Genomic DNA, 55,985 nt, shown 5'->3' with positions numbered 1-55,985 from the left:
TGGCTGAGCCCGATGGAGTACCGCAGGAAGCTTGGATACGCCTAGGCGCGGTCCAAGAAATCGTCCGCACCCCCAAACAGGCTAAAAACGGGAGATTATCCACTCTCATTCTGCGGGCGCTCATTTAAGTACGTCCCCAATGAGTGCTTTCACTTCTTTTAACAAAACGCCCGGCGGGCATTAACTGCTCGCCGGGCGTTTTGGTTAGGAGGCTATGGTTGTTGGGAAGCCTTAGGCCAGGTCCTCGCCGTTCGTCTCGATGACGTGTTTGTACCAGTCGAAGCTCTTCTTTTTGGAACGCTTGAGGGTGCCGTTGCCCGCATCATCGCGGTCGACATAGATAAAGCCGTAGCGCTTGGACATCTCGCCCGTGCCGGCAGACACCAGGTCGATTGGGCCCCAGGTGGTGTAGCCCAGCAGGTCAACGCCGTCCTCGGTCACCGCATCGCGCATCGCGGCGATATGCTGGCGCAGGTAGTCGATACGGTAGTCGTCGTTGATGGAGCCATCCTCCTCGACAACATCCTTGGCGCCCAGGCCGTTCTCGACCACAAACAGCGGCTTCTGATAACGGTCGTACAGGTCGTTGAGGGTGATGCGGAAGCCCAGCGGATCGATGGCCCAGCCCCACTGGCTCTCCTGCAGGTAGGGGTTCTTGGCGCCGGCGAAGGCGTTGCCCTGGGTGCGCTCGACATCGGGGTTATCGGCACCGGCGGAGCAACGGGTGCTGTAATAGCTAAAGCTGATGAAGTCGACGGTGTTGGCGGCCAGGATCTCGCGGTCCTCATCCGTCATGCCCACATCGATGCCCAAACGCTCGAGCTTCTTGCGGCATAGGCCGGGTAGTAGCCGCGGCTCTGAACGTCGACGAAGAAATAGTTGCTCTGGTTGTCAATCTGCGCTTGGCGCACATCGCCCGGACGGCAGCTGTAGGGGTAGTAGCTACCTGCGGCAAGCATGCAACCGATCTTGACCTCAGGGTCGATCTCGTGAGCGATCTTGGTTGCCCAAGCGCTGGCGACGAGCTCGTTGTGGGCGGCCAGGTACTCGACGGCCTCCTTGTTCTCGCCCTCCTCAAAGACCAGACCGGCACCCATAAACGGCAGGTGCAAGATCATATTGATCTCGTTGAAGGTAAGCCAGTACTTCACCAGACCCTTGTAGCGGGTGAAGATCGTGGTCGCGAGGTTCTTGTAGAAGTCGATGAGCTTGCGGTTGCGCCAGCCGCCGTACTCCTTGATGAGGTGAATCGGGCAGTCGAAGTGCGTGATGGTCACGAGCGGCTCAATGCCGTGCGCCTGACACTCGCGGAACACGTCCTCGTAGAAGGCCAAGCCGGCCTCGTTGGGCTCAGTCTCGTCACCGTTGGGGAAGATGCGGGTCCACGCCAGGCTCATGCGGAAGGTCTTAAAGCCCATCTCGGCAAAGAGGGCGATGTCCTCCTTGTAATGGTGATAGAAATCGATGCCAGTCTGCGCGGGGTAGTAATAGCCGTCCTCGAAGTCGAGCATCTTGCGCTGGCCGGAGACCACCGCATAGCGCTCGGGGCCGTGCGGTGCCACATCCACGTTGGCTAGGCCGCGGCCATCCACGTCGTAAGCGCCCTCGCACTGGTTGGCAGCCGTCGCGCCGCCCCACAGGAAGTCTTTACGGAAAGCCATGCATCAATCCTTTCGCACGCTGTTGTCATAGGCTCAGTATCCCTGCAAACAACGCGTCGCTCAACGGCAACGGCGCAGGCCGACACTTCTTTTCGCACACGGCGGCCCGGCAGCCGCCCCTGCCTGACACTTTCTGATACCGCCGCCCCAAACCACCACAAAGGGGACAGGCACCTTTGTGGTGGTTTGGGGACGGTTTGTCTCGATCTGTAACAGGTAGGCAGCCAAAACCGGGCTTGGTGTTACAGATCGAGATTTTCGGGCAGCCCCCCGCAGTTTGTCTAAATCTGTAACAGGTAGAGACGATTTAGCCCGCTAGATGTTACAAATCGAGACGGAAGATGCTAGTCACAGGCGATGTCGAGGTTCTTGCCGACGAGGCCCACGTAGCCGCCCTCGGCAGCCTTGGGACTATCTGCGTGGCAGAGAACCCACTTGTCGGCCTTCCAGTAGCAGTAGCTGTCACCGGCGGCAGGCATGTCGGCTGCGGCCTCGGGGCGCGGGCCATTGGTGCCCGCCGGCAGCGCCACCATCACCTGGAAGCCGCCGTCGTCGACCATGCAGGGCGTGTAGTGGAGCGTGGTGTTGAAGACTTCGACGACCGTACCCGCCGGCACGCGGAACGCCTTGACGCACGCGGTGTCGAGCTTGCCGCCCTCAATCTCCCAGCGATGCGCCACGAGCAGGATAAAGTCGCGGGCGCCCAGGTTAAACTCGCTGGCGCGGTGATACTCCAGGCAGTTGAGGCGTGTGTTGTGCCCGTTGCACCAGCCGAGCTGGAAGGAGCGGCCGCCAAACATGAGAAAGCCCAGTTTATCGGCACCCTTGACGCTCTCGAGCTCCGGCGCGCTTGCTACGTACTTGCTGCCTTCGGGGATGGGCGTGGCAGAGAGCGCCTCGAGCACGAGCAACGTGAGCTCGGACGGAACGTCATCCCAAACGTTGCCATAGGATTTGAACTTGGGATCGTTGACAGAATAGATGTGCATGTTCGCTCCTGTTCGTAAATGTGACTATATGAACATTCTAGAACAAACATGAGCGATTTTGAACGCTCGTCCCGACCACTCAACAAAAAGGCGCCCCCGCATAAGCGAAGGCGCCCAATGCGCGCGCTTTGGGCGATAAAGCCCTTACGCCTGCTGATAATGCAGGTGCTTCTCATCGATATCGGCCAGGTCGCGGTCGAGATAGCGACGCGCGAGCCAGTTTGCCATGGGGAGGTTCTGGTCCAGATAGTTACCGCACTCCTCGGGAGCGGCACCGGGGACATCGCCCTCAAAGCCGGCGACAAACTCGAACAGCTCACGCACGAGCGGCAGGATCTCCTCGCTCGTCACCTCGCCAAACACGACGAGGTAAAAGCCCGTGCGGCAGCCCATGGGACCAAAGTAGACAATGCGGCTCGACCACTCGGCATGGTTGCGAAGGAACGTCGCGCCCAGGTGCTCGATGGTGTGGCACTCGGCCGTGTTCATGACCGGCTCCTTGTTGGGCGTGGTCAGGCGCAGATCAAAGGTGGTGACGGCGGCGCCGGTCGCCGGATCGCGGTCGATGCGGCTCACATACACGCCGGGCTCGAGCAGCAGATGGTCAACGGAAAAACTCGCGATACGCTCCATGGCAGTTCCTCTCGGTAGTCAATTTAGGACGGGGCTCTTTTAGCTGGTTCGAATGATCGCACCAATCATACCAGTCAAAAAAGCCCCGTCCCAAATGAGCTACCCGGGAATAGCCTGCGGGCGCCGCGCAGCCGCCTAGGCAGTGTAGGCGATGGTCGCGTCGACGGCGTGACGCCAGCCGGCGATCTTTTTGGCTCGCTCGTCGGCAGGCATGGCAGGCTCCACGATGCCGCGGGCGCCGTAGACGTCAACGACATCGCGCGTGTACATGCCCAGCGCAATGCCGCAGGCCCAAGCCGCACCCAGACCGCTCATCTCGTCGTTGCTCGCAATGCGGATGGGCGAGCCGACCAGGTCGCTCTCAAACTGCATCAGGTACGCGTCGCGCGTGGGACCGCCGTCAACACGAAGCTCGGCCAGTGCCGCGCCCGAATCCTCGACCATCGCATCGATCACGTCGAAGATCTGATAGGCGATCGACTCGTCGGCGGCCTTTACGAACTCCGCACGGCCCGTGGTGCGCGTCATGCCAAAGACGCAGCCCTCGGCATCGCTCGCCCAGTGCGGCGCGCCCAGGCCAGTGAACGCCGGCACAAAGTAGACGCGGCTCGCCGGATTGGCGGCGTAGCACAGGTCGGTGACTTCCTCGGGATTGTTGATGAGCTCCAGGTCGTCGCGCAGCCACGTCTTGACGGCGCCGGCGTAGCTCACGTTGCCCTCGAGAACATACTCGGTCACACCGTCCATACGCCACGCAAGCGAGCTCGAAAGCCCGTGCGAGCTGGCGACAAACTCGTCGCCGACGTTCATCATGACCGAGCTGCCGGTGCCATAGGTCGCCTTGGCCATGCCGCGGCTATGGCAGCCCTGGGCAAACAAGGCGGCATGGCTGTCGCCGAGCACGCCGTGGATGGGCACGGGCGCCGGCAAAAAGCCGCCCAGGTCCGTTGTACCGAACAGGCCATCGGAATCGGTCACCTGCGGCAGGCACGCCGGATTGACACCAAAGGCCTCGCACACCGGCTCGCTCCAGCAGCCACGGCGCAGGTCAAAAAGCTGCGTGCGGCTGGCATTGGACCAGTCGCAGCGGAACTCCGCGCCGCCCGTGAGCGTCCAGACCACCCAGGCATCGATGGTGCCCAGGCACAGCTCGCCCGCCGCCGCGGCCTCGGCAGCCGCGGGAACGTTCGCGAGGATCCAGGCCATCTTGCCCGCCGGATAGTAGGGCGAGAGCACCAGACCCGTCGTGTCACGCACCAGCTCGGCCACGCCTTCGCGCGCAGCCAGCTCGTCGCACAGCTCGCGGGCGCGGGCGCACTGCCACACCACGGCATCGCACAGCGGCTCGCCCGTCGTGCGGCTCCAGGCAACGGTGGTCTCGCGCTGGTTGGAAATGCCAACGCCGGCGATGTCTGCCGGATCGACCCCGGTCTCCTCCACCACGGTGCGTGCCACAGCCAGCACGTTGGCGGCGATCTCGGCCGGGTCGTGGCTCACCCAGCCGGCCTCGTTGACAATCTGGCGATGTGAGCGGTCGGCGCGATGGATCAGATGGCCGCCCTCGTCCACCAGCAGCGCCTTAGTACCCTGTGTGGACTGATCGATTCCGATGATGTATTTGCTCATGTACTCTCCTGTCTCCCCCGTCGATTCAAAACTAAAACCCGACGGACAAGGAGCGAGTGGCCGACCGGCTCATGAGAGCGCAGCCGGCCTGCTCAGAATTCAACCTAAAAGGATTGGTGCAAACCTGTCCCCGATGCACCAATTACTCTGCGGGAAGGACCTCGGCGACCGTCTTGGCGATTCCCTCGCCCGTCAGGCCGTAGTGCGCGAAGACCTCGGGGCTCGTGCCGGTGATGACCGGCGCATCGGGCAGGGAGAGGCACTTGACCGGACGCGGGCAGTGCTCACCCACGACCTGCGCGACCATGGAACCCAGGCCGCCGAAGGGACTGTGCTCCTCGACGGTCACGACGGCGCGCGTGGCACCGGCGGCCTCGATCACGGCCTCGGCATCGAGCGGTTTGACGCAGTACATATCGAGCACCGTCGCCGAGATGCCCTGCTCGGCCAGCAGATCGGCGGCGTCCACGGCGTGGCGGACCATCTCACCGGTAGCGACGATCGTCACATCGGTGCCGCGGCGCACCCAGGTGGCGCGATCCATCTGGAACGGGCACTCGTCCTCAGTGTACACGTCCTCCACCGGGTTGCGGCCCACGCGGATGTAGGCCGGCTTGTTGTCGGCGACCAGGGCACGCACGAGCTCGGCGGTCTGGAAGCGATCGCTCGGCAGATACACGCGCATGTTGGGAATCGCGCTCATGGCGGCGATATCCTGCACGGAGTGATGGCTCATGCCAAGAGCGCCGTAGGACACGCCACCCGAGATGCCGATGAGCTTGACGTTGGTGTTGGAGTACGAAACGTCGACCTTGCACTGCTCATACGAGCGCGTGGTCACAAAGGACGCCGGCGAGGCGGCCCAGGCCTTCTTGCCGCACGAGGCCATACCGGCGGCGATACTCACCAGGTCCTGCTCGGCGATGCCGACCTCAATAGACTGCTGGGGATACTGATCGAAGAACGGCGTGAGCGATGCGGAGCCGCGGGAGTCGGAGCACAGGACGACGATGTCTTTATCGGTTGCGGCGGCCTCGAGCAGCGCGTCGCAGATAGCCTTGCGGTTGGCGATCTTGTTAGCCATTGATAGCCTCCTTATGGGCAGCGAAATCGGCGATGATCTGGGCATATTCCTCATCGTTGGGCAGGTGATGATGCCAGGCGGCCTTGTCCTCCATAACGGGCGAGCCATAGCCCTTCACCGTGTTGAGGATGATGACCGTGGGCTTACCCTTGGTCTCGGCGGCCAGCGTCAGCGCGGCGTCGATGGCCTGAATGTCGTTGCCCGGAATGGAGAGCACGTTCCAACCGAAGGCGGCCCAGCGCTCCTCCTGCGAGTCCTGCTTCATGACGTCCTCGGTGCTGCCGCTGATCTGCAGGCGGTTGCGGTCCACGAGCGCGCACAGGTTATCGAGCTGGTAGTTGCCGCCGCTCATGGCGCCCTCCCAAACCGAGCCCTCGGCAAGCTCGCCGTCGCCCATGATGGTGTAGACGCGGTAGTCGCGGCCGTCCATCTTGCCGGCAAGCGCCATGCCGACGGCCACGGGCAGACCATGGCCCAGCGAACCGGAGTTCATCTCGATGCCCTTGAGCTTGTTGTTGGGGTGGCCGATGTAGGGGCTGCCGAACTTGCAGAAACGGGCCTTGACGTCGTCGAGGTCCAGATAGCCCTCGTGGCAGAGTACCGCGTAGTAGGCCTCCATGGCATGGCCCTTGGAGAGCACGAAGCGATCGCGGTTGGGATCGTCGACGGTCTCGGGCGAAATGTTGAGGTGGTTGGCGTAGAGCGTCATGAGGGCGTCGATCACCGACATGTCGCCGCCGATGTGGCCGCCGGCGCCGGCCATGATGATATCGACGCAATCGCGGCGAAGGTCCCAACGCAGGGATTCAAGCTCTTCGATAGTTGCCATTTCTACTCTCCTCGCAGGTAAGCTTTGACGTCTTCTTCGATGGGGTCGTACAGGTCGGGGACAATGCCGATGTACTTGCACGCCTCGTAGAGCACCGGCACCACGTTGGCGTGAATGGCGACGCAGTGGTGGATGTAGGGACCCTCAACGATCTTGGCCTCGAGGCGCTTGAGGTTTTCGACCTCGACCCACAGGTAGGTGCCCATGCCGGCCGGGCCGTCGATGCCGCGGGCGTTGCCCAGCAGCAGCGAGTACTCGCCGTTGTCGCCGTCAAAGCGGGCAAGGGTGAGGTCGCCGTGCTTGGCCTCGGCCGTCAGCGCGCCGGGGTGATCGAAGGCCAGCGGGTAGGTGAGCTTGGGCTTGACGGCCGCGCAGCTGCAGGGCCAGGGGCCGCAGTGCTGCAACAGCTCGCCGTTCTCGTTATCGGGATGGCGCACGGTCCAGTCGGCGAACATGCCGCGGTGACGGCCCAGGTCGGCGGCCTCGACCATCAGCGCGGTGATGGCACCATGGATGTCGGTCTCGCATACGATGGGGATACCCATCTCGTTGAGGATGGCATTGGCGGCGCAGGGCATAATGCCCAACTCGTCCTGCAGAGCGTTCCAGCACTGAATGGCGCCGGCGTTGCAGCCGTACTTCTTTACCAGGCGCTTCATGGCGATGGCAAGACCGGCGACCGCGGGGACCTTGTCCTCGGGGATGCAGATCTCAAAGCTGTCGGCAATGTGGGCGAGCATAGCTGCCATGGCTTGCTCGTCTGCCTGGGCGTCGCGCACGGCCTGGACAAGCTCGGTCATGGGGATGGGCGAAAGCTGGATGTTGAACTTCTCGAGCAGCTCGCCCTCGTTGCACATGGTCGACCAGAAGTCGAACGGGCGGGTGGCCATCTGCAGGATGCGGGTGTGCTTGAAGGTCTTGACCACGTTGCACACGGCCAAGAAGTCCCAAACGCCACGCTCGAACTCGGGATCGGTCAGGCGGCAGTTGGTCATGTAGGTGAAGGGAACCTGAAAGCGGCGCAGGACCTTGCCGGTCGCGAACAGACCGCACTGGCTGTCGCGCAGACGGGTGCCGTCGGGCTCGGGGCGCTCGTCGCGCGGGCCCCACAGCAGCACGGGCAAGCCGAGCTCGCGGGCAAGGCGGGCGCAGACATACTCGGTACCAAAGTTGGCGTGGCAGAGCATGATGCCGTCGACGCCCTCGGCGCGGAACTTCTCGACGATAGGCGCGATATGGCTGTCGTCGAACAGCAGGCCCTCGTCGTTGATGTCGTCGATATCCACGATCTCGACGCCGATCTCGCGCAGGCGATCAGCCGTAAGGCCGCGATACTTGATCGCGTCCGGCGCGCTAAAGATACTGCGGCGCGTGGGCACAAAGCCAAGCTTGATCTTATCCATGTACGTCCTCCCCTAGTCACATGTTCAGTAAACAGACGCATGTTTCGTTTTGTTCTGTTTACTAAATGTTTTACTCTTCTGTTTAGAAGTTTAGCGCGAAATACCCGTAGGCGGTAGAGAAATCAGCCTAAACGGTATGTAAACGAACTGAACATACAAGGGAAACAAAAAGAGGACCCCGAAGGATCCTCTTCTGAATGACGCTATGTTTACTGCCCTAGTGTGCTTTGGCACGCCGCAGACGATGCCGCCTTCGCCTAGATTTCGCGCACGCTCTGGCGCTCGACAAAATAGGTCGACACGGCGGTCTTGCAGGTGTAGCTCTTGGGGTTGCGGATGTTGCCCACCAGGCGGCGCACCGCGATCTCACCCACCTCGTGCTTGGGAACATGCACCGTGGTGAGCGGCGGGTTGGAGAAGGCGCCCAGAGATAGGTCGTCAAAGCCGATGATCGAGACATCCTCGGGCACGCGAATGCCGTGCTCGTTGAACGCGCGCATGGCACCCACGGCGAGCACGTCGTTCTCGGCAAAGAAAGCCGTCGGCAGGTCGTCGTGCGAGGCATTGTCGAGCCACGCGCCCATGTCGCGATAAGCGCCCTCGAGCGTGGTGCCCAGCGTGACGCGCCATGCCGGGTTTGCCTCGAGGTCCGCATCCTCAAGCGCTTGGCGATAGCCGCGCTCGCGGTCCTTAAAGTTGCGGATACGAAGGTCGCCCGCCAGATAGCCGATTTGCTTGTGACCTTTCTCGATAAGGTAGTCCACGGCACGCAGCACCGAATCGGTATTGGCAATGACCACGGCATCGAAGTACTGGCGGTCGCTCCAGCCATCGAGCACAATCAGGTGGGCGGCGGCGTTAGCGAACAGGGCGTAGTCTTCCTCGCCCAGTTCGGTACCCATCAGCACGATGGCGGCGGACGGGTCGGCGATCAGGCCCTCGACCTGCGGGCGCACGGCGTCCAGGTCGCTAAAGTCGAGCGAGACAAAGCTCGTGCTCATGCCGTGGCGACGCGCCTGGCGCTCCACGCCCTCGATGACTGCGGGATGAAAGGTGCTCTCGTCCAGGATGGCGCCTGTCTTGCGCGCGAGCACAAACTGAATGCTCTCGAGCTGCGTCGACTGCTGATAACCGAGCGATTGCGCGCACTCCAGGATGACCTTGGCGGTTTCCTCGCTCACGCTGCGCTTGCGGTTGAGCGCGTTGGACACGGTTGCGGGCGAAAAACCGGTGATGCGGCTGATCTCGCGGACACTTGCTTTGGCCATTGTTCCCCCTAGTAACGGTCGCGGTCGAGCATCGTGGCCTGACCGCCCCGTGACTCGACAACTAAACGACCGCAAATTCAATCTAAACAGAATAGTAAATGTTTAATAGCTAGTTTAGCCTGTTGTCAAGCGAAGCGGCGCGACTATTCCCCCAACGGGCGTATTTGTCCATCTTAACGTTATTACGCAAGGTCTTCGCCATTGCTTGCTATTACGCGTCGGTACCATTCGAAGCTTTTCTTTTTACGTCTCTCAAACGAGCCCGCACCGCTATCGTCTCGATCGACATAGATAAACCCGTAGCGCTTACGCATCTGTCCTGTGGCGACCGAAACCAAATCGATCGGGCCCCAACAGGTATATCCCATGAGTTCCACCCCGTCGAGCTCGACGGTCTCCCTCATCGCCTCGATGTGGGCCCGCAGGTATTCAACTCGATAGTCGTCTTCTATTTCACCCGAATCTTCCGGCACATCAGGAGCACCCAAACCGTTTTCGACGATGAACAGCGGCTTTTGATAGCGATCCCAGATTTCATTCATGGTGACGCGCAGCCCTTTGGGGTCGATAAACCTCCCCCAAGGCTCCTGTTTTAGATACGGATTAGGCGCCGAGCGAAGAAGGTTCGAATCGAACTGACCTTCCGCATGCGCTTTTGCGACGCGCGTCGAGTAATACGAAAACGAGACGAAATCGACCAGGTTTGCAGCCAGTACTTCGCGGTCATCATCCCGATAGGGCACCTCAAAACCATGGCGGGCGTATTCCTTGAGAACATAGCTCGGGTACGCACCGCGCACCTGGACGTCGGTAAACATGTAATGGCTGCGATTCTCAGCCTGCGCAGCCAGCACATCGTCCGGATCACATGTAGCCGGATAGAAGACACCTGCGTTGAGCATGCAACCGATCTTCGCCCCAGGGCACAGTTCATGACACGCCCCGACCGCACGGGCGCTCGCAACCAATACATGGTGCACGGCCGTGTGAACCGTTGCATAGCGATTCTCCCCTTGCTCGAAGATGATCCCCGCCGCCATAAAGCACGCCTGCGTCATGATGTTGATCTCGTTAAAGGTCAGCCAATAATTGACCAATCCCCGATAGCGCTCGAACACGGTACGCGAATATCGCTCGAACAGGTCGACCAACCTGCGATCGCGCCATCCGCCATACGCATCGACGAGATGCATGGGGACATCATAGTGGTTGAGCGTCACCAAAGGCTCAATGTCATGCGCGCGACACGTCCTAAAAACATCCTCGTAAAAGGCAAGGCCTTCTTCATTGGGCTCGGCTTCGTCTCCTTTGGGAAAAATGCGGCTCCAGGCGATTGATAAGCGCAGGCATTTAAAACCCATCTGGGCAAACAGTTCAATATCCTGCTTGTACCTATGGTAAAAATCAATGCCCTTGCGAGCGGGATAGAAGCTGTCGGGTGCCAACGCACGCGGATCAAGGTCTCCCCGCATGACGTCCATGCGTTGATCGCCAAACGGCAGCATGTCGGAATTGGCTAAACCGCGACCGCCTTCGTTCCATCCTCCCTCGCACTGGTTTGCAGCCAGAGCCCCGCCCCATAAAAAATCTTCTCTAAACATTATGGTGTCGTCCTTTCTATCAAATTCCCGGCCCACACTGTCGAACGCAACGGACTCGGCAAGTGCCGCGCAACAGCACAGTACCGTTGCGCGGCCAAGGGGTCGGACCGCGCAACGGCTGGGGAGCATATTTGTGTAGTAGCCTCTTATGCCTCGACGGATTCAACGGCCTCAGAATCGCCGCTCTTGGACTTCAACGGCATCTTCTCCTGTCCTTCAAATCCAAAAATCATCGCCAACGCAAACGTCACGGCACCGCCAGCAAGACACCCGATGGTGCCAGGGATGATATCCTGAGCAAACATGAGCACGTTCATCCATGGGAAACCAACGCCAGTGAAGATATAGACGTTGGCATGAAGAAGGCTTACCAGCAGACCACCGACAGCACCACCAATCATGTTCCAGGCAAGAGCCTTCTTGTCGCGAAACAGGATGCCGTAGATGATGGGCTCACTCACGCGACCGAAGGCATAGGTGATGAACAAGTTCCAGCCCGTGGCTCGACTCTCCTTGTCCTTAGTGCGCAGGCCATAGGCGAGCGCGATGGCAAGCGTGGTGTAGGCTACAACCGCGGTGCCGGGGTATAAGATGGCGTCGTAACCGTTCTGGAGCGCGGCGGGCAATATGGCGGTATAGATCGGCACGTGCATGCCGGTGGCGATGATCAGATTCCAGAATGCGCCGATAACCGCGGTCGCAGCGGGACCGGCAACAGAGGCGAGCCAAATGATGAAATCGGCCACAAGGCCCATGACAAATTGGACGGCAGGGCCGCAGAGGCACAGCGCGACCGGCAACATCACGAGCACCGTACCCACGGGTACGATCAGAATGCGCAACATATCAGGCGAGATCTTCTTAAAGAAGCGCTCAACATAGGACTGGGCCCAGGTGATCAAGATGACCGGAAGAACAGCCTGGGTGTAGTTGACGAGCTGCATGGGGATGCCGAAGACGCTGAAAGGCTTTCCGTCCTCAACAATAACGAGCATGTCGGGATAAATCATCACAACAGCGATGAGCAGTGCCAGCACAGGACTCGTTTTGAACTTCTTAGCCGAGCTATAGGCGGCAAACACCGGGAAGTAGTAATACGCCGCATCGCCCACCAGGGAAAGGATCCGATACAGGTCGCTCGTTTCGGACATAAAACCGGCGCCTTCGGGCCCAAACAGAATAACGAGCATCTTGAAGATACCGGCGACACAAAAGATCGGAAGGATCGGGGTGATAGCGCCGCTCACGGCATCGAGCAGCTGATTGAAGAGGTGCTTGGGCGCCAAGCGCTCCTTCCAGCTAAGCTGAGGGCCATCGAGTTCCTCGTCAATCGATACCGTGACCTCGAATCCGCCCTGCTTACAAACCTCGTCGTAGACCTTGTCGACCGTGGGCCCGACCACCAGCTGCACCTGCCCTCCGGCGTGCACGACGCTGATGATAGACGAGATGTCCTCAAGCTTCTCATCATTCGAGAGGCTTTCATCCTTGAGGTTGAAGCGCAGGCGCGTCATGCAATGCGTAACCGAAGCCACGTTTTCCGCCCCGCCCACAGTGGAGAGAATCTGCTCTGCCACCTTTTTGTAATTTGCCATCATTGGCTCCTTTGCACAATCTTGGCTTACTGTTCGAATCGGCAAAGGTCATGCCCCGAATGGCTACGGGTTACAATCCTTTTTTGGAGATGATCCGGTTGAGATGGATCATCAGATAGAGTTCCTCCTCCTCGGAGAGCGTGGCGTCCCACGTTTCACGACAATAGGAACCGATATGCTTCACGCACTCTGCCAACTGCGGAAACTCCTCACGAAAGTTCTTGTACATCTGCATGTTGGCGCTGTTCAGCGACTCGCCGGCTTGAATGCGCTTGAACAGGTACCGCAGATGCGTGGCATAGCGAGTGAAATCGTAGGAATCGCGGTCAACGATGATGCGAAAATCACTCTCGACGATCTCAGTGACATCTTCTAGCATATCGTCAAACTGCTTGGTGGGTTTGCTCGCGGTCTCGATGGCCTGAACAACCCGCGCATTGACGAGATTCATGGCAATGCTGGCAATCTCATCCTTGGGAAGCCGCTCTCCGAGCTCCTTCTCGAGTCGCATGACGATAAACTGGGCAGCCTTGTATTCCTTCGGATACGTCTCCCGCACTTCATAGGCAAGAGGCATCGCGATGCGGACCCCCTTTTGGGCTCGCGCAACGGCAAACGACAGGTGATCAGCCATGAACAGCGTCGCATTGGTCGAGAGGTCGTAGGGCAGTTCGTTGGCAACGATGTCCATAACTTTCGCCGCAAACATCACGATATCCGAGGGAAGATCCCTCATGACATCTTGTCCTTTAGGATCAATGTCGTAAAACGTATGCTCGATTTTAGAAAGAGGGAGCTCTCGAGGAAAATCTCCGCCGAAACCGACGCCCCTGCCCATGGCGATGACATCTCGCCCCTGTCCGTCACGGCAAAGAACCGCGTTGTTGTTAAGCTTTTTAATTGCAAGCATGGTGAACCTCCTTTCAAGAACACTCACAGAAAAAGGCATGATAGCCAATAGCAGTGCTATTGCGGTCATGCCTTACGTAACAATCCGTGTTGTATTGCTCTTGGGCATGCCTCCACACAGGAGTAACAATCCAAGATGCAGAATGCATTATAGCGCTCTCCCCGCCCCGGGGACCATCGGGCTGGCGAACGGTAGATGTCGGCCCGCCAGCGGCCACATCGAGCAGATGGGCGTGCTTCGATCCCGAGCCTAGCCTAGGATGCGGGCCATGCGCGCCTTGAACTCGGACAGAAAGCGCGGGGCGTCCACGGTGAGTGCCACAAGCGCGCTCTTGTCGGGATCGGACAGACAGTGCTCGTCGCAGATGGTGCGGCCGCGATACTCGCCCAGCAAGTCAACGCGCAGGTTACAGCCGAGCGCGCCCACGAGCGTGGGATCAATCGCCACGGCAACCGCCAGCGGATCGTGCAGCGCGCAGCCGCCCAGGTAGGGCGCGTTCATTTCGTACGAACCGATATAGTGCTCGACCATGCTCGCAAACGCGCAGCCAGCCATAGTGCCCGAGCCCGTCCAGCCGGCAACGTCGCGGCGCGTGAGCACCACGCGATGCGTCACATCCAGCCCCACCATAGTGAGCTTGCGGCCCGAACGCAGCACGGCATCGGCCGCCTCGGGGTCGCTCGCCATGTTGGCCTCGGCACCGGCGCTCACGTTTCCGGGCACGGTAAGCGCACCGCCCATCACGACCACGCGACCGATAGACATCATCTCCGCCGCATCGCGCTCTAGGGCAAGCGCCAGATTGGTGAGCGGGCCGGTCGCAACGTAGACCAGATCGGGACCATAGGTACGCGCGGCATCAATCAGGTAATCGACCGCCGCATTGCCGTCGGCCGACGTCGCGCCCACCGGCTCGTACGGCGAGGCGGGCACGCTTGCGCCGCCGATGCCGTTCTTGCCGTGGATAAGCGTGGTGGACGCCGGCGGCGTGTAGGGTTCGGTCGCCTTCATGGGACGATCGGCGCCCAGGTACACCGGCACCTCGGGACGACCCAACAGGTCGAGCACCGCCAAGCAGTTGTGCGCCGACTGCTCGACGCGCACGTTGCCAAAGCACGTGGTGATGCCGACGAGCTCCACCTCGGGGCTCGCGATGGCGTAGGCAAGCGCCATCGCATCATCCACACCCATATCCAGATCAAGGATCAGCTTCTTGGTTGCCATTGTTCTACTCCGCTTCTCCGTCTACATCCAAACCGTCTAAACCAAACTTGTGCTCGACTTCCGCACGCGTGGGAATTGATTGCTGAGCGCCCAGGCGCGACACCGTCACCGCCGAGGCGCGAGCACCCGCCGCCATGCACTCAAAGAGCGGCAGGCCCTCCAGACGAGCCGCCGCCAACGCGCCGATAAACGTATCGCCCGCGGCCGTCGTATCGACCACCGCGCTCGAAAGCGCCGGCATGCGCAGCGGCTCACCGCCATCGCCGAGCGTAACCGAGCCGGCGCCGCCCAACGTGATGACCGCAGCCCCGGCGCCCTTGTCGAGCAGCGCATTGAGCGCGGCGACGCAACTCGCATCATCCGTGGGCAGAATGCCCGTCAGTACCTGGCACTCGGTCTCGTTGGGGCAGACCAGGTCGACCGCTGGCCACGCTCCTGCCGGCAGGTCGCAGGCGGGCGCCGGGTTAAAGATCGTATAGAACCCCAGCTCGTGAGCGCAAGCAAGCGCCCCGGCCGTCGCCGCAAGGTCACATTCGCCCTGGGCGATAAAGACGCCGCCAGCAGCCGGGGCAATCTCGCTGGCATCGCCGTCGAGCTCGTCGGCCACCAAGCGCCTCAGTGCGCGGGCAACGTCCTCGCCCGCAAGCGCATGGTTGGCGCCCGGCGACAGCACGATGCGGTTGTCGCTCTCACAGCGAATGATAGTCGCAGTACCGGTCTCCACGTCGTCGAGACGTGTCACGGACTCAACGCCCACGCCGGCATCTTGGAGCCCTGCCACAAGCGCATCGCCAAAGGTATCGCGCCCAACAGCGCCGATCATGCACGTGCGCGCACCCATGCGCGCAGCGGCAACGGCCTGATTGGCTCCCTTACCGCCGGCGTTGGTGATAAAACCGCTGCCATCGACCGTCTCGCCCGCGCGCGGCATGCGCTCGCACGCCACCGAAAGGTCCATGTTCATGCTGCCGAACACCGCAACGATGCTGTGATCCGCCATGGAAACCTCCTCGTCTTCGGGCTTTGCGCCCACCATCGACCAACGATTGTGCACTCTCGCACCCCCTATAACTTTAGTCCACTTTGATGTGGACGCGCGCTTGAGCTTGCGCCAGCAGCAAGCATTCACAGGGGCAGGCAGCTACAATGAATACGTGCTGATTATTCTCGTCATTGGATGATGTTTTATGGAACAATTCTCGCAATCGGGCTCGCGCGGTCGACGCCGCACGGGCAACGAGCCGGCGCCGCACGAACGCGTGAAGGGCGAGCGCCGTGCCAACGAGCCGCGACGCACCGCGAGCCCCCATCGCGCTTCTGCCAACAACGCTGGCCGCGCCAACACTCCCGCCGCGGAGCAGACGCCTGCTCGCCCCAAGTCCCGCTACATCCCTGCGCTCGACGGCCTGCGCACGCTTGCCGTCGTCGCGGTGGTGCTCTATCACCTCAACCTCACGTGGGCTCAGGGCGGCCTGCTTGGCGTCACGATCTTCTTTGTGCTTTCGGGCTATCTGATCACACGCCTGCTACTCAACGAAGTCGCTAAGACCGGCCGCATCGACCTCAAGAGCTTCTGGATCCGCCGCATCCGTCGCCTGGTCCCCGCCGTGGTGACCGTTGTGGTTGTAACCTGTGCGCTGTGCACCGTCTTCAACCACGTGATGCTCACCAAGATGCGTCCCGACATTCTGCCGTCGCTGCTGTTCTTTAACAACTGGTGGCAGATTATGCAGGACGTTTCGTACTTCAACGCCCTGGGCGACCCCTCGCCGCTTACGCACTTTTGGTCGCTCGCCATCGAGGAACAATTCTACCTGGTTTGGCCACCGCTGCTGTTTGCCATGGTGTCCATGCATGTGAGCAAACCCAACACGCGCCGTATGGTCCTGGGACTCGCAGCGGTATCCGCCCTTGCCATGATGGTGCTCTACAACCCTGCCGCCGACCCCAGCCGCGTGTACTACGGCACCGACACCCGCGTCTTCTCGCTGCTGCTGGGCGCCTGGATGGCCTTTATCCCCGATCGCGACCTGGCGCCGGTGCGTCTCGCTCATCGTTTGGGGCTCAATCGCCTGGCTGGCGCCGCCAAGCACGGCAAGAACGCCGAGGGCAAGCCTGGCGAGAAGGCCGACAACGCAGCCGAGACCGTCCCGGCACAGCCGAGCGCCCTCGTGCGCTTTTGGTCCTCGCCCGCATCCATCGATGTGTTGGGCGTCGTGGGTCTGGTTGGCCTTGCCGCCATGGTCGCGCTCACCAACGGCTACACCGCGTTCCAGTATCGCGGCGGCACGCTGCTATGCTCCATCCTCACGCTCATGGTCATCGCGGCCTGCGTGCAGCCCCAGGGAATGGTTGCCCGCGCACTGTCCGCCGAGCCGCTCGTGTGGGTTGGCAAGCGCTCGTACAGCATCTACCTGTGGCACTATCCGCTACTGTTGCTCATGAACCCGGTCGCCAACATCAACGATACGCCGTGGTGGCAGTACATTTTGCAGGTGTTGTTGGTGGTCGCCGTAGCCGATTGTTCATATCGCTTTATCGAGACGCCGTTTAGAAAGGGCGCCTTTGGGCGCACCGTATCCGAGTTCCGCGACGGCACCACCGCGCCCGCCAACTGGGTGCGCGCGCACGTCCCTGTCTGCGCAGCCTGCGCTGTCGTGTTGGTCGTTGCACTGGGCGGCCTGATCTTTGTGCCGGAGACCTCCGCACTGAGCGGTGAGGGCGCCGAAGTCCTCAACAAGGAAGCCAAAAACACCGCGCCCACAGACCAACAGGCGGCCGACGACACCGACAAGGACAACGACGGCTTCCCCGATGGCTCCTACGACCTGTTGATGATCGGTGACTCCGTGTCGCTGCGCGCCGTTGATTCCTTTGACGGCGTGTTCCCGCACAGCCATATCGATGCCGAAAAGGGCCGCCAGTTTGATGCGGGCCGCGCGACATTTGAGGGCTATCTCCAACAGAACCTTGCCGGCAAGATCGTGGTCTTTGCACTGGGCACCAACGGCTTGGTAACCGACGACCAGATCGACGCCATCATGACCGATGCAGGAGATAAGCGTATTGTGGTGTTTGTGAACACGCGCAGCCCGCAGCCGTGGGTTGGCTCTACCAACCAGGCCATCGCCAACGCTGCTACGCGCTACAAGAACGTGCGCGTTATCGACTGGTACGGATACAGTGCCAATCGCAACGACCTGTTCGATGGCGATGGCACGCACCTGTCGACCACTGGCGTGACTGAGTACCTCAACTTGATCCACGATGCAGTCAAGAAGGACCTGCCCGTGCATCCCGAGGATCACGTCAACGATCTGCAGCCGGCGGCCGTCAAGTCTGCCACCGACGCGCTCGTCAATGCGCTCGCTCTCAAGCCGCACAAGCTGGGCACCGACAAGTAACCTGCAGCGCAAACTTCCCACATCCGGAGGGGTGCGCCACGGCAGGCACCCCCTCCGACAGTTAGGGACGTTCCTTATGTGCCGGCACCCAGGGACACTCCTGACACAGCCGAGGAACGCCCTCCTTGCGACCAAATTCTGGGCGCCTCGCCACCCCGAACGTTGTTTCCAAGCCCACACCCGCAGCAAACAACCCAAAATCACTCTTTTCGAGCCGGCTCCAAGGGGTCGTGGACAAAAAGGGGCAAATATGAGTACTGTTACCATTTTAGTAGCAGGCAAAACCACCCAAAATGACGTCCGAGCGACCCCTACAACCCCCTAAAGCAGCCAACCTGACTGGTTTAAGACATATTGGAGCCAATTTTAATGAACATACTATCGGCTATGTCCATTATCTTCTTGGATGTAAATGCTATTCACTTAGCAACAGTACTCATATTTGGCATTTTTTGTCCACTGCCATATAACTAATGCCCTATAGCGGGCAAAAAACAGGCCGCAGTCCATCGCTGCGGCCTGTTCGGAAGCAAAAGTGGGCGTTAAGCGCTGTAGCCCATCGCCTGCAGGACAAACATGACGACCGTGAGCACCGTAATCACGCCGATAGTCGCCCACGTGAGCACGTTCCATACGCGGCCGTTGCGGTTGGCGCCCATAATGTGACGGTCGGCGGCGATAACCACCTGGAACACCAGAACCACGGGCAGTAGCACGCCATTGATGACCTGCGAGGTCATCATAATCTGGAACAGATCGACGCCGGGCATAAGCACCAGCACGGCAGAGATACCGATGATGGCCGTAATGATGCCGCGATAGACCGGGGCCTCGTCCCAGCTGCGGTCGGCACCGCGCTCCCAGCCAAATGCCTCGCAGATAGCGCTCGACGTAACGCCCGGCAGCACGCAGGCAGCCAAGAAACTCGCCGCGACCAGGCCCGAGGCAAACAGTACCGTAGACCACTGACCCGCAATAGGCTCCAGCGCGCGGGCAGCATCGGCAGCATCGCTAATCTGAATACCCGCCGGGAACAACACCGTGCCGGTCGTGATGATAATAAAGCCGGCAATAACATCGGCGGCAAGCGAGCCGCTCACGGTATCAATACGCTGCAGCACGATGTCGTCCTCGCCCGCGTTCTTATCGACCACGTTGTTCTGCGCCAAGAAAATCATCCACGGCGCGATGGTGGTACCGATCGTTGCGACCACGAGCGACACGTAGCTGGGGTCATTTTGAATGTTAGGCACGACCAGGTCGACCGCGACCTCACCCCAGTTGGGGCCAGCCATAAACGCGGCGACGATGTAGGTCACGAACACGCAGCTTACCAGCAGCAAAATCTTCTCGATGCGCTGGAAACTCCCCGACATGGTAAGCATCCACACCAGCAGCGCCACCAACGGCACCGAGATGCTCGCCGGCACGCCAAAGAGGGCAAGGCCGCTCGCAATACCCGCAAACTCCGAAATGGTCACAGCCGTGTTGGCGATCAACAGCGCCGCCATAGCAAGTACACTCTTGCGCACGCCAAAGCGCTCGCGAATGAGCGATGCCAGGCCCTTGCCCGTCACGCAGCCGCAACGCGCCGCGGTCTCCTGCGTCACGATGAGCAGCACAGTCATGACGGGAAGCATCCAGAGCATCTTGTAGCCATAGCTGGCACCCGCACTGGAATACGTTGCAATGCCGCCGGCGTCATTGCCCGAAAGCGCCGCCAGCAGACCGGGACCCATAGCGCCAAAGATGGCCGCGATGGTCAGCTTTTGCTTGGTGCCCGACTTTTGCTTGGTATTTTGCACGCGACCACCTAGCCCATGACTGACATGGCGAGCAGCACCGCGGCGATGCAATACGCCACACACGAGATCATGACGGCAATAACGTTCATGGCGGTGCCCGACGTGTTGAGGTCATGCTCGTCACGCCAGAACAGCACCATCAGGTAAATCACAGCACTCATGTTGCCAACCAGGCAAATGATGGCGGCAATGTTAAAGCAGCCGGTAAAGAGCTGCTCCTCAAACATAGAGGCATCGGGGAATGCAGCGGTGCGCACCAGCTGGGCGCACAGGTAGGTCACGAGTGACAGAATCAGGCCCATGCCCGTGCTCTGGAAGAAGAATCCCAGATACGGCTTGGGCTCGTCGTCGTGACCGTCATACTCCAGGAAGTAGTTCTTGACGAACGACACCATGCGCGAGGCCGCCAGCAGCACGAGCGGCATGGCGCACATGGGGAACACCACCAGATGCGCGGAGCCGAGCGCCGTTCCCAGCACGGTCGCCATGATGCACGACGCGATGCCCCATACAACAACCCAGTACTGGCGATGCACGAACCAGCTGAGCACGTTCGTCGAGTCGTCCGACGCGCTATCGCCCGAGCCGACACCGGCGATCTGCAGGTCCTCCTGATGCTCCTCGGCGATAACGTCCATGGCGTCGTCGAAGGTCACGATACCAAGGATATGACGGTTCTCGTCGCAGACAGGGATGGCAACCAGGTCGTACTTGGTCATCTCGTCCGTCACGTCTTCCTGGTCCTCGTCGGGCGACACATAGACCAGGTCGCGATAGGCGAGCTGACCCAGCGTGGCGTCGCGGTCGGCTACGATCAGCGTGCGCAGCGAAAGCACGCCGGTCAGCATGCCACTCGGATCCTCGGTATAGACGTAATAGACGCTCTCGAAGTCCTCGTCGAGCTCGCGAATCGCCTCGATGGCGTCACCGACCGTTGCCGTAGCGGGCAGGGAGACAAACTCCGAGGTCATGATGCGGCCGGCGGTGTTGTCCTCATACCCCAGCAGGTTACGAATCGCCTTCTCCTCCTTGACGCCCATCAGGCGCAGGAGTTTCTCGGCCTTCTCGTAATCAAGCTCGTCGATCAGGTCGGCAGCGTCGTCCGGGTCCATCATGGCCAGCATCGACGATGCGTCGGTGTCGGACAGGCCCTCGAGCATCTCGGTCATAAGCTCGTCGTCATCGAACTCCGAGATGGCCTCGGCGGCCTGGGCAGTATCGAGCTGCGCAAACACCTGCGCACGCAGGCGCGGGTCGAGCTGCTCGATGATGTCAGCGATGTCGGCAGGGTGCAGCTCGCCGAGCGTCTTGTGCGACACCGAGAGTTGAATGTTCTTGGTCGAGCGGTCGAGCAGGTCCATGTAGGACCAGGCGATAATGTCCTCGCTGAGCGGCTTGCCCAGGTGCTTCATAAAGCCCTCGACGACGTGCTCGAGCGCGGGGCTGATTGCACGCAGCAGACCGCGGGCGCCGACCTCGGCACCCAGCAGGCGCAGCTGATTTTCGCCCGACATGGAAAACTTGATGTCGTTGACGCGCACGACCTTCATGCCCTGCGTGTCGACGATCTGCTTATTGAGAACGTCGCGCGCCAGCAGGAGCTCGGTCGGCTGCAGGTACGAGAAGCGAATATTGGTGGCAGACGTATTGAGATACACGCCCGTCTCGTCGATGCGGTCGACCCATTTGCGCCAGCTGATCATGAACGGCGTCTTGCCGGGACCGCGGAACGCGAGCGACGTCACGTGCGGAAAAACTTCGCCGGTTGCAATGCCAAAATCGTTGACCACGCCGAGCTTTTCGCCGTCGACGTCCAAGACTGGCAATTTGAGCATCTCACTCAGATAATTCAATGGTGCTCCCCATCATTATTCCTCCGGACGCGGCCGCGCGTGCGGCGTCCGGGGGCTTCTGGATATGTATACGCATGCGCGGGCGGCACGCCGCTCGACGCTTACACCCCGTGCATGCGCAAAAAGCACCTGCATGGGGTCATCGACTGTATGGTCGAGGTTTGGATTTCACCTGTAACCTTTCTCTTGACCCTCATTAACCGCAGTAACTATAGCATCAGCATCGCCCTGCGGCATCGAATTTATGCGCTGCACATTGCAGGCATACCAAACGCTGACGTATCCGTGACATAGCCATTGGGGACGTTCTTAAACGACTACCCAATGACTACTCTGTGGTGTCATCGTCCTCGGCAAGTTGGGGGAACACGGCGTCCTTGGGCATGGTGACCTTCGTCAGCGAGGTGAGCTTTTTGCTCAGCGACGTGTCCGTCTTGACCAGGTCGCTGAGCGTCACGATCTTGTAGCCGTCGGCGACAAGGCCGTCGATGATCTGCGGCAGCGCCTCGAGCGTCTGCTCGGCGCATTCGTCCCTATCGGTGAGCAGCACGATATTGCCCGGCGTCACCGAATCGAGCACCGTTGAGACCTGCTCGTCGGCACCGTTGAGCAGCCAGTCGCCCGAGTCAATATTCCACGAGACCACGGCGGAGACCAGGTCCATCGCATCAATCCAGTTTTGCTCGTCAAAGGCAGCGTAGGGAGCACGCAGCAGCATCGTCTTCACGCCGGTCGCCGACTTAATCGCATCGGTGCCTTTCGTGATCTGTTCGCGTACCGTCTCACGGTCCTGACCCTTGAGCGAATCGTCGCTGTAGCTGTTGGATCCGATCTCGCACCCGGCATCGACAATCGCCTTGGCCGTGGCAGGCGAGGCCTCGGCCGCATCGCCCGAAAGGAAGAACGTCGCGGTAACGCCCTTTTCCTTGAGCACCTGCAAGATCTGTTTGGTGGCGCCGCTCGGACCCTCGTCAAACGTCAGCGCCACGTACTTTTTGTTGCCCTTGGGCGCCACGCTGGCGCACGCAACGACGCAATCGGTGGCGGGCACAACCTCGCCGCGGTCCTGCGTCTTTTCCGACTGCTCACCAACCCACACCTCGGAGCGGCCCTGGACACCCCATGTCTGCACATACTCGATAGCGCCCGTGCCCTCGACCTTGAGCTTGGGCTCGATAACCGTAGCCTGAACCTCGTGCTTCTCGTAGGTGTTACGGCCATCCTTGACCGTCACCTTCTCGCCGCCCTCAAGTTCGCGGCTATCCCATTTGCCCTGTTTTATGCGCTTGCCGTCCACCTTAACCGACAGCTTTTCGCCGCCATGGCGCTTGAGCACGCTGTCATCGACGGCCAGCAGGTCGCCTGCGTCGTAGGTATCGGTCAACTCCTGGTCGTCGATGAGATTCTGCAGCGTAGAGCCCACGCGCACCGCGGTCTTTTGCCCGTTGAGTTCCACGTCCACGCTGCGGTTGACGTAGCCCACGACGGCAGCGATAAACAGCACGAGCGCACAGCCCACGGCAATGAGCGCATAGGGCAGACGGGACGGTCGGCGCGGCGAGCGCCCGTTGCCGATGCGCGCGCTGCGGTCGCTAAACCCGCGGCTATGGTTGAGGTACATCGCGCCGGGCTTACGGCGGCGACGGCGCTGACCGCTGGGCAGCTGCCCCAGGTCGCGGCGCGCCGTCGGACGCGCACCCGAACGCCCGTTTAAGTTGGATCCGTTTTGGCGCATGTGCCCTCCCCCATAAACACAGCAAGCCGGAGCAACAGGTCTCCGGCTTGCCTCCCATCATTTGGTACGTCGCTATTTTGTAGCTTTTGACGAGCCTCCGCTCGCCTTTTGGTATTCGTCCTTAAAGGCCTTGAACATGCCGCGCGTCTTGCCGAGCTGCTTGCCCAGTGCGCGACTGCCTTTGTCCACGGCGACCGATCCCTTGTCGTCGAGCACCTTGGCGCCCTTTTTGACCTTGTCGCCCACCACGACGCTGGCCTCGGCGGCCTTGGCAGCCGCACCGCCCGAATACCCGAGCGACTTGACCTCGTCCGAGACGACCATCGCGCCGTTCTCGTAGCCGCGCAGCATCGTCGGCGGCACCTGCGTGTCACCAACCAAAACACTCGAAGCAGCACCGGCGGTCACATAGAATGCCTGCACGATGCCCGAGCGCGGCTTGAACTCAACGTCCGAGCAATAGCCCACGACGTCGCCCGATTCCGTGCGCACGTCCATACCGACCCAGATGATGCAATCGTCCAGGTTGATGTCGAGGCGCTTGGCGGCGGCGGCATCGTACGTGTCCTTGACGTCATCGACCGCAATGGCGCCCTCGTAGACACCAATGGCGTCGAGCGCTACGAATCGGTCGGGACGCTCGATCATGCCCGCGATATCGGACTGGCGGACCATAAAGCCGACCACGCGCGTACCGCCCGGGGTAAAGACCGGAAAGTGAATCTTTCCGAGCTTTTTGGGGCTGCGCGGCGTGCCGTCCTTTTTGGTGCGCTTGTCCTCGGTAGGCTTGCGATAGATCTTGGCGCCGACAAAATCCCCAGCGCGCATTATGCCTCGGTCGAGGGTTCCGCAGCCCCGGCATCAGCCTCGACGGCGTTCTCGACCACGACGTCGGCGGCAGGCGTCACGTTGCCACCCGAAATGGCGTCGTTGAGCTGCTCGCGCAGCTGGTCCATGCGCTCGCGGGCCAGGTCGACCTTGGCGCGCAGGTCGTCGGTCTTGGCGTCGACCATCGGGCCAAAGTCATTCACCGCAGCACGGGCCTCCTCGGCGCCGTGCTCGTAGGTGTCGCGCATATTGTCCCAGGCGTCGTTGGCGATATCGGCAGCCATGGCGCGGGTTTCGGCGCCCGAGCGCGGGGCCAGAGCAACGCCGATAATAGCGCCAGCAGCAGCACCAAAAAGTGCGCCGGAGACAAAGCTGAAAGTCTTACCCATGATCATTCCTCTCCTGCGGGCACGTCGGTGCCCACCGTTTGAATGCTGTCCATTATACCCGCAGCGCATCACTTGCCGCTCCGCTCATCTGCATACGGCAAAGGCGCAGGTACGTGATGGTGATAAACGCGTAGGCCTACTCCTGAGGCATAGCCGGCATGGCCACCGTGGCACCCGGGTCCTCGCCGGCGCCGTCCACGAGCGGCAGGCCGCCCTCATGCGCAGGTCCCGCCGGAACCGTCGCCGCACCGCCAAAGACGGCAGCGGAGGCCTCGTGGTTCTCGGCAACCGCGCCCTCGGTATCAATCGCCACCTGGGGCTCGTCGTCAAAGTTGGGGACGCCCTGGGGCTCGGTGGAAACGGGCTCGGCGGTCGCATCGGCAACGGGCTCGGCGTCAACCGGCACATCGCCCTCGTCAGCGCCCTCGTCCTCGGCAGTATCTTCGCCGTTCGCAGCGGCGACGGCCTCGTGAGGATCCTTGCCCTCGGCCTCGGCGCGCATGCCCAGCACCAGGTTGCGTAGGCCCGCGACCGTGCCTTCCACGTCGGGGGCAGGCTGGTCGGCGTGCAGGTACGCCCAGTCCATCATAAAGGTGGCCGACGACAGCGCACCGATGGCCAGTGCGTCATCGGGGCACGAAAGCTCGACCTCAAAGACACGCTCGTCATGCTCGCTTACGCGCGTGCGGCCGCACGAGATGCTACCGGCAAGACCGGTCTCGTTCATGAGCTCAACCGTCACATGCTCCAGCAGGTGGCATAGCTCGGTCTGACCCATGCAGTCCTGGAACTCGCGGCCGGAATCGCCCAGGCACAGGTGCTTGGCAATCGCCGGCACCAGGTAGTACACGCGCGCCGTGGCCTCGATATCCTCCGAGGTCATGAGCGGCATGCCGGGGTTCACCAGCACGTGCGCGCAGATCTTGTCCTCGCTGACGGTGACCTTAAGGATGTTGAACAGGCCTGCCATAACTCTCCCCTACTCTTCCTTGTCCTACTCGTCGCCGTCGTGCGGATTCGCGGAACCCGCACCCGACGTCGTCGGCTCGTCTACCGAAGACTCGGAATCCTTCTTATCGGTTTCGGCCGGAGCGATCACGCGAATGAGCGAGATGCGCTGGCCACGCATCGACTGCACTTTAAACTTGTACCCCGCGACCTCAAACACCTCTCCGATGTCGGGCACCGAGTCGCAAAGCTCCAAAATCCAGCCGGCGATGGTCTCATAATCATCGCTTTCCTCGAGCGGCCAACCAAGCTCAATCGCGTCATCGCACGAAAAACGCCCATCGACGAGCCACTCGCGGCGCGAAAGGCGCGTGAGGTACTTGTTGTCGGGGTCGAACTCGTCCTCGATCTCGCCCACGATCTCCTCGACGATGTCCTCGATGGTGATGATGCCGGCCGTGCCGCCGTACTCATCCACGACGACCACGATCTGGTCGTGCGAGGTCTGCATCTCGGACAGCAGCGGCAGGATGTCCTTGGTGTCGGGCACAAAGGTGGCGTCGCGCAAAAAGCCGGCGATGGGCTGGTCGCCCTTGCCGTCGAGCGCGGGCTGGATCAGGTCCTTGATGTGCGCAATGCCCGCGACGTTGTCGGGATCCTCGTGATAGACGGGGATGCGGCTAAAGCCGGTCTGGCGCATGGTAGACAGCACGTCGGCGACCGTCTCGTCGTCCTCGCACATGGTGGTGTCCACGCGCGGCACCATGACCTCGCGGGCAACGGTGTCGCCCAGGTCGAAGATCTCGTGGATCATACGCTTTTCCTCGTCGAGCAGGTCGTCCTGCTCCGAGACCATGTACTTGATCTCTTCTTCCGAGACGTTCTGCCGGTCGTCGGCGCTCTTGATGCGCAGAATGCGGGCCAGGCCATCGGAGCAAGCGCCAGTCAGCCACACGAGCGGACGGGCGATCTTTTGGAAAAACGACAACGGTCCCACGACCTGCTTGGACACGCCCTCGGCATTGGCCAGGCCGATGCGCTTGGGGACGAGCTCGCCGATCACGATGGACACGAAGGCGACCGCGACGGTGATGATGACCGGCGCCAGGCCGCGCGCGATGGCGGAGAGCGGCGCGATGCCAAAGCTCATGAGCCACGTGGCGAGCGGGTCGGACAGGCTCGTCGAGGCAACGGCGGACGAGGCGAAGCCCACGAGCGTGATGGCGACCTGGATGGTGGCGAGCAGCTGGTCGGAGTCGGCAGCCAGCTTAATGGCACGCTCGGCGCGCTTGTCGCCTTCCTCGGCCTCATGCTCCAGCACGGCGCGCTTGGCCGTGGTGAGCGCCATCTCGGACATAGAGAAGTAGCCGTTGATGAGGGTCAAAACGAGGGTGGTGATAAGGGAGATGGTTATGTCCATCGGGAGTTTCTCGAACCTCCAAGATTCGGGACGTTGGGTAGTAAGCGTAGGTGACGGATAGGGCAATTGCGCCGGTCGCCCGTGGAAGCGAGGGCATGGGCGCGGTCGCTAGATTACGAAGAGGATCACCGCCATGAACTGGAAGATGCTGCCGGCGAGCACCCACAAGTGGAAAATACTGTGCAGATAGCGCACGTTTTTGGCGATATAGAACGGCACGCCCGCGGTGTAGCACACGCCGCCGACGGCGAGCAGGGCAAGTGCCACGGGGTTGAGCAGTGCCACAAGTTCGGGCAGCTTAAAGACAACGAGCCAGCCCATCAGCAAGTAGACCAGGCCACTTACCCAGTGCGGTTGACGTTCGCGCATAAAGCACTCGAGGGCGATGCCGATAATGGCGATGGCCCATACGGCAAAGAACAGCGCAGGGCCGCCGTCGTTTGCGAGCGTGATGAGGCAAAACGGCGTATAGCTGCCGGCAATAAGCAAGTAGATGCAGCTGTGGTCGATGATGCGAAACACGCGCTTGGCGCGCGCGGGCTGAATCGCGTGGTAGAGCGTGGAGGCTAGGTATTCGAGGATAATGCTGACGCCATAGACAATTGCCGCAGCCATGTGGGCCGGGCCTCCGCCGCGCAGGGCAGCGAATACAATCAGGAGCACCAGGCCCGCGATACCCAGCAGACAGCCGACACCATGGGTGACGGAGTTCATGATCTCCTCACCCACCGTGTAGTGTGGAACGGCCGCGGTCTTGGGTCGCGGCTTAGAACTGTCGCTCGAATCGGACATGCCGGTTACATCCTCCAACGTAAAGAGTTCTCAACACTATATCAAAGCGTCTGGGTGCGTGCGAAATTTGCACCATACGTGACCCTTTGTTTACCCATTCTTTGCCTGTTGACGCATCAACGGTGAACGTCCATAATGCGCTTGCATTAAATGTTGATGTATTAACATCTTTAAGGAGAACCGTAAATGCCTCAAAGCGCACGCCCCCATCGAAAGTTCAAGATAGCCGGCATTGTTACGTTGGTAGTCGTTGTCGCGCTGCTGGGGTTTGCCGGCAACTTTCTGTTTGACTTCGCGCTGAATCCCCGCGCGCCATACACCATGAAGATGATGCAGGACGGCAAGGACGCCGAAAAGGGCGAGCAGATTGACGCCGAGGAGGGCGAGGCACGGGCGTGGTTTAAGGAAAACCGCGAGAGCAGCAGCCTCACCGCAGATGACGGGACCGAGCTTGCCGCCTGGTATTATGCTGCGTCGGAGAGCACGCACGACTACGCCGTCTGCCTGCATGGATATACCAACGAGCCCATCGGTATGGCCCGATACGTCAAGCGATTCCACGACCGCGGCATGAACGTACTCGCACCCGCCGCCCGCGCCCACGAGCGTTCCGGCGGTGACTACATCGGCATGGGCTGGCCCGAGCGACTCGATGTCGTCGCGTGGATCGGGCGGATTGTTGCGGCCGATCCCAAGGCGCGCATCCTGGTCTTTGGCGAGTCGATGGGCGCGGCGACTGCCATGAACGTAGCGGGGGAATCTCTGCCCGCAAATGTGAAATGCATTATCGAGGACTGCGGCTATACAAGCGTTTGGGACGAGTTTTCCCTGCAGCTCAAGGATGTATTTGGCCTGCCCAGTTTTCCCTTGCTCGATGTAGCAAACTTGGTGTGCAACGTGCGCGCGGGCTACGACTTTCATAAGGCGAGCAGTGTGGAGCAACTCAAACACGCGACGGTTCCCATGTTGTTCATCCACGGCGACCAGGACACCTTTGTGCCGTACGACATGCTCGACCAAAACTACGACGTGTGCGCCAGCAAGGTCAAGCAAAAGCTCACCATCCATGGCGCCACCCACGCCAAGAGCGCGCAAGTTGACCCCGAGCTCTACTGGAATACGGTCGACGAGTTCCTCGACAAGAATTTTTAAGCAAATAGTACGGTTTACTGGTCTATCTGGCCCCTAGCACTTCCAAAAAGCCGCCCGTGGGCGCTGTGCTCACGGGCGGTTTTTACTAACGTTGCGCTACAAAAGCGCTTGATATGTCCAATAGCTAGGCGCTATTTGACCTCGATGAGCTCGTACTCGCTCGTGCCCAGGCCAATCTTCTCGGCATGCGCGATGCACGCGCGCCAGTCGGTGTCGGGATGCGTGATGCAGAAGGGATCCTTGGCCTGCTCGCCCTCCAGATGCTCGTGATTATGCTCCATCTTGGCCGCGCTGTCGGTAAGCTCGGTGTTAGGCAGCGGCTCGGACGCCAGGACGGCGTCGGCGCAGGCCTGGTCGATGGCGACCGGGTCGAAGCTCGCGAACATGCCGATGTCGTTGACGATGGGCGTGTCATTCTCGGGATGGCAGTCGCAGTTGGGGCTGATGTCCATGGCGAGCGAGATGTGGAAGCTCGGGCGGCCGTCGACGATGGCCTTGGTGTACTCAGCGATCTTGTAGTTGAGTACGTCGGCCGCGGCATCATAGTCGGGCTTGATGCAGTCCTGGTTGCACGCCGCAATGCAGCGTCCGCAGCCCACGCAGCGATCGTGGTCGATGGCAGCCACATGAACCGTGCGAGTGCTGCCGTTGGCAAGCTCGCGCTCACGCGTACCGTCAAACGTGATGGCGCTGTGCGCGCATATCTTCTCGCAGGCACGGCAGCCAACGCAGTTGGTGGTATCGACGCTCGGCTTGCCAGCGGCGTGCTGCTCCATCTTGCCGGCACGGCTACCGCCGCCCATACCCAGGTTCTTCATGGCGCCGCCAAAGCCGGCCTGCTCATGGCCCTTAAAGTGGGTGAGGCTAATCACGATGTCGGCATCCATGAGTGCCTGGCCGATCTTTGCCTCGCGCACGTACTCGCCGCCCTCGACCGGGACGAGCGCCTCGTCGGTGCCCTTGAGGCCGTCGGCGATGATGATCTGGCAGCCCGTGGCGTACGGGGTAAAGCCGTTCTGGTAGGCGGTGTCGATGTGCTCGAGCGCATTTTTGCGGCTACCCACATAGAGCGTGTTGCAGTCGGTAAGGAAGGGCTTGCCGCCCAGCTCCTTCACGACGTCCGCGACGGCTCGGGCGTAGTTGGGGCGCAAAAAGCTCAGGTTGCCCAGCTCACCAAAGTGAATCTTGATGGCGACAAACTTGTTCTCAAAGTCGATCCGCTCGATACCAGCGCGGCGGATGAGGCGCTTGAGCTTGTCGAGCTGGCTCTCGCGAGCATGCGTGCGCAGGTTGGTGAAGTACACCTTTGCCGGTGCTGCGGGTGCGGTTGCGGTCATAGATCTATCCCCTCGGTCTATATGGCGTTACAGACATAGAGGATGGTACCCGTTGAAGTGGGGTTGAAGTCAAGCACAACGCCGAGTCGCTAGGCACTCATTGGGGACAGACTTAAATGAGTGCTTGCCGCCCGGCCAGCGAATCGGCAAAGACTGTCCCCGATGACTACTCCTGCACCTTGAGGGCTTCGGCCAGGCTGACGCGCTTGATGGAGCGCGTGTGTAGCAGCGCCACGACCAGGTAGGTCGCAAAGCCGATGCCGATGCATGCAGCCATGGACCAAGCGGGCACGTAGATCTCGATATTGCCGTTGTAGGCGAGCAGCATCGAGCGGAAAATCGCGGTCAGCGAGCCAATGATCACGGGCAGGCTCAGCACGAGTGACACCGCCACGCACAGCGTGATCGAGCGGATGTACAGATGCGAGATCTCGCTATCGCGATAGCCAAAGACTTTCATGTAGCTGATCGAACGGGCGCTGTGGTCGATCACCGCCTTGGTCAGCAGGTACATAAACAGCAGGAAGATAAACACCGCGAGCCCGACCATCATGCCGATCATTTTGCTCATCATGCCGATAAACTGGTCGCCCACGGCGCGCATGTCGTCGGGCGTGGTGTCGCCGGCAAAGTAGCGCGCGTCGAGGTCGAGCTTCTCGTTGCTCACATAGCCGTTGAAGTAGGCGGCATCGTTGTCGAACAGCTCGTTAAAGTCATCGATGCTCATATAGATATTCATGTCCGACTTTGAGCCCCAGGAGCAGCCCTTGCCCGCGTACTCAAGGGAATAATCCCGAGCCTCGTACTTGTCGCGAAGCTCGACCTTCTGGCCCTCGCTCCAGCCAAACTTGTCGAGCAGGCCGCCGCCAAAGACGACGTGCCCGTCGCCGATGTTGAGGCCCTTCCAGTAGCGCGAATCAGGCGAGATGCCGTAGACGGAAATCGTCTCCTCGCCATTACCATCGCCGCGGTCGTATTGCAGCTGGTAGACGGCATATTTCTCGGCCTGCGCGATTGCGCCCGCGCCGTTGTCGGTCGAATTGACCGGGTGGATGTCGTCGTTGTCAGTGTCGATCTTAGAGGCCTTGTCGATCAGGTCGATAGCCTCGTCGCGGTCGCAGCCGAGGGCATCGGCAAGGTCATCGAGGCGCGTATAAAGCGTATCTTTCTTGTCCTGGACCTTGGCGAGCGCATCCTGCGCTGCGGCCAGACTCTCGGCAGACGGAGATGCGGTCGCGGCATCGGCTGCCGTCTGCGCCGCATCGGCCGCGTCATCGAGCTCGTCGCTGGCATCCTGAGCGGCGGAGAGCAGCGCACCATCCACCGACTGCAAGCGCTCGAGCGCCGCCCACTGCCCGCGCTCCTCGGCAGTACCCTCAAGCTCTAGCGGAGCCTTGAGCGTGTACTGGTGCTCGGCGACCAGGCTTGTCTCGAGGTTGTCGGCGTAATGCGTCATCGTGGGCAGAATCGCCAGGCCAAAGAGCAGCAGCAGCGAGGCAAACGCAATGCCCACGAAGAGCGTGGCGAAGTTGCCCAGGTTGCGCAGGAAGATGCGCAGGCGAAAGCGCGAGACAAAGCCCATGCGCTCCGGCAGCTGCAGGCCGCGCTTGGTGCCCGATTTGCCGCTCGCCTCGTGACGAAGGAACTGCAACGGCGTCTTGCCCATCTTGCGAAGCAGGCCCACCAGCGTAATGAGGATGAGCGCGGCAGCGGGAACCACGGCGCACTTCACAAAAATCTCCCAGCTCCAGTACACCTGGAAGGGAGGCAGGCTGTACGAACCGTAATAGAGGCCGCGCATGGGCTCGGTAAAGAACGCGACGCCGAGCGCGGTGCCCAAAAGCGCCGCGACCACGCCCACGATGGCGGGAAGTGCCAGGTAGTGCAGCACGATCTCGCGGCGGCGATAGCCGCTGGCGAGCAGTGTGCCAATGATGGCGCTCTCCTCCTCGATGGTGGCGTCGGTGAGCACCACAAAGACAAACGCCATGATCACGATGATAATGTTGAGCAGCGTCATCCACATCATGGAGTCGCCGTCCACGTCGTCGCGCGCATAGCCAATGCCCTGATTGGAATCGGCATCGATCAGATCGTCCACGCGCGCATCGGCATCGGTCAGCGCCTCGACCATATCCTGCTCCGCATCGATGCGATCCGCGGTGGGGAGGTCGCGATCGGTAAAGGTAAAGGAGTAGGTGTAGGCAGGCGCGCCGCCGGCGTCCTCAAGCGCGGCAAAGCCGGCGTCGGTGACCTCGGCCACGCCGTACGTGATGGTGTTCACCGTAAAGTCCGAATTGTCGAGGAACAGCGCCTGGCTATCGGGCTGGGTCATGATGCCGCAGATGGTGTAGGTGCGGCCCTCAAGCTCGACCTTATCACCCACGGCGAGGTCGTTGTTGGTGGCGAAGACACGGTCGATTGCCACCTCATCGTCCGTCTTGGGCTGCCTGCCTTCGCAGTAGGACGCAATGTCAACCTTGGTGCGATGCGCGTAGGTGCGCAGGGTGCGCTTGGTGCCGTCGTCGCCAGCCGCCTTTTTGATGATGGCGTCGATGGAGAAATTCTTGTAGAACGTAACGCCGCCGACGTCCTCAGCCGCGTCTTCGGCAGCCTTGAGCTGATCTTTGGTGGCCTCGAAGGAGGTAGTCACGCGGCCGTCCTCAATCGTGTAGTCGTCGCGCATGTCGTCAATGAGGCAGCCGATGGAATGCGCCGCGAGCAAAAAGCCCGACGTGAGGGCGATGCTTCCGCACATAAGCAAAAAGATGCCCAGGTACTTGCCGATATTGCGGCGCAGCTCGCGCGGGAGACGTTTTGCGAGAGGTGTCATGGCGCCGCCTACCAATCGAGCTCGGCGGCCGCGACGGGCGACTCGTTGAGCTCGTCCTCGACGATGCGCCCGTCGCGCAGGCGCAGCACGCGATTTGCCATGCGCGCGATGGCGGCATTGTGGGTGACAATGATGATGGTGCAGCCGTAAGTGCGGTTGACGTCCTCCATGAGCTGCAAGATTTCCTTGGATGTCTTGTAGTCGAGCGCGCCCGTGGGCTCGTCGCACAGCAGCAGGCCCGGGTTTTTGACGAGCGCACGACCGATGGCGCAGCGCTGCTGCTGGCCGCCCGAGACCTGGCGCGGAAACTTGTTGCGGTGCTCGTAGAGGCCCAGCGAACGCAGCAGATCGTCGACATTGAGCGGGTTTTTGGACAGGTGCGCCGTGACCTCGATGTTTTCCTTGATGGTAAGGTCGGGCACCAGGTTGTAGAACTGGAAGACAAAGCCCAGCTCGCGGCGTCGGTACTCGCCCAGATCGGCGGGCTTGAGCGCCGTGAGATCGCAGCCGTCCACCATGATGGAGCCGCCGTCGGCATCCTCCAGGCCGCCGATCAGGTTGAGAAAGGTCGACTTGCCCGAGCCCGAGGGCCCCAGCATGACGCAGATCTCGCCGCGGTTGATGGACGTGTCGATGCCGTCGAGTACCGTCAGGCGCGCATCGCCGTCGCCGTAGTGTTTCTTGAGTCCGTTGACCTGGACGTAGGCACGCTTTGTCGCCATGCTATCCCCCGTTGTTAGCCTTCTGCTACTTTTCTAGGCTAATAGTAAACCCGGGCGAACTATTTTTAAGCGACGTGCGCGAACTATTTTCCAACCTACTCATTGGGGACAGACTTAAATGAGTGAAATCGCTCATTTAAGTCTGTCCCCAATGAGTGGTCCCCAAGTGCCGACATATTGGGACAGTCCCTGCCAGCCCTGCCGGCGGATCGGCAAAGATTGTCCCCAATGGCTAGGTGGCTAGACGCTGGATTTGTTGTGGGCGAGGGCTAGGCCTACGGCGGCGATGGCGGCGGCGAAGAGCACCGTGACGCCCAGGTCGCAGGCGATGTCGTCCAGCGCGGCAGACGTCAGGTCAGAGGTAAGCGCCTTGCCGATCGCGTCGTTCACCCAATACGTCGGCACAAAGTGCGCCACCGTCTGCACGGCCGAACCCATCAGCGACAGCGGCATCCAGGCGCCACCCAAAAACGTCATGAGCATGCCGAGTAAGTTGCCCACACCGTTGAGCAGCTCCTCGCGCGCACCCAGGCTCGACAGCATAAAGCCAACAGCCAGCGGCGTGCACGCCAGGGCAAACGTTGCCGCCAGCGCTAGGCACACGCGACCCACGCCGACCTCGGCAACCGCGCTGGCAAAGCCCACGACGCCCATCATGCTCGACACGAGCCAGATGCAGACGGCGAGCACGGCGGCGGCCGCGAACACAGCGAGCGAACGCTGGCGCTCAGAGACCGGGCTGGCATCCATGCGGCGCACGCGCTCGGGCTCGTTCATGCCCGAAAACACCAGTCCCACCGACACGATGACCGACGAGATGATCGCGTACGCGCCAAAGTTGAAGTACGACTCGAGCGTGGTAGCAGCAGTCGAGTCGACCTTGACCTGCTCGATCTGGACCTCCGCGCGCTTTGCGGCCGCGTGCTCGGCGGCCCTTGCGACGTCACCGTTGGAGGCAGCGGGTTCAAGCGCCGCCGCAGCGCCCGCGAGCGAGATCCAGCGCGAGGCCTCGGCGGACGAAAGCGCCGCCGCCATGGTGCCGGAACCATAGGTCACGTCGAGCTTGGGCAGGGCCTCCCCCGCACGGGCGGCTGCAACAAGATCGTCCTCAAACCCCTCCGGGATAAAGAACACGCAATCGGCACTGCCCTTGGCGCTGTTGCTCTTGGAGAGCGCGTCGGCAAGGTCGTATGTGTCGTCGCCGACGCCCGTGACCAGGTCAAAGCGTGAGCCCAGGTGCTTGGTAAGCGCCCGCGAAAGGTCGCTATTGTCGCGGTCGACCACGATCACGTTGGTGTCGTAGGGCTTGTACTCGGTAAGCTGCGACGAGTTCCAGCTCACCGAAGCCGCGATGAATACGCCCATGAGCGAGATGAACACCGTATAGATGAGCAGGTAGAACGGGTGCGCCAGCGCCATGCGAAGCGCGGTCTTAAAGGTGCTCATAGCGGCTCCTTCCAAAGATCAGCGTAGCGGCGGCGACAAACACCAGGGCCATCAGGACGAGCGCGCCGGCGCGAACAGCGAAGGGCCCCAGGTCCTCAAAGAAATACAGGCGATTGAACATGTCGCAGATGAGCTTGACGGGGTTGAGCCAGCACTCGACCGGACAAGCGCGGGCGACGTCGTCGGCAAGCGCCATCGCCGGCTCGCCGTAGAGGCCGGCAAACAGGGCGCACGTGGTGGCAAAGCCCGTGAGGATGCCCGACTTGGATGCCTTGCCGCCCTTAACGGGAAGCGTGCCCACAAAAAGCCCCAGGCCCGTGGCGGCAAGCGCGGATGCAGCCCCGCCCAGCAGGCACAACCCCTCGCGCCCGCCAAAGTCGACGCCCACGACCAGGCGCACGTAGCCGATCGCAACCGCCATCGATGCAAAGGAAACCAGCCACGAGCCGACAAAAATGCCGGCCAGCGACGCCGTCTTGGAAAGACCGCCCACGCAGCGGCGCGCGCCAAGGCCCGACAGATTAGGCTGCAAATCGACGACGCTCAAGGCGGCAAACTCGGCAGACATCATCGCGACCAGGCCAAAAAGCGCGTAATAGTAGATGACCGTGCCATCGGGCGTGGCACGAGTCAGGCTCATGCGGCGGGTTCCGCCCTCGAGCGACAGGGCGTGCGCAACCGCCGCCGGATCGGCGAGCGCCGCCGGGTTGTCCTGGGCAATCTGGCGCATGAGCTCGACATTTTGCGTATACGAGCTTGCCACCGTTTCAAGGATGCTGCGGTCGGTGAGCACCGACGAGGCGCGCGAGCTGTCGTAACTCGACAGCAGCGTGAGCCTGGGCGTGCCCGCGGCATCAACCGTATAGATGCCCGCGACCTCGCCGGACTTGAGCGCACGGTTCGCGGCGTCCACATCCTCGCACTCGTGGATCTCGAGCAGCTGATCGTTGTCTTCCTTGGCAAGCGACGTCGCCACGCCCTTAAAGGTCGAAGCGTCCCAAGCCTCGTCCGCCACGACGGCAACCGGCACCGGGTCGATCTTGCCGTCGGAGCTGAGGTTAGCAAACATAAACATGAACATCGTGGAAAGTGCGACGGGAAAGAGAGCACCCCAGACCCACGTGCTCGGCCGGCGCAGCAGCGTCTTGACCGTAGTGATGATGGTGTTGAACATGGCTGCCCCCTAGTCGCGCAGCTCGCGGCCGGTGATCTCGAGGAACACGTCGTTGAGGGTCGGCGGTTCGCTCCACACGCGGCCGAGCGCCACGTCGGCAGCACGCAGCGTGTCGAGGATGTCGACCAGATTGTGCGGACTCGCCTCGCAGGTGCAGACGAGCTCGCCGCTGGACAGCTCGACCGAAAGCACGTGCTCGAGGGCGCGCAGTCGCTCGACCGTGGCGGCCTCGACGGCACCGACCTCAACAGTCACGCGCTCGCCCATCTGGATCATGCGCTTAAGCTCGTCGTTGGTGCCCTGCGCCAGCACGCGGCCGCCGTCCATGATCATGATGCGGCTGCAGATCTGCTCGACCTCCTCCATGTAATGGCTGGTATACACCACCGTAGCGCCCTCGTCGCGCAGGCGGCAGATGCCCTCCAGGATGGCGTTGCGGCTCTGGGGGTCGACCGCCACCGTGGGCTCGTCAAAGAAGATGAGCTCGGGCTTGTGTGCGATGCCGCAGGCAATGTTGAGGCGGCGCGCCAGTCCGCCCGAAAGCTTGCCGGGACGAAACTTGGTAAAGTCGCCCAGCCCGACAAAGTCGATCGCCTCGTCCACCAGCGCGCGGCGGCGCTTGCGGTCGTTAACGTAGAGGCTGCAGAAATAGTCGATGTTCTCGCGCACCGTGAGCTCGTCAAACACCGCCACCTGCTGCGGCACCACGCCGATGCGGCGCTTGAGGTCGTAGCGGGCGGGCGTCATGGGCTCGCCGAACAGCTCGATGGTGCCTTTGTCGTAGGCGAGCAGCTGCAGGATACAGTTGATGGACGTGGTCTTGCCCGAGCCGTTGGGGCCCAGCAGGCCAAAGATCTCGCCGGGGGCGATGCTCAGGTTAAAGTGGTCGAGCGCAATAAGATCGTCATAGCGCTTGACGAGGTTTTCGACATGGACGATGTCTGTCATGAGGCGGCCCTTCTGTTGGTCGTGGCCCGGTACGATTTCATCATCGCAGGAGCGGGCGGCGCGCACCAGTGAGCTTTGTCACGAGTGAGGGGGGCGGAGGCGAAACCCCCGCTCGCGCGAGCGATCGACGCCGATTTGCCGCGCGGGAGGAATGTCACGGTTGCCCCGGGCGGCCCCTCCACCACGCGCGGCTTCGCGTACAATACCCGTATGAACAGGCTTTTCGACAAATCGATTGTGCTGGCGTGCTGTATCGCAGCCGCTCTGGGCCTTGCTGTGGACGCTCGCCTGGTCGCGGCGTTTTGCCTTGGCGTTATTGCCACCTCGCTGGCTGAGCTCGCGCAGGGGAAAAGCGCCCGGCGCGCGAGCGAGACCGCGAGCTGCGCTTACATCATCGCGGCTGTCTTCGTGCCGCCGTTTGTGCCGTTTGCGCCTCTCGCCCTCTATGACATCGCGCGGCGGGTGCGCCGTGAGCACGCCTGGGCCGCGCTGGGCATTGGCGCCACCTTTGTCTTTGCGCTTGTCGCGGACCTTCGCACCGACGCGCTCACCGCCCGAACGCTCCTGCTGACTGCCATCCTTTCGGTTGCCGCTACCTTGCTATCGCTGCGCACCGCCCAGTTGGAACGCGAGCAGCAGCGCATGCGCCGCACCCGCGACGAGCTGCAGGAACGAGCCCTCGCGCTCGAAGCGCGCAACCGCGATCTTGCCGATCGCCAGGACTACGAAGTCGAGCTCGCGACGCTCGCCGAACGCGCCCGCATCGCGTGCGAGATCCACGATAACGTCGGGCACCAGCTCACGCGTACCTCGCTGCAGACCGAGGCCCTGTGCATAGTCCACGCCGATGAACCCGGCGTCGCCGCCGATTTCGCCGACGTCAAGCACACCGTTGACGAGGCGCTCCAGCTTGTGCGCACCAGCGTCCACGCGCTCAACGACAACGCCGTCGATCTTTCCGTGCAGCTCGAACGCATTGTTGAAGGCGCACGCTCGGACGGCGGCCCGCAGATTGAGCTTGAAGTTATGACCGAACATGCGCCCGCAAACGTCGCCAACTGCTTTGCGGCGGTCCTGCGCGAGGCGCTATCCAACACCATGCGCCACGCCCGCGCGCAAAACGTTGCTGTGCGATGCATGGAGCATCCATCGTTTTACCAGCTCATCGTTACCGACGATGGCATGGGCGGGACCCAGACGGGCGGTCGCGGCGCCGCCGAGGGCATGGGGCTCGGCTCCATGCGCGAGCGCGTCGAGGCGCTTGGCGGCACCTTCACCGCCGGCCCGCGCGCCGGCGTCGGCGGCTGGCGCGTGTTTGCCACCGTCCCCAAACAGCAAGGAGATGAGGCCCGATGAGGCTCATTGTTGTCGACGACGACCGCCTAGTGGTCGATTCGCTCAAGATTATCCTGGGCGCCCAGCCGCAGATCGAGGTAGTGGGCACCGGCGCCAACGGCAACGACGCGGTTTCGCTCTATGCCGAACACGCACCCGATATTGCACTGCTCGACATTCAGATGCCGGGACGCGACGGCCTATCGGCGGCGCGCGAGATCCTCGAGCGCGACCCTGCGGCGCGCGTGGTGTTTCTGACAACATTCTCGGATGACGAGTACATTGTGTCGGCGCTCAAGCTGGGCGCCCGCGGCTACCTGATCAAAACCGATGTCGCCGCTATTCCACCGGCGTTGGCGCAGGTCATGGACGGCAAACGCGTGCTCGAGGGCAAGGCGATCGAGGACATCGATTTTGACGGGACAGGCGCCGATGCCAGCACGCCTCGCCGACCCGCCGCCTTTGCCAGCCTGACCGACCGTGAGTTCGAAGTCGCCGAGCTCATCGCCCGCGGCCTCGATAACAAGGAGATTGCCGCCGCCGCTTACATGGGCGAAGGCACGGTGCGCAACCACATCAGCTCGATCCTTGCCAAAATGGGCCTACGCAACCGCACGCAGATCGCCATCGCCTACCTGCGAGGGTAATTACCCAACAACCGACCACCCCGGCATAGCAAAATGGCTGCTATCGATTTAATGCCATTTCAAAACTATGTCGGTTTACTACGATGAATCGCCCACCTTCGACCACGGCAAATTGCGCGCTTCCAAAACCGCAGGTAGAACGCTTGCGATATTTAGAAAAATGCAGTCATGGTCGGGAATGTCGAGTTCATCGTAGTAAACCGGCATAGTTTTGTTCGGGCGGCCCTGCACGAGCGCCTCCGCAAGCCTCGCGAGACCAAAATGATCCGTTTTCCTCCGTTCCCAAGGGATCAGCTGGAACCGCTCGCCACGAAACCTGCCCATCTACTACGTTTGACTCGATACCCCCGACCATACCCCCGTTTTCCGGAAAACCGCAGGCGTTCTACCTGCGGTTTTGTTTTCACATTTTTTGCCGTGGCTGGGGATTGGCGCCCAAAAGTAGTAAATGGGCCCATTTCGTGGCAGGCGGGTCATTTTCGGGCTGGACGGGTCGCGTGGCGGCCCGCACACGCGTTCACGCGCGGGGCCGGTGGGGCATTTTTGCCCCACCGGCCCCTATTCCAGTTCTATTCCAGCGCTATTCCGGTTTGGTTTCTACTGTGGGAGTCTTGTCCGCTGCGACTGGAGTGCGGGCGGTGTCCATAGTCAGGCAGTGCTTGGGGCAGCTCTCGATGCACTCACCGCACACCACGCAGGCATACGGGTCAATCGACCACGTTCCGCCCTTGCGATCGACCGCAAGTGCACCCGCCGGGCAACGGCGCGCGCACATGCCGCAGCAGATGCACACGTCCATATCGTTGACGATATGCCCGCGCAGGCGCTCGGGTGCCGCGAGCTTCTCCTGCGGATAGCGCACCGTTACCGGCTGCTTGACCATAGAACCCAAGGCCGTCTTGGCAAATGTCAGCAAACTCATGCCGTGCCTACCTTTCCGTGCAGCTAATGCAGGGGTCGATGGTCAGGATAATCATGGGCACGTTGGCAATGAGCACGCCCTGCAGCGCATGCGTCAGACCCGCCAGATTTTGCGACGTCGGCGTGCGCACGCGAAAACGGTCCAAGTTCTTGGTGCCGTTGCCGCGCACATAGTAATACGCCTCGCCGCGCGGCTGCTCAATCACAACCTCGCCGCGCGCGCCGTCGGCTGGCGTAAGCTTGGTGCGCCCACCGATACCGTCGTGCGGAATCTTGCCCACAAGCTCCTTGATGATGTCCATAGCCTGCGTGACCTCGGCGCAACGCACCTGGCAGCGGGCATAGCAGTCGCCATCGGTAGCGACAATTGGCTCAAACGCAGCCAGATCCGCATAGGCGCCGTCGCCAAACATGCGCACGTCATAGTCCACGCCCGAGGCGCGCCCAAACGGGCCGACCATCGAAAGCTCCAGCGCGTCCTTCTTGCTGATCACGCCCACGCCATGCAGACGCTCGCCGCAGCTGTCGTCGTCCAAAAACGTATGCACCAGGGCCTCGTAGTCGGGGCGCATGGCGTCGAGCGTCTGGACAATGCCCGCCAGCTCGGAGTCCTCGATATCGTGCTTAAGGCCGCCGATCTCGTTAATCGACAGAATCACACGCCCGCCGCACGTGCGCTCAAAGATCTTGAGAATCTGCTCGCGCAGGGTCCACGACCGATAGAACAGCGCCTCAAAACCAAAGGCGTCGGCGAGCAGGCCCAGCCACAGCAGATGCGAGTGGATGCGCGAAAGCTCGTGCAGAATGGTGCGAATATACTGCACGCGGCCGGGCACCTCGATGTCGAGCATGCGTTCGCAGGCGCTGGCATAGCCGCAGCTGTGGCCCACGGCGCAAATGCCGCAGATGCGCTCGGCGATGTAGCCAAACTGATGCATATCGCGCTTTTCGGTGAGCTTCTCGAGCCCGCGGTGCACAAAGCCGATCTGCGGAATTGCCTCGATGACGCGGTCGTCCTCGATCACCAGGTCCAGATGAAGCGGCTCGGGCAGCACCGGGTGCTGCGGGCCAAACGGAATAACGGAGCGATGTGCCATGGGCCTTACGCCTCCTCTTTCTGCTTGTCGCGGGCGGCCTTGGCGGCAAGCGCCGCGCGGACCTTGGCCGCTTTCTCGGGATCCATGGCGGCGAGCTTTGCCTCCATCTCGGCGGCCTTGAGCGCGGCCTTCGCAGCAGCCTCATCGTGCTGAGCATCGGAGCCGGTTGCCGCAGCGGGCTGAGCAGAGGCGCCCGCAGCATCGCCAGCGCCCACAACGCCCTCCCCCGCAGCGGCCGCAGCCGCGGCGGCCTTCTCGGCCGCGGCTTTGCGCGCCTTGGCCTCGGCAGCCGCGCGGACCTTCATGGCCTTCTCGCGCGCAGCCTTCACCTCGGGCGTGATAACGCTCATGGGCTCGGCAGTCGAAACCTGGTAGAAAAAGCCTTTAAAGTCGATCTGCATGTCGGTGATGGCAAGCCCAAACAGGTCGTGCGCTTCGTTCTCAAACGGAAATACCGCCGGATAGTACGAGCTGATGGACGGAATCTCCTGGTACTGATCGATGCCCTTGACCACCAGGCTCTCAATCGCATAGCTGCCGTCCTGCGCAATATGCTTCTGAGCAGCACGAACGTTGATAAACGTATAGACCAAGCGATACGAGCCGTCGTCGACGCTGCGCTCGGCGTGCATTTGCACAAAGCGTGCACCGACGCCCTTAAGCGCCTGGACATGCGACAGGAGCTCGTCGATCCCGACGGTGGTATAGATAGCCTTTTGCATTACTCGGCCTCCTTTGCAGCGGCGGGCGTGGCGGACTTCCCGGCGGTCGCGTCGCCGGCCCCCGCAGCTGCCACAAACCCGTCCTCGCCCAGCTCAACACCACCGTCCCAGGTAGCGGCACCGCCCACGGTAAGCGGATCGCCGCCGGCGCGCATCACGGCCTCCTTCTGGTCCAGGATGCCGCACGCCTCCACGATGGCATCGATCATGGTCTCGGGGCGAATGGCACACCCGGGCGCGTACACGTCCACGGGGATTGCGCGGTCCACGCCGCCGATCACGTTATAGGCATCGCGGAATACGCCGCCCGAACACGCGCAGATGCCGCAGGCCACCACGCACTTGGGCTCGAGCATCTGGTTGTAGATCTGGCGCACGACGGGCAGGTTCTGGGCATTGACCGACCCCGTCACCAAAAAGATATCCGCATGCTTGGGGTTGCCGGTGTTGACCACGCCAAAGCGCTCCGCGTCGAACAGTGGCGTGAGCGAAGCAAGCACCTCGATATCGCATCCGTTGCAGCTCGAGCCGTCGTAATGAATAACCCACGGCGAGCGCGACATTTTATGATCCATGGATGCCGCCTCCTAAATAAACACGTCGACGAGGATGGGCATAAGGTTGAGCAGGCCAAACACCAGCGCCACGCCCCAGCCGAGCTTAAAGCAGCTGCGCCAGGTGCTACGGGCGAAGGTGTTGTCGATCAGCACCTCGACAAAATACGTCGCGGCCATGACGACCAGGGCGACCACCCAGCTCACCGGGTTGTCCCAAACAAAGAACATGCCCACCCACATCAAAAACAGCACGGTCTCGCACCAGTGCATAAGGGTCATCTTGGCCAGCGTGCTGCCGCTCATCTCGGTGGCGACGCCCTGGACAATCTCCTGATGCGCGTGATGCGAGTACGAAAGGTCAAACGGCGACTTACGCAGCTTGATGGTGAGCACCGCGAGCAGCGCAAGGAAAATGGGCGCACTGTACACGATGATGGGCGCCGACTGCCCGGTCACGGCGATGGAATCAAAGCTATCGGTGGCGAGATACAGGCCCACGCTCATCAGCAGAACGGCGGGCTCGTAGCTCATAACCTGCAGCAACTCGCGATCGGCGCCGACCTGCGCAAACGGGCTTTGCGTCGAGGCGGACGCCAGCACCACAAAGATCGCGGCGAGCGTCACCATAAAAGCACACAGCAGCGTGTTGGAACCCGACACAAAGATGCCGCCGCCTACCACGGTAAAGATGAGCGCACATGCCATATAGGTATCGTCCATGGTGTTTACGCTGGCAGGAGCCTTGCGCAGCAGCTTGGCAACGTCGTAGAACGGTTGCAGCAGGCGCGGGCCCACACGGCCCTGCATGCGGGCCGAAAGCTTGCGGTCAAGGCCGTCGATCAGGCCACCCACAAGCGGCGCAATCAAGGCAAACGCCACGGTACCAATAAATATGCCCACGACACCCGAACCTTCAAAATACTTACCGCGCAGCACCGAGGGCGCACTCATGGCAAGTCTCTCGGGCCCAATCCACGCGCAACACAGCAGCGCAAACAAGATAATGCTGCAGCACACGACGCTACCCGCGGGGCCAATACGCTTCTCGCCAAGGGCGTCCTCCGAGTACCAATTGCGCTTTTCGGCCTTCACCTCGTGTCCCATCGAGCCGCGGAAATGGCGGTAATTGTCGGTTCCCACGCCCGAAAGATATACGTTTACGTGCGGTTTGTTGCTCACGCGGAATGAAGTCAGCAGCACCACGGCGATAAAAGCCACGATAACCACCATCAGATACATGGCATCCTTGCCAATAACGTACGGCACGCGGCCAAACACCATAGCCAAGTAAGGCGACACCAGACCGCTCGAGATAACCGGGAACGCCACGCAGCAAAGAATCAGCAGCGCGGCGATGGTGTTGAGCGCCATCCATTCGGTCTTATGGACATTGACCTCAACGTTTTGAGCCGTGGGGTCGACGCCCGAAAGCTTGGCCAGCCATTTACCCCAGAAGAAGAACGTCGCGGCCGAGCCAAAGGCGAGCACCATGATCATGAGCACGTTGCCTGTCTGCGCGAACGCCACCAGGGCGCCCCACTTGGACACGAGCATGCCAAACGGGGCCACGAACATGCCCATAATGCCCAGCATCATCAGGCGCGTCAGGTGCGGCATGCGGCTGAACATGCCGTCCATGTCCTCGATATTGCGGCTGCCGATATGATGCTCGGCCGTGCCTACGCACAGGAACAGCAGCGACTTGGCCACCGTGTGGAACAGGATCAGGAAGATGGCGGCCCACACGGCCTCGGGCGCGCCGACACCCAAGCAGGCACTGATGAGGCCCAGGTTGGAAATGGTGGAGTACGCGAGCACGCGTTTGGCGTTGCTCTGCGAGATGGCCATGAGGGCAGCGAGCAAAAACGTGATGGCGCCCACACTTGTGACCATAAAGCCCGTCACGGGATAGATGGCATAGAGCGGGCTGAGCTTGACCATCAGGAACACGCCGGCTTTGACCATGGTGGACGAGTGCAGCAGGGCGCTCGTAGGAGTGGGGGCAACCATAGCACCGAGCAGCCAGGTATGGAACGGCATCTGCGCGGCCTTGGTGAGCGCGGCAAGCGATAGCAACAAGACCGGCATCACCAGTAGCGCGGACTGCGCGGTGCCGGCGCCGGCAAGATCGACCATGCCGGTGATTGTCATCGGCAGCTCGTTGAGGTGCAGATACATGAGGCCCGCCAAAAACGCGATGCCGCCCAGCATGTTAAGGATGATCTGGGTAAAGGCGTTTTTGATGGCCTCGGGTGTGCGCGTGTAGCCAATCATGAGGAACGAGCACACGGTGGTGATTTCCCAGCCGCAGAACAGCCACTCCAGGTTGTCGCTCGTCACGATGACGAACATGGCCGAGAGGAACAGGAACATAAGCGCCAGGAACTGCGGGCGACGGTCGGGAGCGGTCTGCCCGCGCAGCGCGGCCTCGTGCTCGTCGTGGGCCTGGAAGTCCTTCATGTAGCCCAGGGCGTAGATGCAGATCAGGCTGCCAACGATGCCGACGGCGAGGACCATGATTGCGCTCATGTAATCCAGGTAGAGCGGCGTGGCGGTGACGACCTCGGCCGCGGGCAGCGTCATGGCTGCAAAGGCAACGGAGCCCACCAGCTGGACTATGCCGAGCACCGTGGTGAGCGCGTTCCTATATTTGTACGCGTTGTACAGGATGACAGCACACAGGATGACATCGATGGCGGAGCTGATGATCGAGAGCACATGCGAGGTGCCGGGGGCAACCTCAAAGCTCTGCGGACCCGTACCAAAAAACATGACGGCGACTACAACTGTCACCGCCATAATAATGCCAGAGCCTATGAGCCCCACCGCATCGCGGGCGCGGTCACCGCGCGCGAGCAGCATGCCCAGCGCCGGTACCAGCGGAAACAGGGTAAGGAAATACAGTAGCGTCATACCATCACTCCCCCATGCAAAACGCTGCAATTGTTTAACGTTATAGCTCAATTGAGGAGTAGCGGCGGCAGGTTTTCGGTCAACTGGGGAGTTTTAGGCGTACGGGGTAAGGGCACGTCCGCCTTGGAGCAGAGAGGCGACACTCCCCCTATCGCGGCGACGGGCACGCGGGCCACTGCGCGCGGTTTATTGGCCACTTTGGAGGATGTCCCGATAGGCTCGCAGCGGTCCAAAAAGTTGGCGCGGCAAGAAAAATGCGCCCCTGTGGGCGCACCATCCCGTTTGCTATTCCATCTTTTTAACGCGCGGCTTGCGTCCGCGCGGCTTATCAACCAGTGCGGACTCACCGCTCTCGCGATACTGGCGGCACCAAGCCTTGACTGAAGACTCGCTGGGAATCTTGTGCTTGATCATGGCCTCGCGAACCGTTAAGCCGTTTTCCAAGCGATCCTTAACCACGGCGAGCTTAACTTCGTACGAATAGGTGTGATGATGCAAACCGGCGTTGAGAACGGCGTCGGCACCGCCCACGGCATACGCGCGGGCCCACTGACGAGCCGTGGCCTGGGGAATGCCAAGCTCCGCGGCAAGGGCGCGATGACCGACCCCCTCTTGGAGGATCTCGACGGCGCGCTGCCTAATCTCAGGCGCATGCGTGCGAGTCCTAGTTGCTTCCGACATACCTGCCACTTCTTAGCCTTAACCGTTAATCTGCTTTCTTACGTGCAAGTTAGATAGTAGCATTTTACTGTTTGCTCAAAGCAGTTAATTAAAATAGACGCGGTGTTATCTGGGCATTTGACACCAATTTACGACATTTCTTTATCGATTATTTACGCTGGTAGCTGACTCGCAGCTAATCGTCATTCGCTTGTCAACAAAATTGGCGTCTCTTTATGTCCTTTGGCATAGAGGATATAGTTATTAACCCCCCCCCCAATAAGTTTGAGTAATCGGCAAGGCAGTAGACGTCCCTACTCCTCATGATTACCGCGCATTGCCATCCACCGGAGCAAAACAAAAAGGGCGGGGCCTGCTGCGCTTGCAGGCCCCGCACCGGTTGACACCCGATGGGACACAGCCGGGCGAGGCGGATCCGTGCTACCGCCCCGCCTGGCCGCGATGTTCAACTACAGCTCGTTGGCCGCGTGATACGCCGTGCGAATGGCGCTCGCGATGTCGGCGGTGCGCTCGCCCGAGCAGTCGCCCACGCAGGTCACGGGCACCGTCACGCCCTCCAGGTCAAACGCGTTGGCCTTGGAGCCCACGGCCATCACCACGTAATCGCAGGCGATCTTCACCGGCTCCTCGGCGCCGTCCTCGGTGGTGCGAACGGCCTCCACGCCCTCGTCGGTAATGGCGGTCAGGCGGGTCTTCACGTGCTGCTCAACGCCATGCTCGGCAAAGTCGCTCATAATCAGCGGCAGAATGGTCTCGGACTCGCCCGCGGCAATCTTGTCGAGCATCTCGACAATCGCCACCTCGCAGCCGTGCTGCAGCAGGTACTCGGCAGTCTCGGTGCCCACCAGGCCACCGCCAATGACGGCGACGCGCCCGCTGAGCTCCACCTTGCCGGCCAGCACGTCCCAGCTCGAGACGACCTTGTCCGAGTCGGCACCCGGAACGGGGATGACCACGTCGTGCGCGCCCACAGCCACAATCGCGGCGTCGGCGGCGTTGAGATCCGTGGGGCTAGCGGCATGGTTGAGCTCAACCTTCACGCCCAGGCCGGGCAGAATCTTCTCGTAATACTCGACCGAGCGCATAATCTCATCCTTGCGCGGAGGCGCGGCCGCCAGCACAATCTGGCCGCCCAAGTGATCGCTCGCCTCATAGACGGTCACGTCGTAGCCGCGTTTGGCCGCCACGCGCGCGGCCTCCAGGCCGGCGATGCCGCCGCCCACCACGGCGATCTTCTTGTCGCCCTCACCCGGTTTAATGGCGATGGTCGCCTCGTCGCCGTTCTCGGCATTGAGCACGCACGAGATGTACTTGCGGTTTTGAATCGCGTCGACGCAGCCCTTGTTGCAGTTGAGGCACTCGCGGATGGGCTCGCCCGTGGCGGCCTTGAGCGCAATGTCGGGGTCGCACATGAGCGAGCGGCCGTAGGCGATGATGTCGGCCGAGCCGTCTTCCAGGATCTTCTCGCCGGCCTCGACCGAGACGACGCGGCCGACGGTTGCCACCGGCACGGAGACCAGGGCCTTGACGCGCTCGGCCACGGGCAGCGTCCAGTTGTAGGGCATGGCGCCCATGGGCGGAATGGTATCGCCCATGTTGCCGGTGTGGTTGGCCTGCGCGACCTGGATCATGTCGATGCCCGCGCCCTCGAGCAGCTTGGCGAACTCGCAGGCCTCGTCGGGCTGCAGGCCACCCTTGCCGCGCGGCGTGCCGTCGGGGTTCTCCATGATCACGGGGAGCTTGTACTCCACCATCAGCTGCGGCGCGGCTTCCTTAATGGCGGCGACGACCTCGAGCGCATAGCGAACGCGGTTCTCGAACGAGCCACCGTACTCGTCGGTGCGCTGGTTGAGGATGGCCGAGCACAGCGAACCCACCAGACGGTCGCCGTGAACCTCGATGGCGTCGATGCCGGCCTGCTGCGCGCGGGCGGCCGAGGCGGCGATGGCCTCCTTGATCTGGGTGAGCTGCTCTACGCTCGCCTCGTTCACAAAGTGCTGCATATCGTGGTGCAACTTGGCGTAGGCCTGCTTGCGGATCTCGTTGGACTCGGCCATCTTGGCGGCGAAGGTCTCCTCGTCGCCGGCGGCCTTGGCCTCCTGCGCAGCCTTGGCGGCGGCCATGGAACCCATGACCATGCGGCCGACGCCGGGCACGTCGTACTCGGGGTGGAACAGCTGCAGCGCGACCTTGGCGCCGTGCTTGTGAACGGCGTCGGCCAGCGCCTTAAACGTGGGGATCTGGGCGTCGGTCGCTAACTTGGGCGTGGGGCTTGCGGTCATAACAGGAGCAACGTCGCCGATGACGATGTAGCTCACGCCGCCACGGGCCAGGCGCTCGTAAAAAGCCAGGCTGCGCTCGCCAATGGAACCGTCGCGCTCCTCGTAGCCGGTGGTCAGCGGCGGGAACATAATGCGGTTTTTAAGCTCAAGGGGGCCAACCGTAATGGGCTGGAGCAGTTTGGATGCGGGTGCGGTCATGGACATTCCTCTCTTGTAGGCGCGGCGGCGATGTTGCCGCGTAGTTGTTTAGAGGATATGGCATGGGAGCACAGTGGCGCAACGGAAATCGGCAGACAGCAGGTAGCGGCAGGTGGATGGGGCGGGGCGGCCCGTCGGTTTGTCTCAATCCGTAACAGTTAGGCCCACTTTTGGCCTCCACCTGTTACAGATCGAGACAAACCAAAACCGTCCCGGCGGAAAATCTCAATCTGTAACAATTACAGACCAAAACCAACCCTAACTGTTACAGATCGAGACAAACCAATCCCGTCTGCCGAAAGATCTAGATCTGTAACAGTTACTCGGCAAAATGGGCCCCAGATGTTACAAATCGAGACAAACGGGACCCACCTGCAAGATAATCTCAATCTGTAACAACAACTCGGCAAAATCCGTCCCTCGTGTTACAGATTTAGACAAACGGAGACCGTCCTGCCGAAAGATCTCAATCTGTAACACCTAGCCGCCCAAATCGGGTCCACCTGTTACAGATCGAGATTATGTTTGAGAGGCTGAGAGCAGAGGCCCGAGCGAAAAAGCGGACAGGCCGACGGCATCGCCCCGCCGTCATATCGAGGGCCACAGCAACCCGAGCGCGTGTCCACCCCGCAATTCCGGACATTTCATCCCTTTTCCGGCTGCCCCTCCTCCTTTCATCCAGGATGCCCGGACGGCAAGAGTCGGAACGTCTCCTCAATATCCAAACTTCACGCAAGCCCAATGCGAATAGAGACGGACCTGGCAAATCAAGACACGGCTAGCCGTTCGCACCCAAAGCCGTTTGCCTAAAAATGTATACCGCTGGCCGAAATGGAAAGATGGTAACAGCGAAAAAGACTAGCCGAGCTCGTTTTAAGCACCGTTTGTTCCGTCCCACATGTTTTGTGAACACTCTAACTATCATGAAGCCAGTAAACAGAGGTAGACATCAACATCCAACGCCGGCAAGTATGCGAGTGTCGTCTCTGCCTAAGGGGCAAGCCCCCGAGATTAGTTAGGAGAGGGGAAGAGATGGATAAAGTCAAAACGGCCTTCCAGAACTTTGGCCGCGTTATCGTCGACCCTATTTTGTACCTTTCGGTGACGGGCATCATTTTGGCCATCGCCACGGTATGCTCGCTCGGCAGCGGAGTTGTCGCAGATCTGGGCACGCTGCTCTCCGCGGCAACCAACTCCGCGGTGATCGGCAACCTGCCGGTGATTTTCGCAGTCGGCCTTACGGCAGGCTTCGCAAAGAAGCAAAATCCAACGCGGCAGTGTTTGGACTTATTAGTTACCTCATGTTCCTGTATGTCAACAACGCCTACCTGACGCTCACCGATCAGCTGGCAAAAGCTGGCGCGATGGGTCTGTATGGCACTGGCCAGGCAACGGTACTGGGTCTTCAAGTTACCGATGTCAACGTCTTCGGCGGCGTACTCATCGGATGCTTCTGCGGTTGGCTCTATAACAAACTGATCGACGTAAAGGTATCGGAGTATATCCGGATTTACGGCGGACCCCGCCTGGCCCTTCTGGCGATGGTTCCGCTGAGCATTGTCTTCGGCATCGGAGCGACTATCGTGTGGCCCCCTATCGCCAACGCCATCAGCAACGCTTCTTCATTCATCGCAGCCTCGGGTGGTCTGGGCGTTTTCATTTACGGCTTCCTGAACCGCGTCCTCGTACCTCTCGGCATGCACCACTTTATGTGGATGCCGTTTGACTACTCCGCGATTGGCGGCACGGCGGTCGTCGCCGGCCAGAGTGTTTCCGGCGCAGCAAACATCTTCTATGCCGAGCTTCCCCATATCGCCGACGGATCCCTCACCACAGTCGACCCCTCTGTCCGCTTTGCCATGTTCGGCTTTGGCAAGGAATTCGTAACCCTCGGCACTGTGCTCGCAATGATTGCGACTTCCCGTCCGGAGAATCGAAAAGCTGTCGCAGCCATGCTGGTGCCCATTTACATCACCGCCATGCTCTCCGGCATCACTGAGCCGCTCGACTTCATGATCCTGTTCGCGTCTCCGATTCTCTGGGTTGCCTACAGCCTGTTCTACGGACTGGGCGAGATGCTCCTGTTTGTCCTGGGAGTCCGCTTGCTTAACATGTACGGTGGCATCGAGCTGCTCACGCTCGGCCTGCCTTTGCCAATGGGCGTCACCAAGTTCCCGATTTACATCGTCTTGGGCATCGTGTTTGCCGCCGTTTCGTTCATCGTTCTGGCGATGGTGATCAAGAAACTCAACCTCATGACGCCCGGCCGTTCCGCAGAGTGGTCTGCAGAGGTCTCCGGAGACAACAATGCTCTCGAGTCCTCCGGAACTCCGGAAGTCGACGCAAAACAGCAGGAGATGGTGCAGAACATCATCAACGGCCTTGGCGGCAAGGACAATATCAACACCATGGGCTGCTGCATGACTCGTCTCCGTGTCGAAGTCAAAGATCCCAACAAGGTCAACGAAGAGACCATCAAGAAGGCTATCGACAAGGGCCTGTTTAAGAACGGCACCAATGTCCAGATTATCGTGGGAACCAACGTGCACTCCGTCTACGACCTGCTGCGTCCCATCCTTAATCTGGAAGATTAACAGTCGCTTAAGCGATAAGCGATAAGCGATAAGCGAGGGGACCTCATGTTGACCAAAACGTTTCATTCAATCCAAGGCATGTTCGAACGCCTGCTCAACATGTACAAAGAAAAGTCGACAAGGGGTCTTCTCGTACTTATGGCTGCATTCGCATGTGGTTTTATCTGGCCGCTCCTGGGTCTACTCGCTGCGGTTTGGACCCGGCGTTCAGGAAGGCACGCGGACGCAGGCAGCATTGCAGGCATGGCGGCGGTCATCAACATCGCCACCTACTTCGTGCAGATAGTAACCAAGATTGTCTGCAGCTCAATTTGATTTGAAAGGCATGAACAACATGAACGGATACAAGATTGTCATCTGCGGCGGCGGCAGCACCTATACCGCTGGCATCGTCAAAGACCTGATCGACCAAAAGGATGAATTAGGAATACGCGAGCTTTGGCTCTATGACATCGACGAGGAGCGCCAAGACACAGTCGCCGTGGTGGTTAAAGCGGTTATCGATGACCTTGCTCCCGAGATCCCCTTGCATGTAACCGTCGACCCCAAAGAGGCGTTTACAGATGCGAACTTTGTTATGGCGCAGATGCGCGTGGGCGGGCTCAAGATGCGTATCCAGGATGAGCAGATCAGCCTGCGCCATGGCGTAGTCGGCCAAGAGACTTGCGGAGCAGGTGGCATGGCCTATGGCATGAGGACCATCTTCCCCATGTGCGAGCTTGTCGATTTCTGCGAGGAGTACGCCTGCAAGGACTACTGGATCGTCAACTACTCCAACCCCGCTGCCATCGTAGCCAAGGCGATGCACAAGCTGCGTCCAAACGCTCGCATTCTCGACATCTGCGATATGCCGGTAGAGATTGAAGCCCGCATGGCGGAGATTTTGGGCTGCGAACTCGACGACATTGAAGTCGACTACTTTGGCCTCAATCACTTTGGGTGGTATACCAGCGTACGCTGCAAGGGCGTCGACGTTACGGACAAGCTCAAAGAGCACGTGCGTAAGTACGGTTACATTTCCGAGGCAAGTCTCAATGACGCCTTGGTAAAAGACCCAGATTGGGCCCACACCTTCAAGAATGCGGCAACGATTTCTACGCTATTCCAGGATTACCTCCCCAACACCTATTACCAGTATTACCTGTTGCCCGATGCCTGCGTGGAGTACATGGACATCAATAACACGCGTGGCATGCAGGTCGTAAACGGCCGCGAAAAGCGTATCTTCGACGCATCTGCGGCGCTTAAGCGCGGTGAAAAGGTCGATCTCACGCAGTTCTACGTAGGCGTCCACGGCAGGTTCATTGTCGATGTCGTCAAGTCCCTGGCGAAGGATTTGCGCCATCGCCAGCTGGTGATTGTGCCCAATAATGGCGCAATCGAGAATCTCTCGGACGACGCGACCGTCGAGATTCCGGCGTACATCACCGATCGAGGAGCCGAACCGATCCGCGTCGGGAAGATTCCCCGCTTCTACAAGGGCCTTATCGAGCAGCAGGATGCCTGCGAGGGCCTTGTGGTCGAGGCCGTTATCGAGGGCTCCTACCAGAAGGCACTCGAGGCCTTCACCCTCAATCGCACGATTCCCTCAGCGCGCGTGGCTAAGGAAGTCTTGGACGACATGATCGAGGCGAACAAGGGCTATTGGCCTGAGCTGAAGTAGAGAAGCCATCCAGATAGCACAAGCACAAAAGGTGGCCTCAAGGCAAAATGCTTTGGGGTCACCTTTTGTATGACTAAATCTCCGCAAAACTCGTAAAGATGAACGAATCGGCCTCGTGTTTTACACGATAGTTCTCTTGATAATCCTGATTGAATATAAGCGAATAAATAACCTGAAGCGTATACGTGAGCGAGATCATGGAAGAGTAATTGGCAACCTTTCCAATCACGCGCTCTGATTTTGGAATGAGCAAGACAGTGTCGCATTGCCTGGCGAGCGCCGAATCAGAAAACGCCGTGATTAAACACGGCTTGATTCCGCGCTCGGAAAGAGCGGCGGCGTATTTGGAATAATCATAGTGAATGCCGCTGTAGCTTAGGAATAAAAACAGGTCGCCGGGCCTACCGTTCTTAACGTGCAGCGTCTGCAGGCCCCCGTCGTCTGCCATGGTGACATGACGATCGAGCTTGAGAAGATTGTTGCGAAAGATACATCCCGCCAGATAGCTTTCCCCTTTAGCAAAGATGTAAATTCGCGGGGCGCTAAGAACTGCCTTGGCGATTATGCTCAATTTGGCGCTATCGAGCTCGATTTTCGTTTGATCTATGACGCCCTTCAAGAGATTTGCAAGGTTGCCCTCGATGGCCTCAATTGAATCGGTACTGCCAAAAGGACGATTGTGATCGACAGTGGCAGCCAGAAGATAGTCTCCGCTTATCTCCTGGATGAGCTGCATGATCAACTCTCGATAGCCGCTTAGGCCCAATTTCTTACAAAAGCGGATGATAGTCGCGTTCGAAGTGTAAGTCTCCTGTGCGAGCTTTGCCATAGTGAGGGTCTTAAGGTCGCCGGTATGATTGAGCAGATAGGTAGCAATGGCTCGGTCGGTTTCATTAAAAGACGCGCTGTTACGCAGGCTGTCAAGAATCATGGTCGCTCCGATCGCTTTAGTTTGCCACTTAATTATGTCATTATCAAAACGACGGGCAGCTCTTCATGCGCTGACTTACGCCCTGCAATCTCTCTTCTGATATTCCGCATGCTTCGGCAACATTAATTGGGAGGAGCGTGTCACTCAGTTCCTAGAGAACAAATGCGAAGAGGTTCGATTGCCTGAGTTCACTGCCCGCCTTGAGGCAAAGAGACGGCCCCGGCCAAGCTCCATGCGGATTTGAGGCAGCATGGTGCTTGTCTGTCGGCATCCTACAACCTGTAATCCATACTCCCCCGTTTCTGTGCTGAGAAGAATAGGCGGGGTTCCAAGGGGACACGTCCCTTTGGCGCGCAGGGGTCCGGGGATGGCGCGGTCCATCCCCGCCACTATTATTAAGCTAAGGACCGCCGAAACTCCTCCCAATTGGAGTTTATCGGTCGATAAGTCAAGCCGACCGGCCCGCGATTATCAATGGTTTATTTGCTTCACATAATAAATTGACTCAGGATTCACCCGCAATTCACCCGCAAAGTAAACCGATAAAGAAAAAGCTCGGAAGCAATTTTGCTTCCGAGCTGCAAGTTCTTGGTCGCGGGGGCAGGATTTGAACCTACGACCTCCGGGTTATGAGCCCGGCGAGCTACCAGACTGCTCCACCCCGCAATGTCTGGGCGCCTCATGTGCGCAAGAAAGAATATTACGCGGGAGTTCGGTAAACGGCAAGGAAAATCTCGTAGAGCATAATTCCTTCATATTTAAACCCCTCAGCCCCTATCACCGTAAACGAATTGCAGCCGAGCGCCGTCGACGGCACGTATACAATGGTGCGCGTCCTTTTATGCCAACACCGGGAGTAGACATGCTGCTCGCTATCGATATGGGAAATACGCAGACGGCCATGGGCCTGTTTGACGGAGACGAGCTGGTGCAGTCGTGGCGTATGCCCACCGACCGCTCCTATACCGCCGACGAGATCCACGTGCGCCTGATGGGTTTCTTTAAGATGTACGGCCTCTCGCTCGATACGGTTGACGCGATCGCCTTTGCGGGCGTGGTGCCGCAACTCTCGCGCGAATGGCACGCCGTGGCCAACCGCATCGCGGCAGACGCCATCGTCATCGGGCCGCAGACGGCCGCCGTGACCAAGCTGCGCGCGGCGCGCCCCCAGGCCGTGGGCGCCGACCGCGTAGCCAACGCCGTTGCGGCCGAGACTTTCTACGGCGCGCCGGCAATCGTGGTGGACTTTGGCACCGCGACCAATATCGACGTCATCGATGAGGACGGTTATTACATTGGCGGGGCGATTGCGCCGGGCATCCGCATCTCCATGGACGCGCTTGCCGCCCGTGCCGCCAAGCTCGCCAGCGTGCCGCTCGAGGCGCCCGAGCACGCCATCGGTCGCGACACCGAAGAGTGCATCAAGGTCGGCGCCGTGATGGGCGCCGCCGCCATGGCCGAGGGCCTGGTCACGCGCATGAAGCGCGAGCTGGGCCGCGAGGACGCCACCGTTATCGCCACGGGCGGTCTCGCCGGCATTGTCGCCGATTCGACCGATGCCTTCGACGTGGTCGACGGGCAACTCACCATCAAGGGCATCTGCGAAATCTACCGCCGCATGCAGGAGCTGGGATAGAGTAAACGCCAGGTCGCAGCAACCAGCCGCCAATCCTATTCCTCAAAATCGAAAATTTTTCAGTTTTGAGGAATAGGGTGCTGACAGCCCATTCCCCAGACAACAAGACCCTCCCCGGCACAGTGAACTGCCTCCCATTTCTTGGACATGAGAAATGGGAGGCTTTCTTTATGCGCGTTGATTTGAGAGTGAAGCATGA

43 protein-coding genes, 1 tRNA gene and 1 pseudogene are annotated in these 55,985 nt (G+C 60.7%); 9 read left to right on the top strand and 36 right to left on the bottom strand.

Annotated elements, in window-relative coordinates; all coding sequences use genetic code 11:
- Positions 1-231: 231 nt before the first annotated feature.
- The 13 genes and pseudogenes from ACRX4W_RS07535 to ACRX4W_RS07475 all read right to left on the bottom strand — a co-directional run bounded on the left by ACRX4W_RS07535 (position 232) and on the right by ACRX4W_RS07475 (position 15,823).
- Positions 232-1,661: pseudogene (locus ACRX4W_RS07535) on the bottom strand (6-phospho-beta-glucosidase).
- A gap of 344 nt (positions 1,662-2,005) precedes the next feature.
- Entirely contained in the window at positions 2,006-2,650 is a 645-nt protein-coding gene (locus ACRX4W_RS07530; RefSeq protein WP_432299874.1) for a DUF4867 family protein, read from the bottom strand.
- A 144-nt stretch (positions 2,651-2,794) separates the two neighbouring features.
- Positions 2,795-3,283, bottom strand: a complete 489-nt coding sequence (locus ACRX4W_RS07525) for an S-ribosylhomocysteine lyase (protein ID WP_117770240.1) — start codon at positions 3,281-3,283, stop codon at positions 2,795-2,797.
- 135 nt (positions 3,284-3,418) lie between these two features.
- Positions 3,419-4,909: an FGGY family carbohydrate kinase gene (locus ACRX4W_RS07520; protein WP_117839927.1), complete on the bottom strand. Its 1,491-nt coding sequence runs from the start codon at positions 4,907-4,909 to the stop codon at positions 3,419-3,421.
- Between the two features lie 142 nt (positions 4,910-5,051).
- Complete coding sequence (locus ACRX4W_RS07515) at positions 5,052-5,993, bottom strand: transketolase family protein (protein ID WP_117839926.1); 942 nt, start codon at positions 5,991-5,993, stop codon at positions 5,052-5,054.
- The gene (locus ACRX4W_RS07510) at positions 5,986-6,822 is read right to left on the bottom strand and encodes a transketolase (protein ID WP_432299871.1); all 837 of its coding nucleotides are present in this window, start codon (positions 6,820-6,822) and stop codon (positions 5,986-5,988) included. Before ACRX4W_RS07510 ends, ACRX4W_RS07515 begins: the two co-directional genes overlap by 8 nt.
- Before the next feature lie 2 nt (positions 6,823-6,824).
- Positions 6,825-8,225 (bottom strand): L-fucose/L-arabinose isomerase family protein, encoded by a 1,401-nt coding sequence (locus ACRX4W_RS07505; RefSeq protein ID WP_117839925.1) that lies wholly within the window; start codon positions 8,223-8,225, stop codon positions 6,825-6,827.
- A 257-nt stretch (positions 8,226-8,482) separates the two neighbouring features.
- Positions 8,483-9,493: a LacI family DNA-binding transcriptional regulator gene (locus tag ACRX4W_RS07500; protein WP_117839924.1), complete on the bottom strand. Its 1,011-nt coding sequence runs from the start codon at positions 9,491-9,493 to the stop codon at positions 8,483-8,485.
- Between the two features lie 182 nt (positions 9,494-9,675).
- Positions 9,676-11,094: a 6-phospho-beta-glucosidase gene (locus ACRX4W_RS07495; RefSeq protein WP_164473267.1), complete on the bottom strand. Its 1,419-nt coding sequence runs from the start codon at positions 11,092-11,094 to the stop codon at positions 9,676-9,678.
- 146 nt (positions 11,095-11,240) lie between these two features.
- Positions 11,241-12,689 (bottom strand): PTS transporter subunit EIIC, encoded by a 1,449-nt coding sequence (locus tag ACRX4W_RS07490; RefSeq protein WP_164473266.1) that lies wholly within the window; start codon positions 12,687-12,689, stop codon positions 11,241-11,243.
- 70 nt (positions 12,690-12,759) lie between these two features.
- Positions 12,760-13,599, bottom strand: a complete 840-nt coding sequence (locus ACRX4W_RS07485) for a PRD domain-containing protein (protein ID WP_231500758.1) — start codon at positions 13,597-13,599, stop codon at positions 12,760-12,762.
- A 249-nt stretch (positions 13,600-13,848) separates the two neighbouring features.
- Positions 13,849-14,823 (bottom strand): nucleoside hydrolase, encoded by a 975-nt coding sequence (locus ACRX4W_RS07480; protein ID WP_117839921.1) that lies wholly within the window; start codon positions 14,821-14,823, stop codon positions 13,849-13,851.
- Between the two features lie 4 nt (positions 14,824-14,827).
- Positions 14,828-15,823, bottom strand: coding sequence for a ribokinase (locus tag ACRX4W_RS07475; RefSeq protein WP_070097149.1), 996 nt, complete (start codon positions 15,821-15,823; stop codon positions 14,828-14,830).
- Positions 15,824-16,010: 187 nt separating this feature from the next.
- Here ACRX4W_RS07475 and ACRX4W_RS07470 point away from each other — a divergent pair, with 187 nt between their 5' ends.
- A complete protein-coding gene (locus tag ACRX4W_RS07470) occupies positions 16,011-18,227 on the top strand; it encodes an acyltransferase family protein (protein ID WP_432299868.1) in 2,217 nt (738 codons plus the stop codon).
- A gap of 542 nt (positions 18,228-18,769) precedes the next feature.
- Here ACRX4W_RS07470 and ACRX4W_RS07465 read toward each other — a convergent pair.
- From ACRX4W_RS07465 to trhA, 8 genes are all read right to left on the bottom strand, one after another.
- Positions 18,770-19,966, bottom strand: a complete 1,197-nt coding sequence (locus ACRX4W_RS07465) for an Nramp family divalent metal transporter (RefSeq protein WP_006235731.1) — start codon at positions 19,964-19,966, stop codon at positions 18,770-18,772.
- 74 nt (positions 19,967-20,040) lie between these two features.
- Positions 20,041-21,885, bottom strand: a complete 1,845-nt coding sequence (locus tag ACRX4W_RS07460; protein ID WP_099432471.1) for a magnesium transporter — start codon at positions 21,883-21,885, stop codon at positions 20,041-20,043.
- A 328-nt stretch (positions 21,886-22,213) separates the two neighbouring features.
- Positions 22,214-23,620, bottom strand: coding sequence for a polysaccharide deacetylase family protein (locus tag ACRX4W_RS07455; protein WP_231500759.1), 1,407 nt, complete (start codon positions 23,618-23,620; stop codon positions 22,214-22,216).
- Between the two features lie 72 nt (positions 23,621-23,692).
- Positions 23,693-24,448, bottom strand: coding sequence for a PRC-barrel domain-containing protein (locus ACRX4W_RS07450; protein WP_055252569.1), 756 nt, complete (start codon positions 24,446-24,448; stop codon positions 23,693-23,695).
- Positions 24,448-24,837: a YtxH domain-containing protein gene (locus ACRX4W_RS07445; protein WP_117583713.1), complete on the bottom strand. Its 390-nt coding sequence runs from the start codon at positions 24,835-24,837 to the stop codon at positions 24,448-24,450. Before ACRX4W_RS07445 ends, ACRX4W_RS07450 begins: the two co-directional genes overlap by 1 nt.
- 136 nt (positions 24,838-24,973) lie before the next feature.
- Positions 24,974-25,807 (bottom strand): cyanophycin synthetase family protein, encoded by an 834-nt coding sequence (locus ACRX4W_RS07440; protein WP_231500760.1) that lies wholly within the window; start codon positions 25,805-25,807, stop codon positions 24,974-24,976.
- Between the two features lie 24 nt (positions 25,808-25,831).
- A complete protein-coding gene (locus ACRX4W_RS07435; RefSeq protein ID WP_055285343.1) occupies positions 25,832-27,205 on the bottom strand; it encodes a hemolysin family protein in 1,374 nt (457 codons plus the stop codon).
- A gap of 108 nt (positions 27,206-27,313) precedes the next feature.
- The gene (trhA, locus tag ACRX4W_RS07430; RefSeq protein ID WP_192934533.1) at positions 27,314-27,997 is read right to left on the bottom strand and encodes a PAQR family membrane homeostasis protein TrhA; all 684 of its coding nucleotides are present in this window, start codon (positions 27,995-27,997) and stop codon (positions 27,314-27,316) included.
- 186 nt (positions 27,998-28,183) lie between these two features.
- On the opposite strand from trhA, the gene ACRX4W_RS07425 reads away from it, so the two are divergent.
- A complete protein-coding gene (locus tag ACRX4W_RS07425) occupies positions 28,184-29,149 on the top strand; it encodes an alpha/beta hydrolase (protein WP_117839920.1) in 966 nt (321 codons plus the stop codon).
- 131 nt (positions 29,150-29,280) lie between these two features.
- Here the strand turns inward: ACRX4W_RS07425 and ACRX4W_RS07420 are convergent, their stop codons facing one another.
- The 6 genes from ACRX4W_RS07420 to ACRX4W_RS07395 all read right to left on the bottom strand — a co-directional run bounded on the left by ACRX4W_RS07420 (position 29,281) and on the right by ACRX4W_RS07395 (position 37,609).
- Positions 29,281-30,486 (bottom strand): DUF362 domain-containing protein, encoded by a 1,206-nt coding sequence (locus ACRX4W_RS07420; protein ID WP_117839919.1) that lies wholly within the window; start codon positions 30,484-30,486, stop codon positions 29,281-29,283.
- Between the two features lie 166 nt (positions 30,487-30,652).
- Positions 30,653-33,319, bottom strand: coding sequence for an ABC transporter permease (locus ACRX4W_RS07415; protein WP_117839918.1), 2,667 nt, complete (start codon positions 33,317-33,319; stop codon positions 30,653-30,655).
- 8 nt (positions 33,320-33,327) lie between these two features.
- The gene (locus tag ACRX4W_RS07410) at positions 33,328-34,041 is read right to left on the bottom strand and encodes an ABC transporter ATP-binding protein (RefSeq protein ID WP_117773681.1); all 714 of its coding nucleotides are present in this window, start codon (positions 34,039-34,041) and stop codon (positions 33,328-33,330) included.
- A gap of 240 nt (positions 34,042-34,281) precedes the next feature.
- Positions 34,282-35,487 (bottom strand): ABC transporter permease, encoded by a 1,206-nt coding sequence (locus tag ACRX4W_RS07405; RefSeq protein ID WP_117637170.1) that lies wholly within the window; start codon positions 35,485-35,487, stop codon positions 34,282-34,284.
- Entirely contained in the window at positions 35,474-36,661 is a 1,188-nt protein-coding gene (locus tag ACRX4W_RS07400; RefSeq protein ID WP_117766270.1) for an ABC transporter permease, read from the bottom strand. Before ACRX4W_RS07400 ends, ACRX4W_RS07405 begins: the two co-directional genes overlap by 14 nt.
- A 9-nt stretch (positions 36,662-36,670) precedes the next feature.
- Positions 36,671-37,609 carry an ABC transporter ATP-binding protein gene (locus ACRX4W_RS07395; protein WP_432299862.1) on the bottom strand — a complete coding sequence of 313 codons (939 nt, stop codon included), beginning with the start codon at positions 37,607-37,609 and terminating at the stop codon, positions 36,671-36,673.
- 210 nt (positions 37,610-37,819) lie between these two features.
- On the opposite strand from ACRX4W_RS07395, the gene ACRX4W_RS07390 reads away from it, so the two are divergent.
- Complete coding sequence (locus tag ACRX4W_RS07390) at positions 37,820-38,965, top strand: sensor histidine kinase (protein ID WP_432299860.1); 1,146 nt, start codon at positions 37,820-37,822, stop codon at positions 38,963-38,965.
- Positions 38,962-39,591, top strand: a complete 630-nt coding sequence (locus tag ACRX4W_RS07385; RefSeq protein WP_117766276.1) for a response regulator — start codon at positions 38,962-38,964, stop codon at positions 39,589-39,591. Before ACRX4W_RS07390 ends, ACRX4W_RS07385 begins: the two co-directional genes overlap by 4 nt.
- 580 nt (positions 39,592-40,171) lie before the next feature.
- Here the strand turns inward: ACRX4W_RS07385 and ACRX4W_RS07380 are convergent.
- From ACRX4W_RS07380 to bilR, 7 genes are all read right to left on the bottom strand, one after another.
- Positions 40,172-40,513, bottom strand: coding sequence for a 4Fe-4S dicluster domain-containing protein (locus tag ACRX4W_RS07380; RefSeq protein WP_117773679.1), 342 nt, complete (start codon positions 40,511-40,513; stop codon positions 40,172-40,174).
- 7 nt (positions 40,514-40,520) lie between these two features.
- Positions 40,521-41,609: a hydrogenase large subunit gene (locus ACRX4W_RS07375; protein WP_117773678.1), complete on the bottom strand. Its 1,089-nt coding sequence runs from the start codon at positions 41,607-41,609 to the stop codon at positions 40,521-40,523.
- 5 nt (positions 41,610-41,614) lie between these two features.
- Positions 41,615-42,331, bottom strand: coding sequence for an NADH-quinone oxidoreductase subunit C (locus tag ACRX4W_RS07370; RefSeq protein WP_117773677.1), 717 nt, complete (start codon positions 42,329-42,331; stop codon positions 41,615-41,617).
- Positions 42,331-42,906 (bottom strand): NADH-quinone oxidoreductase subunit B family protein, encoded by a 576-nt coding sequence (locus ACRX4W_RS07365; RefSeq protein WP_117773676.1) that lies wholly within the window; start codon positions 42,904-42,906, stop codon positions 42,331-42,333. Before ACRX4W_RS07365 ends, ACRX4W_RS07370 begins: the two co-directional genes overlap by 1 nt.
- A gap of 12 nt (positions 42,907-42,918) precedes the next feature.
- The gene (locus ACRX4W_RS07360; RefSeq protein WP_432299857.1) at positions 42,919-45,801 is read right to left on the bottom strand and encodes a proton-conducting transporter transmembrane domain-containing protein; all 2,883 of its coding nucleotides are present in this window, start codon (positions 45,799-45,801) and stop codon (positions 42,919-42,921) included.
- A 285-nt stretch (positions 45,802-46,086) separates the two neighbouring features.
- Positions 46,087-46,482, bottom strand: a complete 396-nt coding sequence (locus ACRX4W_RS07355; protein WP_432299855.1) for a helix-turn-helix domain-containing protein — start codon at positions 46,480-46,482, stop codon at positions 46,087-46,089.
- A 449-nt stretch (positions 46,483-46,931) separates the two neighbouring features.
- The gene (bilR, locus tag ACRX4W_RS07350) at positions 46,932-48,962 is read right to left on the bottom strand and encodes a bilirubin reductase, long form (protein ID WP_432299853.1); all 2,031 of its coding nucleotides are present in this window, start codon (positions 48,960-48,962) and stop codon (positions 46,932-46,934) included.
- A 1,032-nt stretch (positions 48,963-49,994) separates the two neighbouring features.
- On the opposite strand from bilR, the gene ACRX4W_RS07345 reads away from it, so the two are divergent.
- From ACRX4W_RS07345 to ACRX4W_RS07330, 4 genes are read left to right on the top strand one after another with little or no spacing between them, the layout of a single operon-like run.
- The gene (locus tag ACRX4W_RS07345; RefSeq protein ID WP_432299851.1) at positions 49,995-50,294 is read left to right on the top strand and encodes a hypothetical protein; all 300 of its coding nucleotides are present in this window, start codon (positions 49,995-49,997) and stop codon (positions 50,292-50,294) included.
- Complete coding sequence (locus ACRX4W_RS07340) at positions 50,264-51,556, top strand: PTS transporter subunit EIIC (RefSeq protein WP_432299849.1); 1,293 nt, start codon at positions 50,264-50,266, stop codon at positions 51,554-51,556. The genes ACRX4W_RS07345 and ACRX4W_RS07340 overlap by 31 nt, the downstream gene beginning before the upstream one ends.
- 45 nt (positions 51,557-51,601) lie before the next feature.
- Positions 51,602-51,871 carry a hypothetical protein gene (locus tag ACRX4W_RS07335; RefSeq protein WP_117840343.1) on the top strand — a complete coding sequence of 90 codons (270 nt, stop codon included), beginning with the start codon at positions 51,602-51,604 and terminating at the stop codon, positions 51,869-51,871.
- Positions 51,872-51,890: 19 nt separating this feature from the next.
- Positions 51,891-53,219: a 6-phospho-alpha-glucosidase gene (locus ACRX4W_RS07330; protein ID WP_231500819.1), complete on the top strand. Its 1,329-nt coding sequence runs from the start codon at positions 51,891-51,893 to the stop codon at positions 53,217-53,219.
- 73 nt (positions 53,220-53,292) lie between these two features.
- On the opposite strand, the gene ACRX4W_RS07325 is transcribed toward ACRX4W_RS07330, so the two are convergent.
- Together ACRX4W_RS07325 and ACRX4W_RS07320 are read right to left on the bottom strand one after the other, a co-directional pair.
- Complete coding sequence (locus ACRX4W_RS07325; RefSeq protein WP_006235773.1) at positions 53,293-54,150, bottom strand: MurR/RpiR family transcriptional regulator; 858 nt, start codon at positions 54,148-54,150, stop codon at positions 53,293-53,295.
- 589 nt (positions 54,151-54,739) lie between these two features.
- Positions 54,740-54,816: transfer RNA gene (locus ACRX4W_RS07320), tRNA-Met, on the bottom strand.
- 196 nt (positions 54,817-55,012) lie between these two features.
- On the opposite strand from ACRX4W_RS07320, the gene ACRX4W_RS07315 reads away from it, so the two are divergent.
- The gene (locus ACRX4W_RS07315; protein ID WP_158558637.1) at positions 55,013-55,786 is read left to right on the top strand and encodes a type III pantothenate kinase; all 774 of its coding nucleotides are present in this window, start codon (positions 55,013-55,015) and stop codon (positions 55,784-55,786) included.
- Positions 55,787-55,985: the final 199 nt, after the last annotated feature.

Source organism: Collinsella aerofaciens (genome assembly GCF_964283865.1).
Taxonomy (GTDB): Bacteria; Actinomycetota; Coriobacteriia; order Coriobacteriales; family Coriobacteriaceae; genus Collinsella.
Note: the sequence above shows the minus strand (reverse complement) of the source record. Positions and strands in the feature narration are given on the sequence as shown.

What these genes read in the sequence shown, in the direction of transcription:
- ACRX4W_RS07455 (WP_231500759.1), bottom strand. Translation starts at nt 23,620, where the DNA reads ATGCGCCAAAACGGATCCAACTTAAACGGGCGTTCGGGTGCGCGTCCG.
- ACRX4W_RS07495 (WP_164473267.1), bottom strand. Translation starts at nt 11,094, where the DNA reads ATGTTTAGAGAAGATTTTTTATGGGGCGGGGCTCTGGCTGCAAACCAG.
- ACRX4W_RS07360 (WP_432299857.1), bottom strand. Translation starts at nt 45,801, where the DNA reads ATGACGCTACTGTATTTCCTTACCCTGTTTCCGCTGGTACCGGCGCTG.
- ACRX4W_RS07475 (WP_070097149.1), bottom strand. Translation starts at nt 15,823, where the DNA reads ATGGCGGATCACAGCATCGTTGCGGTGTTCGGCAGCATGAACATGGAC.
- ACRX4W_RS07435 (WP_055285343.1), bottom strand. Translation starts at nt 27,205, where the DNA reads ATGGACATAACCATCTCCCTTATCACCACCCTCGTTTTGACCCTCATC.
- ACRX4W_RS07370 (WP_117773677.1), bottom strand. Translation starts at nt 42,331, where the DNA reads ATGCAAAAGGCTATCTATACCACCGTCGGGATCGACGAGCTCCTGTCG.
- ACRX4W_RS07410 (WP_117773681.1), bottom strand. Translation starts at nt 34,041, where the DNA reads ATGGCGACAAAGCGTGCCTACGTCCAGGTCAACGGACTCAAGAAACAC.
- ACRX4W_RS07340 (WP_432299849.1), top strand. Translation starts at nt 50,264, where the DNA reads ATGTTCCTGTATGTCAACAACGCCTACCTGACGCTCACCGATCAGCTG.
- ACRX4W_RS07485 (WP_231500758.1), bottom strand. Translation starts at nt 13,599, where the DNA reads ATGCTTGCAATTAAAAAGCTTAACAACAACGCGGTTCTTTGCCGTGAC.
- ACRX4W_RS07395 (WP_432299862.1), bottom strand. Translation starts at nt 37,609, where the DNA reads ATGACAGACATCGTCCATGTCGAAAACCTCGTCAAGCGCTATGACGAT.
- ACRX4W_RS07345 (WP_432299851.1), top strand. Translation starts at nt 49,995, where the DNA reads ATGGATAAAGTCAAAACGGCCTTCCAGAACTTTGGCCGCGTTATCGTC.
- ACRX4W_RS07325 (WP_006235773.1), bottom strand. Translation starts at nt 54,150, where the DNA reads ATGATTCTTGACAGCCTGCGTAACAGCGCGTCTTTTAATGAAACCGAC.
- ACRX4W_RS07515 (WP_117839926.1), bottom strand. Translation starts at nt 5,993, where the DNA reads ATGGCTAACAAGATCGCCAACCGCAAGGCTATCTGCGACGCGCTGCTC.
- ACRX4W_RS07415 (WP_117839918.1), bottom strand. Translation starts at nt 33,319, where the DNA reads ATGACACCTCTCGCAAAACGTCTCCCGCGCGAGCTGCGCCGCAATATC.
- trhA (WP_192934533.1), bottom strand. Translation starts at nt 27,997, where the DNA reads ATGTCCGATTCGAGCGACAGTTCTAAGCCGCGACCCAAGACCGCGGCC.
- ACRX4W_RS07445 (WP_117583713.1), bottom strand. Translation starts at nt 24,837, where the DNA reads ATGGGTAAGACTTTCAGCTTTGTCTCCGGCGCACTTTTTGGTGCTGCT.
- ACRX4W_RS07330 (WP_231500819.1), top strand. Translation starts at nt 51,891, where the DNA reads ATGAACGGATACAAGATTGTCATCTGCGGCGGCGGCAGCACCTATACC.
- ACRX4W_RS07505 (WP_117839925.1), bottom strand. Translation starts at nt 8,225, where the DNA reads ATGGATAAGATCAAGCTTGGCTTTGTGCCCACGCGCCGCAGTATCTTT.
- ACRX4W_RS07380 (WP_117773679.1), bottom strand. Translation starts at nt 40,513, where the DNA reads ATGAGTTTGCTGACATTTGCCAAGACGGCCTTGGGTTCTATGGTCAAG.
- ACRX4W_RS07480 (WP_117839921.1), bottom strand. Translation starts at nt 14,823, where the DNA reads ATGGCAACCAAGAAGCTGATCCTTGATCTGGATATGGGTGTGGATGAT.
- ACRX4W_RS07355 (WP_432299855.1), bottom strand. Translation starts at nt 46,482, where the DNA reads ATGTCGGAAGCAACTAGGACTCGCACGCATGCGCCTGAGATTAGGCAG.
- ACRX4W_RS07440 (WP_231500760.1), bottom strand. Translation starts at nt 25,807, where the DNA reads ATGGCAGGCCTGTTCAACATCCTTAAGGTCACCGTCAGCGAGGACAAG.
- ACRX4W_RS07315 (WP_158558637.1), top strand. Translation starts at nt 55,013, where the DNA reads ATGCTGCTCGCTATCGATATGGGAAATACGCAGACGGCCATGGGCCTG.
- ACRX4W_RS07365 (WP_117773676.1), bottom strand. Translation starts at nt 42,906, where the DNA reads ATGGATCATAAAATGTCGCGCTCGCCGTGGGTTATTCATTACGACGGC.
- ACRX4W_RS07425 (WP_117839920.1), top strand. Translation starts at nt 28,184, where the DNA reads ATGCCTCAAAGCGCACGCCCCCATCGAAAGTTCAAGATAGCCGGCATT.
- ACRX4W_RS07510 (WP_432299871.1), bottom strand. Translation starts at nt 6,822, where the DNA reads ATGGCAACTATCGAAGAGCTTGAATCCCTGCGTTGGGACCTTCGCCGC.
- ACRX4W_RS07375 (WP_117773678.1), bottom strand. Translation starts at nt 41,609, where the DNA reads ATGGCACATCGCTCCGTTATTCCGTTTGGCCCGCAGCACCCGGTGCTG.
- ACRX4W_RS07490 (WP_164473266.1), bottom strand. Translation starts at nt 12,689, where the DNA reads ATGGCAAATTACAAAAAGGTGGCAGAGCAGATTCTCTCCACTGTGGGC.
- ACRX4W_RS07335 (WP_117840343.1), top strand. Translation starts at nt 51,602, where the DNA reads ATGTTGACCAAAACGTTTCATTCAATCCAAGGCATGTTCGAACGCCTG.
- ACRX4W_RS07390 (WP_432299860.1), top strand. Translation starts at nt 37,820, where the DNA reads ATGAACAGGCTTTTCGACAAATCGATTGTGCTGGCGTGCTGTATCGCA.
- ACRX4W_RS07530 (WP_432299874.1), bottom strand. Translation starts at nt 2,650, where the DNA reads ATGCACATCTATTCTGTCAACGATCCCAAGTTCAAATCCTATGGCAAC.
- ACRX4W_RS07385 (WP_117766276.1), top strand. Translation starts at nt 38,962, where the DNA reads ATGAGGCTCATTGTTGTCGACGACGACCGCCTAGTGGTCGATTCGCTC.
- ACRX4W_RS07420 (WP_117839919.1), bottom strand. Translation starts at nt 30,486, where the DNA reads ATGACCGCAACCGCACCCGCAGCACCGGCAAAGGTGTACTTCACCAAC.
- ACRX4W_RS07525 (WP_117770240.1), bottom strand. Translation starts at nt 3,283, where the DNA reads ATGGAGCGTATCGCGAGTTTTTCCGTTGACCATCTGCTGCTCGAGCCC.
- ACRX4W_RS07520 (WP_117839927.1), bottom strand. Translation starts at nt 4,909, where the DNA reads ATGAGCAAATACATCATCGGAATCGATCAGTCCACACAGGGTACTAAG.
- ACRX4W_RS07405 (WP_117637170.1), bottom strand. Translation starts at nt 35,487, where the DNA reads ATGAGCACCTTTAAGACCGCGCTTCGCATGGCGCTGGCGCACCCGTTC.
- ACRX4W_RS07465 (WP_006235731.1), bottom strand. Translation starts at nt 19,966, where the DNA reads ATGGGTCCCGGTCTGCTGGCGGCGCTTTCGGGCAATGACGCCGGCGGC.
- ACRX4W_RS07500 (WP_117839924.1), bottom strand. Translation starts at nt 9,493, where the DNA reads ATGGCCAAAGCAAGTGTCCGCGAGATCAGCCGCATCACCGGTTTTTCG.
- bilR (WP_432299853.1), bottom strand. Translation starts at nt 48,962, where the DNA reads ATGACCGCACCCGCATCCAAACTGCTCCAGCCCATTACGGTTGGCCCC.
- ACRX4W_RS07470 (WP_432299868.1), top strand. Translation starts at nt 16,011, where the DNA reads ATGGAACAATTCTCGCAATCGGGCTCGCGCGGTCGACGCCGCACGGGC.
- ACRX4W_RS07450 (WP_055252569.1), bottom strand. Translation starts at nt 24,448, where the DNA reads ATGCGCGCTGGGGATTTTGTCGGCGCCAAGATCTATCGCAAGCCTACC.
- ACRX4W_RS07400 (WP_117766270.1), bottom strand. Translation starts at nt 36,661, where the DNA reads ATGTTCAACACCATCATCACTACGGTCAAGACGCTGCTGCGCCGGCCG.